Below are 56,013 nucleotides of genomic sequence, written 5' to 3' on the forward strand. Positions count from 1 at the left end.
GGTGGCGCAGTACAGCCCATAGTCCATGTGCATGAGCTTGCGCTGCATGATGTCGGGCTCGTCGAACGGGCGGATGCGAAAGACGAGGTCCGCTTCGCGGCGCGCCAGGCTGAGCAGGCGTGACTCCGTCACCAGCTCCACGCTGACACGCGGATGCGCGCGCACGAAGTCCGCGATGACCGGCGCCAGCACATGCACGCCGAACCAGTCCGACGACGACACGCGCAACGCGCCTTCCAGGACTTCCCCCTGTCCGGCCAGCGTGCGCTCCAGCGCAATCGCTTCTTCTTCCATCCGCTCGGCATGCGCCAGCATCCCCGCGCCTTCATCGGTCAGCACCAGTCCGTCGGCGGTACGCTGGAACAGCGTATGGCCAAGGCTGTCCTCCAGCGCCCGCAGCCGCCGGCCCATCGTCGGCTGGGTCTGGCCGATGGCGCGCGCGGCGCCCTGCAGCGTGCCGGCCCGGGCAATGGCCAGGAAGATCCGGATATCGCTCCATTCCATCGGCATCGCGCGCGTCTCCGCTCAGAGTTGGGCGGCGTGGTGCCGGATATGGTCCTCGATAAACGTCGTGATGAAGTAGTAGCCGTGGTCGTAGCCCGCATGCCGGCGCAACGTTAACGGCTGCCCCACCTGCTTGCAGGCGGCCTCGAACACTTCGGGGTGCAGTTGCTCGGCGAGGAATTTGTCGGCCAGGCCCTGGTCGACGAGGATGCCGGCCGGATACGGTGGCGAGGCCTGCGCAGCCATCAGCGCGCTGGCGTCATGCTGCGCCCAGCGCGCACGATCCTCGCCGAGGTAGCCGGCAAACGCCTTCTGGCCCCACGGACACTGCGACGGCGCGGCGATTGGAGCGAGGGCCGAGACCGAGCGGAAGCGGCGCGGATGCCGTTGCGCCAGCACCAGCGCGCCGTGTCCGCCCATCGAATGGCCGAAGATGCCGACGCGCGCCGGGTCCGCCGGCAGCGCGGTGGTGACCAGCTCGAACAGTTCGTCGGCCACATAGCTTTCCATGCGCCAGTGCATGCGCCACGGGGCCTCGATGGCGTCGACATAGAAGCCGGCGCCGACGCCAAGGTCCCACGCCTCCGACTCGCCCGGCACGCCGGCGCCGCGCGGGCTGGTGTCCGGTGCGATCAGGATCAGCCCATGTGCCGCCGCATGGCGCTGGGCCCCGGCCTTGATGGCGAAGGTTTCCTCGGTGCAGGTGAGCCCGGCCAGATAGAACAACGCCGGCAGGCGTGCCGCGCCCGCGGCGAGTGCCTGCGGCGGCAGGAACACGGAGAACCGCATCGGCAGCCCGATGGCCGCCGACTGGTGCTGATAAAAGCGCTGGACGCCGCCGTGGCAAGCGTGTTCGGACAGCAGTTCCATGGCCCGCCCTCAGTACAACACCACGGACCGGATCGACTCGCCGCGCTTCATCAGGTCGAAGCCCTCGTTGATGCGATCGAGCGGCAGCGTGTGGGTAATCAGGTCGTCGATATTGAGCTTGCCTTCCATGTACCAGTCGACGATCTTCGGCACGTCCGTGCGGCCGCGTGCGCCGCCGAATGCGGAGCCTTTCCACTCGCGGCCCGTCACCAGTTGGAACGGACGCGTGGAGATCTCCGCGCCGGCCTCGGCCACGCCAATGATGATCGACTTGCCCCAGCCCTTGTGGCAGCACTCCAGCGCCTGGCGCATGACCTGCGTATTGCCGATGCACTCGAACGAGTAGTCGGCGCCGCCGTCGGTTAGCTGGATGATGTGGTCCACCACGTTGCCGACGTCCTTCGGGTTGATGAAGTGGGTCATGCCGAACTTGCGTGCCATCGATTCGCGCGCCGGGTTCAGGTCCACGCCGATGATCTTGTCGGCGCCGACCATCTTGGCCGCCTGGATCACGTTCAGGCCGATGCCGCCCAGGCCGAACACCACCACATTGGCGCCAGCTTCCACCTTGGCGGTAAACAGCACCGCACCCACGCCGGTGGTGACGCCGCAGCCGATGTAGCAGACCTTGTCGAACGGCGCGTCCGGGCGGATTTTCGCCAGCGCGATCTCGGGCACGACGATGTGGTTGGCGAACGTGGACGTGCCCATGTAGTGGAAGATGGGCTTGCCGTCGATCGAGAAGCGCGAGGTGCCATCGGGCATCAGGCCCTTGCCCTGCGTGGCGCGGATCGCCTGGCACAGGTTGGTCTTGCGCGACAGGCAGAACTTGCACTGGCGGCACTCGGGCGTGTAGAGGGGGATCACGTGATCGCCCGGCTTCAGCGAGGTCACGCCGGGGCCCACGTCGGTCACGATGCCCGCGCCCTCGTGGCCCAGGATGGCGGGGAAGATGCCTTCGGGGTCCGCGCCGGAGAGCGTGTAGTAGTCCGTGTGGCAGATGCCGGTGGCCTTGACTTCCACGAGCACTTCGCCCGCGCGCGGGCCGTCCAGGTCCACGTCTTCGATGGTCAGCGGGGCGCCGGCTTTCCAGGCGATGGCGGCTTTGGTCTTCATGAAGCAACTCCTTGGCAAGGCTTGAACGGGGGGCGGCGCAGGGCGTCCGCCAGCTGGCCACGACTATACGGGCATCGGCCTGCAGCGGCCAGACAGATGCGCGATTATCGGCCGCCCGGCGTGCCGCGAGCCAGCACAGTGGGCGCGTTGTCGTCGCGGGTCAGTTGTCCTTCGTGCCGACGGCCGAGCCACCAGCCGAGCGACGCCCACACGATGGCGAGCGCAGCGCCGGCCAGCGCCACCGTCGCCGGATGGCCGGACAAGGTATCGATCGCCGTCTTGACCCAGGCGCTCACGGCGTCGCCGGCACGATAGATGGCGGTGTCGATCACGTTCTTGGCCTTGTACTTGGTTTCGGGGTCCACCACGGTGAACAGCATCTCGCGGCCCGGCCGCAGCAACGCATACTCGCCCACGCGCCGCACGATCATCGCGGCGGCCAGCACGCCAAAAGTCGGCCACAGCGCCAGCACGAGGAAGCCGCCCGCCACGGCGACCGGCACCGCCGACAGCAGCGCGGTGACGCCGTAGCGGCGGGCCACGCGCCCCGAGAAAAAGATCTGCACGACGATGGTCAGCGCCTGCACGGTGGCGTCGAGCGCGCTGAAGACCTGCGTCTGTTGCGCGCGCGCGGGGAACGCCGCGGCCACCAGCCGGGCCTGTTCGAAATACAGGAAGGTGCTCGACGTGGCCAGCAGGATCACGAACAGACTGATGCCGAGCAGGTAGCGCGAGCGCATGACCAGCTCCAGTCCCGCCCACAGGCCACCGCCTACCGGCTGGGCGGGGTCCTGGGCGTGGGCGGGCGAGACGTTGGCGTCGGGCGCTCCCGCTCCCACGTGGCGGCGCCAGCGGAACAGGTAGCCGACTCCTGGCAGCGTGGCCGCCAGCAGCGCTGCGGACAGCAGCATCAATCCCGTCAGCCCGATCCGGCCGACCAGCCAGCCGCCGAGCACCGGGCCCGCCAGTCCGCCGGCACTGGCGCCGGCGGCCAGCAGCGCAAACAGCCGCCGCGCCTGTTCGGGCCGGAACACATCCGCCATCAGGCTCCACGCCACCGATACCACGAAGAGATTGAAGACCGACAGCCACACGTAGAACACGCGGGCCAGCCAGACGTTGTCCGGCGCCGCGCGCGTGGCCGCCGCGAAGGCCAGCAGGTTGGCGATGAAGAAGGCGTAGACCCACGGCACGAAACGTCGCCGGGGCAGCCACTTGCAGCAGGCGCCGTAGAACGGAATCGCCACCAGCATCACGACGAAGGTGGCCGTGAACAGCCACTGCAGGTTCTGCACGCCCCCCGCGATGCCCATCGTCTCGCGCACCGGGCGCAGCATGAAATAGCTGGCGAACAGGCAGAAGAAGAACAGGAACCCCGCCACCACGGCGCCGGACTCGCCGGCATGCATGCCCAGCCCGCGCCGGAGCCGGCCGCCATCGTCAGGGGAGGGCACGGTCATGGCGCAGCGGCCTCACGCGAGTGCGGCGGCGATGCGCGCACGTTCGCGCGTATCCGGCATCCGTCCGAACCCCGCGCCAAGGTTGTCGGCCATGTTGCGCGGCTTGGAGGTGGCCGGAATCGCCGTGGTCACGGCCGGGTGGCTGACGATGAATTTCAGGAAGAGCTGGCCCCAGGTGGTGCAGTCGACCTCGCCGGCCCAGTCGGGCACGGGCTTGCCCTTGATCGCCGAGAACAATCGCCCGTCCTGGAACGGCCGGTTGACGAGCACCGCCACGCCGCGTTCCTGGCACAGCGGCAGCAGCACCTTCTCCGCATTGCGCTCCGCCAGCGAATAGTTGACCTGCAGGAAGTCCACGCGCTCGTTGCGCAGGATCTGGGCCAGCGCCTCGTGGGCGTCCTCGCGGTAATGGGTAATGCCGATATAGCGCACCTTGTGCTGCTCCTTGAGTTGCCGCAGCAGTTTCAGGTTATCGCGCCAGTCGATCAGGTTGTGCACCTGCAGCAAATCGACGGTGTCGGTGTGCAGGTCCGACAGCGATCCCGCGAACTGGGCCGGCGCGTTGCTGGCGCTGGTGGAAATCTTGGTGGCGACGAACACGCGGCGGCGCGCGCCGGCGGCCAGGAGCAGGTCGCCGGTCACGGCTTCCGCGCTGCCATAGCTTGGGGCGGTGTCGACCACGGCGCCGGGGGCGCGCTGGAGCAGCAGCGACATGACTTCGGTCAGCGGGCCGCGCTCCTCGGCGCTCTTGCCCACATTGAAGGTGTCGGCGGTGCCCATCCCGATCACCGGCAGCAGTTCGGTCGTGCCGGGAATCTTGCGGCGCATCGGCGCCTCCATCGTGGCGGCGCGGGCCGGCGCGGGGCCGCCCGGTAGTGCGGCCAGCGCGGCGGTGAGGCCCAGGAACGTGCGGCGGTCGATCGGCATGGCGGGTCCCCTGCGGTCAGGTCCGACGACCATAGCGCTTGCCAGGGGCCATGTAAACCAGACAAAGGGCATGGCGCGGGTGAGGCCCGATTGCAAAAATGCGACGAGGGCTGAACAATCGGCCGGATTTCGCGCGATGGTTCCAAAAACGGTGGCAACTATGCATGTGCAGGGGATGACAGGATCGTGATTTCCAGCTTGCTTGGCGTGCTGTTCGACGGCGTGGCCTACGGCAGCCTGCTGTTCCTGATCAGCATCGGCCTGTCCGTGACCATGGGTTTGATGAATTTCGTCAACCTGGCGCACGGTGCGTTTGCGATGCTCGGCGGCTACGTCGCCGTGGTGCTGATGAACCGTGCCGGCGTGCCGTTCCTGGCCGCGCTGCCGGTGGCCTTCCTCGGCGCGGCCGTGGTGGGCTGGGCGCTGGAGCGCACGCTGTATCGCAGGCTCTATCAAGCCAGCCACCTGGACCAGGTGCTGTTTTCGATCGGGCTGACCTTCATGGCGATGGCCGGCGCGACGTACCTGTTCGGTCCCGGGCAGCAGCCGGTGGAACTGCCGGGTTTCCTGATCGGGCAGATGCGCGTGGCCGGGCTGGACCTTGGCGCCTACCGGCTGTTCCTGATCGGCGTGGTGGTGGTGATCACGGTGGCGCTGGGCTGGCTGGTCGCGCGCACGCGGTTTGGCGCGCAGGTGCGGGCGTCGGTGGATAACCAGCAGGCGGCGCGCGGGCTTGGCATCCATGTGGAGCGGGTGTTCAGCCTGACCTTCGCGCTGGGATCGGGGCTGGCCGGACTTGGCGGCGGGCTGGGCATCGACGTGCTGGGGCTCGACCCCACGTTCCCGCTCAAGTACATGGTGTATTTCCTGCTGGTGGTGGCCGTCGGTGGCGCAGGCAGCATCCGGGGGTCCCTGCTGGCCGCCATCGTGCTCGGCGTGGCGGACGTGGCCGGCAAGTACTACGTGCCGGCGGTGGGGGCGTTCGTGATCTACGCGTTGATGGTCGTGCTGCTGGTGGCATTTCCGGCGGGGCTGTACGGGAGGCGCGCATGAAATCCACGTCGCGCACCGATCGCACCGATCACACCGATCGGCCAGATCAGCAAGATTCGCCCGATCAACGCCATCGCCCCGTCCGCGCGATGGCTGCGGGGCAACCCGCACGGCATCGGCTGCCCGACGGCCGCTGGCACCCGGCGGAGATCGTCTTCTGGCTCGTTCCCGTGGCCGTGTTCTTCCTGCTGCCGGACTACCTGATCCTCGGCAGCCAGATCCTGATCACGGGCCTGTTTGCGCTGTCGCTCGACCTGATCCTTGGCTATGCGGGCATCGTCTCGCTGGGCCATGCGGCATTCTTCGGGCTGGGTGCATACACGGCCGGCCTGCTCGGCGCCCACGGCTGGGGCGAGCCGATCACGGGCCTGCTGGCGGCGGGCGGTGTGGCGGCCATCGCCGGCTGGCTCTGCAGCTACCTGGTGGTGCGCGGCGGTGACCTGACGCGGCTGATGGTGACGCTGGGCATCGGCCTGATGCTGTTCGAAGCGGCCAACAAGGCCGCGTTCCTGACAGGCGGCGTCGATGGCCTGTCCGGCGTGACGATGGGCAAGGTCCTGGGCCTGTTCGAGTTCGATCTGTTCGGCAAGACGGCCTATCTCTACAGCCTGGCCGTGTTGTTCGTGATCTTCGTGCTGGCGCGCCGGCTGGTGGCGTCGCCATTTGGGCTGTCGCTGCGCGGCGTGCGCGAAGGGGTGCGTCGCATGCCGGCGCTTGGCGCCAACGTCCCCCGCCGGCTGGCTGCCGTGTTCACCGTGGCGGCCGCCATCGCGGGCGTGGCCGGTGGGCTGCTGGCGCAGACCACGCAGTTCGTCGGCATGGATGTGCTGGGCTTTCCCCGCTCGGCGGAACTGCTCGTCATGCTGGTGCTGGGCGGCACGGGCCGGCTCTACGGCGCGCTGGTCGGCGCCGCGCTGTTCATGATCGCGCAGGACGTGCTGGCCGGCATCAATCCGGTCTACTGGCAGTTCTGGATCGGCCTGCTTCTGGTGGTGATGGTGCTGTTCGCGAAAGGCGGCGTGATGGGCGCGGTGGCTGCCCTGAGCGCGCGCGCGGCGCGGCGCCGCGAACGGAAGGAGGGCGACGCATGACCGCCACGCTCCGCACGGAAGGGCTCGGCAAGTCCTGGGGCGCCTTTGCGGCCAACAGGGATATCTCGCTGAGCTTTGCCCCGGGCGCGCGCCACGCGCTGATCGGCCCCAATGGCGCCGGCAAGACGACCTTCATCAATCTGCTGACGGGTGCATTGCCGCCGTCCGCGGGGCGGATCTGGCTGGGCGACCAGGACATCACGACGATGCCCCAGCACGCGCGCGTGCGCCTGGGCATGACGCGGACCTTCCAGATCAACACGCTGTTTCCCGGGCTGACGGTGCTGGAATCCGTGGTGCTTGCCGTGGCCGAACGCACCGGCAGGTCGCGCGTCTGGATGCGGACCGTGGCCGCGCAGTCCGACGTGATCGACGAGGCCATGGCGGTGCTGACCATGCTGCGGCTGGATGCCGATGCGGACGTGGCCACCCGGCAGTTGCCCTACGGCAAGCAACGCCTGCTGGAGATAGCGCTGGCGCTGGCCACGAAGCCGTCGATCCTGTTGCTGGACGAACCCGCCGCCGGCATTCCGGCTGGCGAGAGCGCGGAGTTGTTCGCGGTGATTGCGGCACTGCCGCGCGAGATCACCATCGTCTTTATCGAGCACGACATGGACCTGGTGTTTCGCTTTGCCGAGCGCATCACGGTGCTGGTGGGCGGCCGCGTGCTGACCGAGGGCACTCCCGCCGAGATTGCCGCGGACCCGCGCGTGAAAGAGGTCTACCTCGGGGAGGCCGCCCATGACTGATCTGCTGAGGCTGGAGGGCGTGAGCGCCGGCTACGGCGATGCGGTCGTGCTCGACGGCATCGACCTGACGCTGGGCGCCGGCGAGAGTCTGGCGCTGCTGGGTCGCAATGGCGTGGGCAAGACGACGTTGCTGGCCACGCTGATGGGATTCACGCGGCTGCGGCGCGGCACGCTGCACTGGCAAGGCCAGGATATGTCGAAGCTGGCGACGCACCGGCGGGCGCAGGGTGGCATCGGCTGGGTGCCGCAGGAGCGGTGGGTGTTCCCGTCCCTGACCGTGGCCGAGCATCTCAGCGCCGTGGCCCGGCCGGGGCCGTGGGACATCCCGCGCATCTACCAGATTTTTCCGAGGCTGGAGGAACGCCAGCGCAACCTTGGCAACCAGTTGTCGGGTGGCGAGCAGCAGATGCTGGCGATCGCGCGGGCGCTGATGGTCAATCCGTCGCTGTTGTTGCTGGACGAGCCGATGGAAGGCCTGGCGCCCATCATCGTCCAGGAACTGCAACGCGTGATCGGCAGGCTGATTGCCGACAGTGGCATGGCCGTCATCGTGGTGGAGCAGCACGCGCGCCTGGCGCTGGCGATGACGCGGCGGGCGATGGTGCTGGACCGGGGCAAGGTGGTCCATGCATCGGACAGCGCGGCATTGCTGGCGGACAAGGCGCTGCTGGACGGACTGGTCACGGTGCGGTAGCCGGCGGGGCTGCGGGTTTGCGGTTGCTACTCGTTCGGAAACGTCCGATTTTTTCAGATTTGTCTCATATCCGGCCACGAGACCGGATTCCAGAATGCAGGGGTCGCCACGCAAGCGGCGATGCGGGTGGCAACGCCCGCGGGGCGAGGTGTCGAGGACCCGGGACCCGGGGACCGGCGCCTCCTGTCTGCTTATCTTCTGGAGTCCAATATGCATCGATCCAATCGCTATGCCTGCATCTTACCCACCGGTCCGGCCAGCCTTGCGGGGAGCCTGGTTCATGGATAGGGCGACGCCTGATACCGCGCCGTCAGGTCCCCGCATCGGGCACGGCGCCCGGCCAATCTTCGACGGACCACCGTCACCGCGCAGCATCGCGTACCGGCAACTGGTGCGGGTGGACGGCGCGCTCGGCGTGGTCAGCGTCGCCATGGAAGGCGCGGCCTCGCCGGAGTTTTCCAATGAGGGGGCGGCGTTGATCCTGCGACTGATACGGCGGGAAATGGCGCGAGCGGTCGAGGCGCTCAAGTTGTAGTCCGGCACGGGCCGGGGTGGGTGCGGCGTCCTCGCGCGCCCGCTCCGGGGTACCATGCCAGTCCCGCTATCCACACGAGTAGCCCTGAACATGGATGTCCGCGCGCTTCAGCCCGACGATCTGGACCTGGTTTGCCGCCACCGCGAGGCGATGTTCCTCGAGGCTGGCTACGCGGCCGACACGCTACGAACCATGACGGCGCATTTCCGGGACTGGCTGGCGCCACGACTCGTGGATGGCCGCTATTTTGGATTCTTGCTCATGGATGGCGATATGCCGGTGGCGGGCATCGGACTGATGGTCATCGACTGGCCGCCGCATCCCGCGCATCCCACGCAGGACAAGCGCGGCTATGTGTTGAATGTCTACGTCGAGCCGACGCATCGCAAGCGCGGGCTGGCGCGCCAGCTCATGCGCCTGGCCGAAGCCGACTTCGCGCAACGGGGGCTCGGCTTCACAATCCTCCACGCCACGGAAATGGGCCGGCCGCTCTATGCCGGGATGGGATGGGGGCAGACGTCGGAAATGGCCAAAAAGCTGGGCGACTGAACAGCGCCCGCCCGCTTGTCAGTCCGCATGTCAGTCCATTTGTCTGCCAGTTCCAGCGTGGCCGCTACGGCTTGAGTGCGCTGTAGAAGGCGGCGAGATTGGCTATGTCGGCGTCGCTCAGCGGCTTGGCCATCGTGTTCATCATGTCGTCCTTCCGCGCGCCGGTCTTGTAGTCTTTCAGCGCCTTGACCAGGTATTGCTCGTTCTGACCCGCCAGGTGCGGCGCCTCGGGCAGCTTGGACTTGCCGTCCAGGCCGTGGCAGGCCTGGCACTGGAGGGCTTTCGCGCGGCCGGCCTGGGCGTCGGCAGCCAGCGCCGGGGCGCTGGCGATGGCCGACAAGACCCATGCGGCCGCCATCCACTTCCGTGTCACTTGGCCCCCGCGTACGAGATGCGATAGATCGCGCCGGCGTAGTCGTCGGACACCAGCAAGGAACCATCCTGCAATTGTTGGACGTCGACCGGGCGACCCATGTATTCGCCGTTGGGCGTCAGCCAGCCTTCCGCAAACACTTCGGTCTCGCCGACGGTGCCGTCCGACTTGACGGCGGTGTACATCACGCGTGCGCCAATCGGCTTGGTCCGGTTCCACGACCCATGCTCGGCCGCGAACACGCCGCCCTGGTACTTGGCCGGGAACATCTTGCCCGTATAGAAGGACATGCCAAGATCCGCGGCGTGCGCGGCGTACTCCACCACCGGAAATACGACGCCGGCTGGTGGCGTGGCGTCCTTGTATTCCACGGTCCGTACCTTGCCGCCGCCATACCACGGGAAGCCAAAGTTCTCGCCGGCCTTGCTGGCGCGGTTCAGCTCGCCCGGGGGCTGGTCGTCGCCCATGCCGTCCACCTGGTTGTCGGTGAACCAGAGCGACTTGTCGGCGGGATTGAAGTCGAGACCCACGGAGTTGCGCACGCCGTGGGCGTAGACCTCGCGGTTCTTGCCGTCCTGGTCGATGCGGATAATGCCCGCCAGCCCGTTCTTGTCGAGCGCGGCCAGCTTGTCCTTGGGCGGCACGTTCCACGGCTGCCCCAGCGCGACGTAGAGTTTCTTGTCCGGTCCGACGCGGCAGGCGCGCGCGCCGTGGTTGAAGCTCTCGAACTCGGTCGGGATCAGCTTGCCCTGGGGCACCACCACGCCGGCGGCCACGTCGGGGCCGCCCTCGCCGAAGAACTGGGCGGCGGGGAAGGCGAGCACACGATTCTGCTCTGCCACGTACAGGATGCCGTCCGGCGAGAAGCAGACCCCGTTGGGCACCTTGAACGTGATGGAATTGGCGAAGGACACCACGTCATCGGCCACGCGGCGCTTGGTGCGGTCCGTTACCTGCCAGACGCGCGTCTTGCGGGTGCCGACGAACACCACGCCGGTCGACGGCTCGATGGCCATGTGGCGCGCATCGGGCACCACGGCGAACAGCTCGATCTTGAAACCCTGCGGCAGCTTGATGGCCTTCAGGTTCTCGCGGATCGCGTCGGCGCGCGGTCCGGTCTGCGGCACCGATTCAGCCGGGGCCGTCCCGGTTGGCTTGAAGCTCTGGAGTTTCTGGAGGTTGTCCGCGGCGATGGCGGGTACCGCCGCCACGAGCAATGCCGCGGCGACGGAAATGGCTGTGCTGGTCATCTTGATGTCTCCGGAGATGTCTTATTTGACTTATTGGCGCCCGCGGCTGCGAAAGGAACACCATCCGGACCGGCGCATCAAGCGGCTGAGCGGCTTCTCGCGCGGCGGATCCCCTGCCTACGGGGGTATAGCAAGACGATCTTAGGACAAGAATCCAGACCGGGGTATTGCACGTTGTTGACCGCGCAATAAAAGATTTCGAAGCGGGTGAAATCCGGCTGCGGGCCGGCGGATTCCACCGGCCCGCAGCCGGGCGGCGCTCGCCAGCCGGCAGGCCGCGCTGGTTTGCCGAATGACTTGCCGAACGACTTTCCGGATTGGTTGCCGGCTTGGTTGCCGGACTACTTGCCGGAATCCTTCACGCCTTCGAACTTGTCGAACTCGACGTTGTAGAGCTCGCCGTTGATCTTTTCCACTTTGCGGATGTAGACGGTCTGGATGACATCGCGCGTGGCCGAATCGATCGTGATGCCGCCACGGGGGCTTTGCAGCTTCATGCCCTTGAGGGCGGCCAGGAACTTGTCGCCATCGGTTACGCCATTGGTCTTTTTCAGGGCCTCGTAGATGGCGCCCATGCCGTCAAAGGCGGCCACGGCCATGAAATTGGGCCGGCCCGCGCCCGGGTTGGCTTCCGCGAAGGCTTTCAGGAACGCCTTGTTTTCCTTCGAATCATGCGCGGCGGAGTAGTGGAACGACGTAATCACGCCCAGCGTGGCATCGCCCATGGCCGGCAGCACGTGATCGTCAGTCAGGTCGCCGGTGGCGATCACCCGGATGCCGGCCTCGGACAGGCCGCGTTCGCGGAAGCCTTTCATGAACGCGACACCCTGCTCGCCGGCAGGCAGGAACAGGAAGACGGCCTCTGGCCGGGCGTCCTTGATGCGCTGGATGAACGGGGCAAACTCGGGATTGCGCAGCGGCACGCGGATCGATTCGACAATCTGGCCACCGCCGCCCAGGAAGTTGGTCTTGAACGCCGTCTCCGCGTCGATGCCCGGCGCGTAGTCCGCCACCAGCGTGACCACCTTCCTGATGTTGTTGCGCACGGCCCAGGTGGCCATCGGGGCTGAAATCTGCGGCAACGTCATCGACACGCGCGCGATGTAGTTCGACTTGGTCGTGATGACGGAAGACGCCGCGTTGAAGATCACCATGGGCTTTTTCGCCTGTTCGGCGATCGGCGCCACGGCCAGCGCCTCGGGCGTCAGGCCGAAGCCTGCCAGGATGTCCACCTTGTCACGTACCACCAGCTCCTGCGCCAGGCGCTTGGCCACGTCGGGGACCGGGCCGGTGGTGTCCTTCATGATGATCTGGATCTTGCGGCCCGCCACGGTGTCGCCATGCAGCTTCTGCCAGGCCTTGATGCCGCCTTCCATCTGCTTGCCATAGTCGGCGAAGCTGCCGGAAAACGGGGCGATCAGGCCGATCTTGACCGGGTCGGCGGCGTGGCTGGCAAGGGGGGATGCGAAGACGGCGAGGGCGCCGCACGCCAGCATGGCGCGCCGCAGCGGACGGAAAATCATGGATGTCTCCCGGAAGTGCAGCATCGGACGGCTGCATCGAGCAAGGAGTGTATGGGGCGGCGGAGGGCGGCGCAATCCCGGCAGGTACCGGGTTTGCCCACCCTCCGTCGGCTGGGCGCCACGGGGGAGCCCAGGCTGGGCCCCGCGCCGGGGCGCGGGGGATCAGACGACGGTCGCGAGGCCCAGCGTCAGCAGCAGAGCAACCACCGAAATGAGCGTTTCGCAGACCGTCCAGGTCTTGAAGGTCTGCGTCACGGTCATGTTGAAGTACTCCTTGACCAGCCAGAAGCCGCCATCGTTCACGTGCGACAGGATCAGGGAGCCGGCGCCCGTGGTCAGGACCAGCAGTTCCGGCCGCGTGCCCGGAACGCTGGCGGCGATCGGGGCAACGATGCCGGCTGCGGTGGTCATGGCCACGGTGGCGGAGCCGGTGGCGATACGGATCATCACGGCGACCAGCCAGCCGAGCACCAGCACGGATACGTGCGCGTTGGTGGCTACGTCGACGATGGCGGTGGAGATGCCCGAGTCGCGCAGGATCCGGCCGAAGCCGCCGCCCGCGCCCACCACCAGCGTGATGATGGCGGTCGGCGCCACGCACTCGTTGGTGAACTTCAGGATCATGTCGCGGTTGAAGCCGCGCGCCTTGCCGAAGGTGTAGAAGCTGACCAGTGCCGCAATCAGCAGCGCCATCACCGAGTTGCCGATGAGCTTCAGGAAGTCATTGGCAAAGGTCTTCGGCGTGGTGAACAGGTCGGCCCAGCTGCCCACCAGCATCAGGATCACCGGCAGCAGGATCGTGAACACGGTGATGCCGAAGCCCGGGAGCTGGTGCGTCGCCTGGACGGTGGGGTCTTCCTCGGTGAACTGCTCGGCCAGCGGATTGACGTCCGGCAGCTTCACGTAGCGGTCCATCAGTTTGGCGAAGAGCGGGCCGGCGATGGCCGCCGTCGGGATGCCCACGATCAGCGCGAACAGGATGGTCTTGCCGATGTCGGCGCCGTAGGCCGTCACGGCGAGCAGGGCGGCCGGGTGGGGCGGGATCAGGCCGTGCACCACGGACAGGCCGGCCACCATCGGAATGCCGACGAGCACCATCGACGTGCCGGTGCGCTTGGCCACGTTGAACGCGATCGGGATCAGCAGCACGAAGCCGACTTCGAAGAACACCGGCAGGCCGACGATGAACGCGATGGTCACCATTGCCCAGTGGACGTTCTTCTCGCCGAAAAAGTCGATCAGCGTCAGCGCAATGCGCTCCGCGCCGCCCGATTCGGCCATCATCTTGCCGAGCATGGTGCCCAGCCCGATCACCAGCGCGATGTGGCCGAGCGTGCCGCCGACGCCGGCCTCGAGGGACTTGATGATGTCGCCCATCGGCATGCCAACGGCAAAGCCGAGCGCCACCGAGACCACCACCAGCGTGATGAAGGGATTGAGTTTGAACCTTGCAATCAGTATGACGAGCGCGATCACGGCGATCAGCGCATACACCAAGAGTGTGGTTCCGGTTACGGCACCCATGTTGTCTCCTTGTTGCGGGTGCCGCCCGCGAGGACGGTCCGCTTCCGCTATGAAAAGGCCGCTATGCGCTGTGTTGCGTAGCGGCCGGTTTAGAAAATCGGTTGGCTCACCGTGCGCCCGTGCGGGCGCTTCTTTCTGGCGCCGCGGCTCAGGCCGCGGGCTTCTTGTAGGCGATGCAGTCCACTTCGACCTTGCAGTCCACCACCATGCTGGACTGCACGCAGGCGCGGGCCGGCGGGTTGGCGCCGAAGTATTCCTTGAAGATCTTGTTGAACGAGGGGAAGTCGCGGGCGTCATCCAGCCATACGCCACAGCGCACCACGTGCTCCGGGCCGTAGCCGGCTTCGGCCAGGATGGCCAGCACGTTCTTGATGGCCTGGTGGGTCTGCGTCACGATGCCGCCTTCGATGACCTCGCCGTTGACCATCGGCACCTGGCCGGAAACGTACAGCCAGCCGTCGGCAGCGACCGCACGGGCAAACGGCATGTGCGAGCCGCCCTGGCCGGTGCCGCCCTCTACGCCGAAACGCTTGATGTCCATGAAAACTCCTGAAAACGTGTGAAACGAATGAGTGACGTCGCGCGGGGCGTCATGCTTCCGGACGTGCGCCGCGTGGCAGGAAGCGCCCGGCGCGCACGCCGGTAGGCTGCCGTTGCTGCCACGACAACTCGCCATTGACCCAGACGGCGGCGATGCCTTCCGCTGGCTGCATCGGGTCCGTGAAGCTGGCGGCGTCGCGGATCGTCGTGGCGTCGAACAGCACCAGGTCGGCCCAGTAGCCTTCGCGCACGAATCCGCGGCCGACCAGGCCGAAGCGTTCGGCGGACAGGCCCGTCATCTTGTTGACGGCCACGGCCAGCGGAAACAGTTCGCGGTCGCGGGCGTAGTGGCCCAGCACGCGCGGGAAAGCGCCCCACAGGCGCGGATGCGGCAGCGGGTCGTTGGGCAGGCCGTCGGACCCCACGACCGTCGCCGGGTGGCGCAGGATGCGGTCCACATCGGCATCTTCCATGCAGTGATAGACGGCGCCGGCCGGTTGCAGGCGACGCGCGGCTTCCATCAGGTCGACATTCCATTCGGCGGCGATATCGGCCAGCAGGCGTCCGCCCATGGCGGGATGCGCCTCGGACCACGTCACCTGGATGTCGAAGTCGCTGGTGACCTGCTTGAGGTCGAGCGTGGAGGAACTGGCGGTGTAGGGGTAGCAATCGCAGCCGACCGGCTGCCAGCGCTGCGCGCCTTCCAGCGCCTGCAGCACCTCGCCGCTGCGTCCCCAGTTGGGCACGCCGGCGCATTTGAGATGCGAGATCACGACGGGCACGCGTGCATGGCGGCCGATGCGGAAGGCCTCGTCCATCGCGTCGAGGATCTCCGCGAATTCGCTGCGCAGGTGGGTGGCGTAGAGCGCGCCCGCGTTGGCCAGCGGTTCGGCGAGGGCCAGGACCTCCTCGGTCGGCGCGGCGAACGCGTTGGCGTAGGCCAGGCCGGTGGACAGGCCCAGCGCGCCGTGGTCGAGCGCTTCTTCCAGTTGCGCGCGCATGGCCGCGATCTCCACGGGCGTGGCGGCGCGGTCGAAGCGGTCCATGTGGTTGCTGCGCAGGGCAGTGTGGCCGACCAGCGCGGCCACATTGACAGCCGGTTGCGCGGCATTGACCGCATCCACGTAGGTCTTGAAATCCGGGTACTGGAAGGCCTCGGCGCGGCCCAGCAGATTCATCGGGTCGGGCGGCTCGCCGGGCAGCGTCACGGGCGCCGCGCTGATGCCGCAGTTGCCCACCACGACGGTGGTCACGCCCTGCGAAATCTTCGGGGTCATCTCCGGCTGGCGCACGACATTGGTGTCGTCGTGCGTGTGGACGTCGATGAAACCGGGCGAGAGCACCAGGCCGTGGCCTTCCACCACATGCGATGCGGTGTCCGGGTCGATCGCGCCAGCATCGTCGATGCGGGCGATGAGGCCATCGCGGATGGCCACGTCGGCCATGCGTGCGGCGGCGCCGGACCCGTCGAGCAGGCTCACGCAGCGAATCAGGGTATCGAAGAGGTGTGGCATGGTCAGTCTCCCAGCGGCTGGCGGCTGTCCGGCCCGTCGCTGTCCTGGCTCACACCGCGGTGGGCGTCGAGCACGTATTTCAGCCGGCGCAGCTTTTCCTTGCTCTGCTCTTGCTGCAGCAGCGCAAACTGGGTGGCCAGCACGTCCAGTACCAGCAGCATCGCGTAGCGCGAGGCCGATGGCTTGAAGATGAAATCCGTCTCCAGCGTCCGCACGGGCAGCAGCACGTCCGCGCGCGCCGCCAGGGGCGACCCGAGCGCGGTCACGGCGATCAGCCGCGCACCGTACTCGCGTGCGATATCGCAGCTGGCCAGCATCTCCGGCACGCTGCCGCTCGCGGAGAACGCGAGCACCACGTCATCGCGCGTCAGCGTGGCCGCCACCATCTTCTGCAGCAGCGCATCCTGGTACGTGGCCACCGGATGCCCCAGCCGCGCCAGGCGGTAGCGTGCCTCGTCGGCCATGAACGTGGAGCCGCCACCCATGCCAAAAGCGTAGACCATGCGTGCGTCGAGCAACAGCCGCGCGGCAATGGCGATGCGCTCGGGATCAATCAGCTTGCGATTGACCTCCAGCGTCGTGATGACGTCCGCGTGGATGCTCTCGGCCAGCGTGGCTGGCGCGCCTGGCTCGGGCGCCGGGGCGGGCTGCAGGAACCGGGTGCCGACGGCAGTGGCCTGCGCGAGTCGCAACTTGAGGTCGCGGACGTCGCGGCAGCCGATGGCCTTGGCAAACCGTGTGACGCTGGCTTCGCTGACGGCGGCCTTGCGGGCCAGTTCGTTGATGCTGGCGGCCGCCGCGCCCGCGAGGTCTTCCAGGATCACCTGCGCCACCTTCTGCTCGGCCAGACGCAGCGCGGGGCCGCGTTCGGCGATGCGGGTCAGGATGTCGAAAGGTGTGGTCATGGCGGGCGGGGAGACGGGCCGGGCGTAGGACGCCCGGCGATGCATGTTACTTTATAACAAGGATGAAATATCGTAATTTCAAGGCTATCATTACGTCAATCAGATTTTCCCAGGGGTGACGAAAGCATGCGTGAGACAAAGTACCAGACCGGCACGATCGATCCGCTGAACAAGGCGCTGGGGCGCTTGGCGGCGCCGCTCGCCCCCGATGAGGCGGGCCAGGTAGGCTGGAAATTGCTGGCCGAAGACCTGAGCCTGCCGGCCGCAGTGCTCTACGAGGACAAGCTCGTCCATAACCTGCAGTGGATGCGCAAGTTCATGGGCGAATACGGCGTGCAGCTGGCGCCACACGGCAAGACGACGATGGCGCCCAAGCTGTTTGCGCGTCAGTTGGACGAGGGCGCGTGGGGCATCACCCTGGCCACGGCGCACCAGACCGCCGCCGCTGCCGCACACGGCGTCAAGCGGGTGCTGATGGCCAACGAGCTGGTGGGCCGCCGCAATATGGAGATCGTTGCGGACCTGCTCCGCGACCCGTCATTCGAGTTTTTCTCGCTGGTCGATTCGGCCGATCTCGTCGACCACCTTGGCGCGTTCTTCCGGGCGCGCGGCCAGACCCTGCAGGTGCTGCTGGAGCTTGGCGTCGAAGGCGGCCGCACGGGCGTGCGCGATGCCGCCCAGCAGGCGGAGGTTCTGGCGGCGCTGGCGCGCTGGCCCGATGCGCTCACGCTGGCGGGTGTGGAGATCTATGAAGGCGTGCTGCAGCAGGAAGAGGACATCCGCAAGTTCCTGCAACGCACGGTGGCCGTCACGCGCGAGATCGCGGCGCAAGGCCGCTTCGGACGCAGTCCGGTGGTGATGTCGGGCGCGGGATCGGCCTGGTATGACGTAGTGGCGGAGGAGTTCGCCCGCACGGATATCGGTGCGCCGATCGAAATCGTGCTGCGCCCCGGCTGCTACCTGACGCACGACGTGGGTATCTATCGCGCGGCACAGGAACGTATCCTGGCCAGCAATCCCGTGGCGCAGAAGATGCGCGAGGGGCTGCTGCCCGCCTTGCAGCTCTGGGCATACGTGCAGTCGATTCCCGAGCCAACGCGCGCGATCATCGGCATGGGCAAGCGCGATGCCGCGTTCGATGCGGGCATGCCCATTCCGGCCCGGATCTACCGCCCGGGCAGTGAGGCGCCCGTCGCCACGCCCGCGCACTGGAAGGTAACCGGCATGATGGACCAGCACGCCTATCTGGAAATTCAGGCTGGCGACGAGGTGCGGGTCGGCGATATGATTGCCTTCGATATCTCGCATCCCTGCCTGACGTTCGACAAGTGGCGCCACATCCCCGTGCTGGACAGCCAGTTGCGCGTCATCGACATCGTGCAGACCTTCTTCTGATTAGCCTCGCCGCGATCACAAGACAGAGGAGACGACTGCGACATGAGCATCGACATTCTTGCCTACGGCGAGCCGCTGGTGGAGTTCAACCAGCAGCCCGACGACGCGACCCGCTATCTGCAAGGCTTTGGCGGGGACACTTCCAACTTCTGCATCGCGGCTGCCCGACAAGGCGCCACCACCGGCTATATCGGTGCCGTGGGCGCCGACAGCTTTGGCGAACGCCTGCTGGCGCTGTGGACCAGCGAGCGCGTGGACACGCGGCATGTCAACGTGAACGCAGCGGCGCCGACGGGCGTGTATTTCGTTTCGCACGACAATCACGGCCATCGCTTCGACTATTTGCGCGAAGGGTCTGCCGCCAGTCGCTATCACCATGAGCAGTTGCCGCTGGCCGCGATTGCGCAGGCGCGTTATCTGCATTTGTCCGGCATCAGCCTGGCCATCAGCACCAGTGCCTGCGATGCCGGTCTGGCCGCCATGGAGCACGCGCGCAAGGCCGGCGTGCAGGTGTCGCTCGACACCAATCTGCGGCTGCGGCTGTGGTCGCTGGCGCGAGCGCGCGGCATCATGCGCGAGGCGTTTTCCCTGACCGACGTATGCCTGCCGAGCTGGGATGACATCACGGTGCTGACCGGCCTGGATGACCGCGACGCGATCGTCGACCATTTGCTTGAGTGCGGCGTGCGCGTAGTGGCGCTGAAGCTGGGCGAGGAGGGCAGCTATGTCGCCACGCCCGAGTCCCGCACGCTGGTGGCGCCGTATCCGGTGCGGCCAGTGGATGCCACCGGTGCAGGCGACTGCTTCGGCGGCAGTTTTATCGCACGCCTGGCGGCCGGGGCCGATCCGTTCGAGGCAGCGCGCTACGCCAACGTGGCGGCGGCGCTGTCCACCACGGGATATGGCGCGGTGGCGCCAATTCCGCGCGCGGAGACCGTGCTGGCCCGCCTCGAACATTCCGTCTCCGTGATTGCCTGATCCGCATGCGGATCAGGCTCCGAACCACAGCTCCGAACTACGGAATTTATCGACACAGCTATGCAAATCCAACCTTCCCCGTTGCTTGAACGTCTGGCCAACGTGCCGGTGATCCCGGTGCTGGAATATCACTCGGTTGACGAAGCGCTGCATGTCAGTGAGGCGCTGGTATCCGGCGGACTGCCGGTACTCGAGATCACGTTGCGCACACCGGTGGCGTTGCAGGCGATGGAGGCGGTCGCCAAGGCGCTGCCGCAAGCCGTGGTCGGCGCCGGCACTGTGCTCACCGCCGAGCAATTGCACGCCGTGCGTGACGTGGGTGCGAAATTCGCCGTATCGCCCGGGTTGACGCAGAAACTCGCCGACGGTGCACAGGGTGCGGGCATCTCGCTGCTGCCGGGTGTGGCCACGGCCAGTGAAGCGATGGCGGCGCTGGAAGCCGGCTTCACGTTCCTGAAGTTCTTCCCGGCCGAGGCGGCTGGCGGGGTACCGATGCTGAAGTCGCTCTACGGCCCGCTCGCCCAGCTCAAGTTCTGCCCGACTGGCGGTATCGATCTCGCCAAGGCCAGCACCTACCTGGCGCTGCCGAACGTGGTCTGCGTGGGGGGATCATGGGTGGTGCCCAAGGATGCGGTGGCCGCCAAGGACTGGGGGCGCATCCGCAAGCTGGCGGAAGAAGCCTCGCGCCTGCGCAGGGGGTAACCCGGCGCAGCGAGTCCGCATGCGGGGCGTTACTCAGTAAACGCCCCGGAGCCGGCAGGTTTGTGCGGCCCCGGTAAAAAATACAAAGCCGGCCCGGAATGACGTGTCACGACACATGCCATTCCGGGCCGGCTTTGTTGTTGGCGCCTGCGGGCCAGAAGATACTGGCGGAAACGAAAAGGGCGCCCGGGGGCGCCCACTTCATAACAGCCTGATTACTTGGACTTCTCAGCCGAGCTCTCGAGCTTCTGACCGCCCTTCTGAACGTCCTGGCCGAGGCCGGCCATGGTGTTGCAACCTGCCAGCAGCGTGGCAAACAGTACGCACCAGATCCATCCTTTTTTCACGATGGGCTCCTTTCATGGATAGTAAGAAGTGGCCACATTCTAACGTCCACCCGCTGACTGTCGATGCAGGATGTGTGCCAATTTGTAATTAGGAAAATGTCTGACAGACGGGGCTAGCCCACGCCACCGACTTTCAGCAGGTGGCGCGCGCGATCGACGATGGCTTCGTGGGTCTGCGCCAGCCAGTGCGCCGGGAAAGGCTGGGCCAACAGGTAGCCCTGGATGCCATCGCAGCCCCAGCTACGCACGATCTCCAGTTGCGCGCGCGTTTCCACACCCTTCGCGCAGACCGATACCCCGTGCGAATGGGCGAAGGCACAGGCGGCGCGCAATTGCGCGGCGACTTCCGCCGGGCGATCGGCATGGCCCAGGTGGCGCGCATCGAGCGTGACGAGGTCAGGGCGCACCCGTTCCAGGGCGCGGTGGCTGGCTGCATTGTCGGTAAAGTCGCTCAAGGCGATCCGAACGCCGCCATCGCGCAATTCGGCGGCCTTGAGGGCGGTTTCCTCCGTATCGGGCACGATGTCGACTGGCACTTCGACACAAAGCCGGCCGGGCGCAATATGGAACGCATCGATGGCGCGCCGCAGCATCTCGATCGTATCTGCGCCCTGCAACTGCGAACTCGACGTCAGGAGCGTGAACTGTACGGGCGCGATCGCCTCTGTCGCCTGCATCAGCGGCAATAGCTGCTGCAGGATCCACTGTCCGATCTGATTCACCATGCCCAGCGCTTCAACGGCCGGGAGGAAGTCCTGCGGCGCCACGCGGCCCAGGATCGGATGCTGCCAGCGCAGGCGCACGGTGTAGGCGGCGATGTCGGCCGTGTCGAACATCGCGCGCGGCTGCAGGTGCAGTCCGAGTTCTCCCCGTGCGAGGGCCTGCGGCAGCGCGGCCATCAGCGCCGCCATGCGCGGCGCGGTGGGCGCCGTGGCGTTGCCGATGCCGTCGCCCCCACGACGGCTGACTTGCAGCATGGCGTCGAAGGCCTGCCGGAGACTGCGCTCGGTGGCACTATCGGGATGATCCATCGCGGCGCCGATGCTGCACGACAGGAACAACTCGAAGCCGTCGACGGTATAGGGCTGCCCCAGCACGGCGGCAATCGACCTGCTCAGGCAGTTGGCGTCATCGGTGCCATCGGGAAGGACGCACGCAACGCCCAGGTCCGCGGGCCCAAGCCAGTGCATGACCGCGGGCATCGCAGCCAGGCCGGCGACACGCGACTTGACCTGCGCGCGCAGCTTGTTGGTCCGCGCGGGGCCGAGGGTTTCGCAGGCGTGCTGAAAGCGGTCCAGGCGAATGATGAGGACCGCCAGCGGATGGGCGGTGCCGACCTCCGCGCGATGTTCATCCAGCGCGGCAATAAATGCGGCGGGCTGGATGTTGGCGGGTTGGATAGTCTCTCTGCCACCCACGCCCATGGGTGGGGTGTCGTTGGTGTCAGGATCCATCAATGGCTCTTGCGGGCAGCGTGTTCATGGTGTGCAGATGCCGCCGGCGGTACCCGGACTGCGTTCCCGTTTATACGAAATTTCTGCGGTGCGCTCGATGGGCGCAGCTCGTTTTTCTTTTAAGTGACTGCGTAGAACTGCGTATGCAACTGCAAGGCCAAATCATACGGCAGCGCTGCGCAAACTAGCAGAACGACGATGCCCGCGTGCACGGTCCGTCGCAATGTTGTTTGATTCCCGACAACGGATGAATTGTCGCCACCTTTGTTGACTTGACCGGCTAATACAAATAGCGCTAAGGCGGCGAGAGGCGCATGGTCGCTCTAGACGTGTCAGCTGGAGGCGGTAGCCAAAAACGAGCCGTGGCGGGGAGGGAGGCAGGGAAGGAAGGAGGTCTGCAAGACCCAGGGTGGAGTCCCCCGGGCGGCCAGCAAAGGTGGCGCGGAAGGGCGGGCGGACGCGTGGCGCGCCCATCGCCCCGGTATACCGTTAGCGGTTAGCGGTTAGCCCGTGGTTTCGGACTCGGGACCGTCTTCGAGGGGGACCCGGGAGGCAAGCACCTTGTCAATGCGCTTGCCATCCATGTCGATGATCTCGAATTTCCAGTCAGCCCATTGCACCATGTCGGTTGTCTGGGGCAGCCGGCCCAGCAGCAGGAGCAGCATGCCGGACAGCGTGTGATAGCGCTCCTTGTCTTCCTCTGGCACGGCGCGCAAACCAAGCCGGTCCTTGAGTTCGGGAATGGGGATCAGGCCGTCGAGGAGCCACGTGCCGTCATCGCGTTGCACTGCCCACTCCTCGCCGGCCGCGTCGGGCTTGAATTCACCCGTGATGGCCTCGATCAGGTCCTGCAGGGTCACCAGGCCCAGCACCTCGCCGTATTCATCGATAACGAACGCGATCTGTCCGCCCGACGATCGGAAATTCTCGAGCAGCTCCATGCCCGTCACGCTTTCCGGCACGAAGACCGCCGGCTGGAGCACGGTCGTCAGCTCGGCCTTTTCGCCGCGCAGATGACGCGCCAGCAATTGGCGCGCGCTGACGACGCCCAGGATGTCATGCATGCCGCCACGCACCACCGGGAAGCGCGAGTGATCCGTTTCCTCGATGCGGCGCAGGGTTTCCTCTTCGCCCTGTTCGATGTCCAGGAAGACGACGTCGCCACGCGGCACCATCAGCGAAGCCAGCTGGCGGTCGTCGAGGCGAAACACGTTGCGCACCATGGTGTGCTCGTGATGCTCGATCACGCCTGCCTCCGAGCCTTCCACCAGCAGCGCGTGGATTTCATCTTCCGTCACGGCGGGGCCGCGGTTGGTGTTGACGCCCAGCAGGCGCAACATCAGCCGCGTGGAGCCGCCCAGCAGCTTGACGAACGGTGTGGACGCCACGCCGAGAAACGCGATCGGACGGGACACCATGCGCGCAATGGCTTCCGGTGCCAGTTGACCAAGGCGCTTCGGCACCAGCTCGCCCAGCACAATCGAGAAATAGGTCAGGCCTGCCACCACGATGGCGGTGGCGACATAGCCGGAGGTGGTGGCGGATAGCCCGAATCCCTGCAGCCAGCCGCCGAGCGGCGCGGCAAGCGTCGATTCACCGACCACGCCGTTCAGCACACCGATCGACGTGATGCCGATCTGCACCGTGGAGAGGAAACGCGTGGGGTCCTCCCCGAGCTTGACGGCCTCCATGGCGCCGCGGTCGCCGTCGTCTATCAGTCGCTGCAGCCGGGCCTTCCGGGCCGTGACGAGCGCGATTTCCGACATGGCGAACAGGCCGTTAAGCAGAATGAGCGCCAGTAATATGGCAATTTCCATCAGGTTGCACGCCCTATGCGCGCAGGTATTGAAAAATCAGAGCATACCATCCGACTATGACGTTTCTCGTCGCCGGTGACGCAGGCGTCACTGTCGGAGCGCCAGCGGCGTGCGCCGCCGCACGGTGGCGGCATGCGGCTACCGCCGCCGCTGCGGCGGGTAGCGGCAGCGAGGGAGGCGCAGGCAGGTCGATGCGCAATCAAGCACGGATCATGCCGTGGTCGGCCGGATACTTCGCCCGAGTGCGGCGCCATGTAGGTGCATCTTAGAAGTCATATGCCACCGTCGACATGCGACGAATCTGAAAGGGCGTCTTCCTTTATCGCGGCTCCCCTAGCTGACTGCTGGTGATTACCTTGGAGGTAGTCGTCACGCGGCCATTGGCGTGCTGTAATGTGAGCCATGGATACCCTGACGCCTGGCTCCGAAGCCGCCCTCGATTTTCCCGGCCTGCTGCGTTACTGGCGTGGCAAGCGTGGCTACAGCCAGCTGGCGCTGTCGCTGGCCGCCGGGGTTTCCCAACGTCATATCAGTTTCCTGGAATCAGGCCGGGCGCGGCCGAGCCGCGAGATGGTGCTGGCCCTGGCGGAACGCCTCGGGGTGCCGCTGCGGCAGCGCAACCGGCTGCTGCTGGCCGGCGGTTTTGCGCCCGCATACAGCGAACATGCGCTGGCGTCGCCGCCCATGCAGATGGTGCGGCAGGCCATTGCGCTGATCCTCGCCAAGCAGGAACCGTATCCCGCCGCGGTGCTGGACCGATTCTGGAACCTGGTCGATGCCAACACGGCGTACCGCCGCATGCTGGACAAGCTGTTGGCCGGCCGCAGGCCTGCATCGCTCGACACCAGCGGCCAGCGCATCAATCTGATGCTGTCCGTCTTCGACCCGAATGGACTCTGGCCAGTGATCGAGAATGCGCGCCAGGTGGGCCGCTACCTGCTGCGCCGGGTCTGGCAGGAACTGCAGGTGCAGGCGCACGACCAGACCGCGCGCGAGATCTTCCGGCGGATCGCCGAATGGCATCCGGACATGGTGGGGCCGGGCGGCGTGCTGCTGGGCGAGGACGACCCGGCGGACGGGTCCCCGCCACCGGTTCTGCCCGTGGCCCTGCATGCCGGCCGCTTCCGCGCGTCGCTGTTCTCCACGCTGACCACGCTGGGCATTCCGCAGGACGTCACCTCGCAGGAACTGCGCATCGAGTGCTTCTACCCGGCGGATGAGGCCACTCGTTCGATCTTCGAAGCGATGGCCGAGACCCCGTCGCGGACATCGCGACCGTAGCCCTGCCGGAAAAGCACAGTCGTGCTAAGATCGCCCGGCCGCCGCGGAAGGCTTCCACGGCGGCATCGTTACGTCTTCAGGGCGGGGTGAAAGTCCCCACCGGCGGTATGGCGCACGCGTCCACGACGCGCTGCGACGAGCCCGCGAGCGCCCGCACTCTCCGTGCGGGGTCAGCAGACCTGGTGAGAGGCCAGGGCCGACGGTCATAGTCCGGATGAAAGAAGATGGGCGGAATCCGCATGGCCTCATGCGCGCGCAATATCGTCCGTTGCGTGCGGCGGGCCGTCGCTGCTTTTCGCTGATCGTCCCCTGAAACGCCCATTGACCATATGCACGCCTGTGCACGGAGCGTTTCAATGCTGACCCTTACTCAACCTACCCAACCTGCTCAAGCTGTATCCCCCCTTGTCACACCGCCGGCATCGGCCGACGTCGACCCGCGCTCGCTGGATGAACGCATCGCCCAGGCACTGGACGCCATGCGCGACGGCCGTCCGGTGGTGCTGCTCGATGACGACGACCGCGAGAACGAAGCAGACCTGATACTCGCCGCCGAGCGCCTGACCACGGCCAATATGGCCATGATGATCCGCGAGTGCAGCGGCATCGTCTGCCTGTGCCTGACGGCCGAGAAGGTCCGCCAGCTTGGCCTGCGCCCGATGGTGGAGAACAACCGCAGCCAGTACGGCACGGCCTTCACCGTGTCGATCGAGGCGCGCGAAGGCGTGACCACCGGCGTGAGCGCGGCGGACCGCATCACGACCATCCAGGCCGCGATTGCCGACGATGCCGGCACGGACGCCGTGGTCAGTCCGGGCCATGTGTTCCCGCTGGTGGCCGTCGACGGTGGCGTGCTGGCCCGCCGCGGCCACACCGAGGGTTCGGTGGAACTGGCCCGCATGGCTGGCATGGCGCCCGCTGCCGTACTCTGCGAGCTGATGAACCCGGACGGCACCATGGCGCGCCGCCCCGAGGCGCTGGCCTTCGCCGAGACGTATCAGCTGCCGATCCTGACCATTGCGGACCTGGTCGCCTGGCGCGAGATCCACGGCTGATTCCACGCGGCTGATGCAAGGCTGCCGATTCGCCATGGGGATCGATCAACTTGTCCGGCACGCCTGACTGGGTGCGGCTGAACATCGGTTGGCGGGTTATGCGCCGCGCGCGACCTGCCTTGTTCAGAGCGGAATCTGACAGCTCGCAACGTGGAGGCGCATACACGCTGTGCGACAATGCGGGCTGCCTTTTCCCGTCATGACGAGGGTGTCCTCATGTTTTTCCGCGTGTTTTCGCGCCTGGCCCTGGTGGCCGGCGCGTGCTTCAGTGTCGCTGCCCAGGCTGGTCCGGACAGCGCATCTTCCCTCGCTACCTTTCCCGCTTCGCCGGCCGGCACAGCCTCGAGTGTCCAGGGTCCGGCCGCTGCATCGGGCCAGTACCAGTGCCCGGGCGCGAGCGGCGGCACCGTGTTGCGAGCTTCGCCGCGCGACGGCTGCGCACTGGTCTCGGCGCCCGACCCCGCAGCCCCGGACCCGCAGCGCTGGTTGCCACTGATGGGCGCCAACGGCATGATTTCCTATTTCGACCAGACGACGGTACGCCGCCGGGGTCCGGAGGTGGGTGTGGTGCTGGTCCGCAATGCGCCCGCGGGCGTGATCCGGACCACCAGCGGCGAGACCATTCGCTCGTCGCTGAAGCGCCTGGTGCTGAATTGCGCGACATCGATGTACGCGGTGGTCGAGCAGACGCTGTACAGCAAGCGTTATGCGCGTGGGGATTCGCTCTATACGATCCGCGCGCCTCAGGCTGGCATGCCGCAACCGGCGGCATCGGGCAGCATCGCCAGTCAGCTGATGAACCGGCTGTGTCATGGATGACGGCCGGCACCGTGGCTGACTTGGCGCGTCATGCGCGCTGTCTCGATGTTGGCGCTGTGCGATGGCGGGTGTGACAAGGCGGCATGAAACAGGAAGAGGGGCTTCGGCCTCTCTTTTTTTTCGCCTTCAGGCTATGCTTGGCGCTAGGCACCACTCGGGAAACGGACATGGCGACGCAAGCGTGGCGGTGGCAGGGATCGGGAGGCTGGCGGGTGGTCATTGCCGTCGTGGCGATGCTTTGCGGCGTCGTGCAGGCGGCGAGCGCTCCAGCCGTGTCGGCATCACCCGTTGTGCCTGCGCCTGTTGCGCCGGCCCGTGAAGCGCCCGCCGAGCTACGCCTGATGAACCGGCCGATCGTGACGCTGCGCGCGACGGTCGGCGGCGCCGACCCGGCCACACGCGTAGCAAGGGCGCAAGCCACATTCGACGCCTTGTCCGAGACGCAGCTCTCGCTGCCACTGGGCCGGATTGCCGGCTCGCTTGGGGATGTGAGCGGCGTGGCGTTCCGCCTTGGCGACCGGCTGTTGTTCGCGCTCACGGTGGGCGACCTGGATCAGGCGGAAGGACTCGCCGTCGACGTCGCCGCGGCGCAGGTGCAGGCACGCCTGCAGGCCGCCATCGATGCGCGACGCGCGCAGATGTACTGGCCTAACCTCCTGCGCGGCGCGCTGCTGTCGCTCGCCGGGCTGACGTTGCTGGTCGGCCTCATCTGGGGCATCGGCCGCGCCCGCAACCGCATGCGCACCCGGCTCCAGCAGGCCCTCGATGTTCACCTGAAACGCCGCGCCAGCGGCACGTTCGACTGGACGGGCGCGGTGTACCAGCTCGTCAGCCGCATCGTGCAGATCCTGGCGGTGGGCTCGGTGTTCGTGCTCGCGTTCCTCTGGCTCCAGTTCGCGATGGAGCAGTTTCCGCTGACCGAGCCGCTCGGTGACCGCATGGGCGTGTTTATCGTCGGCCTGCTGGCGAATATCGCGATATCGATGGTGGAGGCAATTCCCGGCCTGGTCACCGTGGTGGTGATCCTGCTGATCACGCGCGCGGTGCAGCGGCTGGTGGCCAACATCTTCGTGGCCGTGCAAAAGGGCCAGGTCACGGTGCCGGGGATGCACCCCGAGACCGCGGGCGCCACGCGCCGTGTGGCGAGCGTGCTGATCTGGGTGCTCGGGTTCACGTTTGCCTATCCCTATATTCCGGGCTCGCAGAGCGATATCTTCAAAGGGTTGTCGGTGCTGCTGGGCTTCATGGTGACGCTGGGGTCGGCCAACGTGGTGAACCAGTTGATGAGCGGGATGGTGGTGGTCTATTCGCGCGCGCTGCGGCGCGGCGACATGGTGTGCATCGGGGACACGGTCGGCACGGTGGCGGGGCTCGACGCGCTGTCGGTCAAGGTCATCAACCTGCGCAATGAGGAGGTGACGCTGCCCAACGCCGTGGTGGTTGGCAGCGCGATCCATAACTACTCGCGCCACGGCACCGCGCGCGATGCCCGCGATGCGGAGCAGGGTGCGCTGATTTCCGCCACCGTGACGATCGGCTACGACACGCCGTGGCGGCAGGTCCACGGGATGCTGCTGGAGGCCGCCGGACAGGCCAGGCATGTAGTGGCGGAACCCACGCCGTTCGTACTGCAGCGGGCGCTACAGGACTTCTACGTGGAATACGAACTGTTCGCCGCGATCGATCATCCGCGCAATCGCTTTCACGCGCTGTCGGCGCTGCATGCGGGAATCCAGGATGCCTTCAACGCGTACGGTGTCCAGATCATGTCGCCGCACTTCATGGACCAGCCGTCCCATACGATCGGCGTGCCCGAGGCGCGCTGGTTCGAAGTCCCCGGCAATGCCGACATCGATCCGGCCGCGCATGCCCGCCGCAGTGCGGGGCCTGCGGCCGGGCGCGTGCCGGACCCTGCGCCGGCACCCGAACACGGCGACGGTCAGTCAGCGACTTGACGCGCCTTCCAGGTGCCGTCGGATTGCTTGCAGAACCAGCCGGACCAGCCTTCCGTGGCGCTGCCCCGCTTCAGCTCGGATTTCAGCCTGCGGCAGGTCTGGCCCTTGTCGGTCTTGGTGGCGATGGGGGTGATCGTGCCGTCGACAGCCTGGCGGCGGCCGGCGGCGGGGTAGTGCCATTCCACCGTCTGGTTGTCCGCGGTGTCATTCAGCGCCTTGCGTACGCTCACTGCCACCGAGGCGGCTTCCTGCTTGGTCAGGGTGCCGATGATGCTGCCGGACAAGTAATTGTCGAAGTAGGCAAGGGCGGGCTGTGCGGCGCCAAGGAGGAGCGCGCAACCCAGGCTGGACGCGAGGGCAAAGCGGGAGATGCGCCGGGCTTGCATGGCAATTCCTTGTGATCGTGAATGACGAGGCGATTGTAAGCGCGCGGGCGCCGCTTGCGTGCGATCCAAGGCAGTTGGCGACACATTCGCAAGGCATCGCGGTGCAGCAAATTTCCCGCCGCAGCGCAGTTTGACAGCCAGCCGGCCCTGACCTAGCGTGGAGTGTTGCCCCTGCGAGAGGGCGGCCGCCTGATGCCGGGCGGCCGGCGCGAGGGGCATGGGCCATTCGCCTGCCCGGCGAGAGAAGGAGTCCGGCCATGAAGCAACGCTACCTGATCCTCGGCCTGATACTGGCCGCCGCCGCTGGTGCCGCCCAGGCCCAGTCGCCAGCCAGGACTGGCAAGTTCGACACCTACACGGACGGTGCTCGCGACAAATACAACCCCTATTCGGACGGCGCGCACACGGGCAAGTTCGACGCCTATACGGACGGGGCCCGCACCGATAGCGTGAACTCGCTGAACCCGGGTGTGCGGACCGACCAGTTCGAACCCATCGACAATGCCAAGGGCACCGCCCAGAAATACGACAACTTCTCGCAGGGCATGCGTAGTAGCGGCACGTTCGACACGTACGGCGAAGGCGCGAAGTCCGAGAAATTCAATCCCTTTAGCGATGGCGCGAACAAGGAATAGGAACGAGCAAGGGACAGGAGCGAACGAGGGATAGGATCTGGCAGGCGCGCAAGGAAAGCGGCGGCGGATGGCGGACCGGTCGGGGCCCGAACGGAGCGATGCGGTACGGTGTCCCGTCGGTGAGCACCCGTCGTCGGGGTGACGGCCTCGGCGCCGGCTCGACGGGTAGTCGCGATGGCGGGTCGGCGGTCAAGTGACGCCGCCGCCCGCAAACGCTGCGGCGGAGCGGCTTCGAGCCGACTAGGTTGACATTTTGTTTCAAACGTTGCGGCACCGAAACGTGACTTTTAAGGCTCGAATTGTTAAGGTTTCGCATCGCAATGCAACAAGGTGGATACGGTCAATGGCGATGGTCCCTGATTGACCGCTTCGCGCATTGAATCGGCGCGGATGCTCCAGTCACCCGGCTGGTCCGTCTCTTGCTCTGGTTGTCCGCGTTGAGGTTCGTGCCATCGGCTGCCATATCTGGCGAATCGTCACGGGCTTCGCGCTTTCTATCCACCTCCCACCCACCTTTATCCGGCCTTCATGACCGCAATCACGACGTCGCTCAGCCCCGCCCACCCCCCGATTGCCGCGCCTGCGCGTCGATTACCGGGGCTGATGACGGGACTGGGGCGCTGGGTCGGCGGTGGGGTGCTGGCCGTGATGGCGCTGACGGCGCACGCGTTCGATTTTGAAACCGTGGCGGCGCGTGCGCGCCAGCTTTCCACTTCGCCGTACAAGCCCGCGGCGCAGAACCTGCCGAGCGAACTGCGGGAGCTGTCGTACGAGCGCTACCGCGAGATCGAATACAAGCCCGAGCGCTTTGCCTGGCGCGGTGCGCGCCTGCCGTTCGAGCTGTCGTTCTTCCACGAAGGCATGGTGTTTGACCAGCCCGTCAAGATCAACGAGGTCGTGGGCAACAGCGTCAGGGAATTCCGCTTTGATCCCGCAGCCTTCAACTACGGTTCGCACAAGGTCGATGCCACCAAGCTCAAGGGCCTTGGTTTTGCGGGATTCCGGCTGATGTATCCGCTGAACCAGGGCAAGCGCAAGGATGAACTCGCCTCGTTCCTGGGGGCCAGCTATTTCCGCGCGCTGGGCAAGGACCAGTGGTACGGCCTGTCGGCCCGCGGCCTGGCGGTGGACACCGCACTGAATTCGGGGGAGGAGTTCCCGCGTTTCGTCGAGTACTGGATCGAGCGGCCGTCGGCCAACGACAAGCAGATCACCGTCTACGCACTGATGGATTCGCGCCGCATGAGCGGGGCTTATCGCTTCGTCATCAAGCCTGGCGACGAAACCGTGATGGAGGTGAAGTCGCGGCTGTTCCTGCGCGAGCACGTCACCAAGCTGGGCCTGGCCCCGCTGACCAGCATGTACCTGTTCGGCGAAAACCAGCCGTCGATGACGACGGACTTCCGCCCCGAGGTGCATGACTCCGATGGCCTGTCGGTCCAGCTCGGCACCGGCGAATGGGTCTGGCGCCCGCTGGTCAACCCGAAGCGTCTGCTGGTGACGTCGTTCGCCGCGACCAATCCTCAGGGCTACGGCCTGATGCAGCGTGACCGCAGCTTCGACAACTACCAGGAGATCGGTGCGTGGTACGAGCGCCGGCCGAGCGGCTGGGTGGAGCCCAAGGGCAATTGGGGCACCGGCCGCGTGGAACTGGTGCAGATCCCGACCCCGGACGAAACCAACGACAACATCGTGGCGTTCTGGGTGCCGGACAACCCGCCCAAGCCCCGGCAGGCATTCGACTACGAATACCGGCTGAAATGGCAGAAGGACGGCGAGAACCTGCCGCCGCTATCGTGGGTCACGCAGACCCGTCGCGGCCAGGGGCTCACGCGCAAGCAGGATGACACCAGCTTCTCGCTGGTGGTGGATTTCGAAGGTCCCGCGTTCAAGAAACTGCCCGAGGACGCACGGCTGGATCCGATGGTTTCGGCGGACGCCAATGGCGAGCTGCTGAAGACGACGGTCCGGCGCAACGACGCCACGGGCGGCTGGCGCATGACGATGTACATGCGGCGCAAGGACGAGAACAAGCCGGTTGAGTTGCGCGGCTATCTTCGCAACGGCAATACAACCCTATCCGAAACATGGAGCTACATCTTACCCCCCGGCTAAAGCAGCGCCCGGCCCAGGCGGCAGCATGCGAGCGCTATGTCGATCGCCTGCCGGCCTCGCCCGAACTGCGTAGCGAACTGCTGGCCGATACCCCGATGCCCCCGGTGGCGAGTGTTCCCACCGACGGCATCGAGGCGCCTTCCGCGATGATCCAGCTGCAAACGCGGCTGGCCGGCCGCGATCCCAAGGATCAGGAAGGCATCGACTTCAGCCAGCGCAGCACGCCCGGTGGCGCCACTTATGCATCCGTGAGCCGCCGCTTTTCAATGGCCTACGGCAATCCGCAGACCGATGGCGAGCCGCTGCTGCAGCGTCGCGAAGATGGAACCGTCCGCGTGGACACCGGCCCGGAGCCGGCGCGCGAGTCGATGGTGCCGCGCCAGTGGCCCCCGCACGTGGTGACGGGCGGACTGCGCAACCTCTGGCGCAAGATGACGGGCCGTCCGCCGATCCCCGAAACGTGGGACACGCTGCACGACGGCCCCGACGCCGAAGGCAAATGGCATCCGGCCGGCTCGCATCGCCGCTGGTTCCTGCTGGCGCTGGTGATCGGCCAGACCGCAGTGGCCACCTATTTCATGGCCAAGGTGCTGCCGTACCACGGCGCCGATCCGCTCGAGATCGCCATCCTGGCACTGTTCGCCATCCTGTTCTCGTGGGTGTCGGCCGGTTTCTGGACGGCGATGATGGGCTTCCTGGTGCTGGCCAAGGGGGGCGATCGCCACCTGATCTCGCGCAGCGCCGCGCCGGATGCCGCGATAGACCCCGCCGCGAGGACGGCGGTCATCATGCCGATCTGCAACGAGGACGTGACACGCGTCTTTGCCGGATTGCGGGCCACCTACGAATCGCTCGAACGTACGGGCGAACTCGCGCACTTCGATTTCTTCGTGCTGTCGGATAGCGGCAACCCCGATCTGCGCACGGCCGAGCACGACGCGTGGATGGAAATCTGCCGCGCGGTTGGCGGCTTTGGCCGCATCTTCTATCGCTGGCGCCGGCATCGCGTGAAGCGCAAGACTGGCAACGTGGCGGACTTCTGCCGCCGCTGGGGCAGCAAGTACCGCTACATGATCGTGCTGGATGCCGACAGCGTGATGAGCGGCGACTGCCTGGCCACGCTGACGCGCCTGATGGAAGCCAACCCGGGCGCCGGCATCATCCAGACTGCGCCGTTGGCCGTGGGCCGCGACACGCTCTATGCCCGCGTGCAGCAGTTCTCCACGCGTGTCTATGGCCCGCTGTTCACGGCGGGCCTGCACTACTGGCAGCTTGGTGAATCGCACTACTGGGGCCACAACGCCATCATCCGCATCAAGCCGTTCATGGAGCACTGTGCGCTGGCGCCGTTGCCCGGCAAGGGGCCGCTGTCCGGTGAAATCCTGTCGCACGATTTCGTGGAAGCCGCGCTGATGCGACGTGCGGGCTGGGGCGTGTGGATTGCCTACGATCTGCCGGGCTCGTTCGAGGAGCTGCCGCCGAACCTGCTGGACGAGGTCAAGCGCGACCGGCGCTGGTGCCAGGGCAACCTGATGAACTTCCGCCTGTGGATGAAGCAAGGCTTCCACATGGTCCACCGCGCGGTGTTCCTGACCGGCATCATGGCGTATCTGTCGGCTCCGCTGTGGCTGCTGTTCCTGCTGCTGTCCACCGCCGCGCTTGCCAAGCATGCGCTGGTGCCGCCGGAGTACTTCACCCAGCCGTACCAGTTGTTCCCGACCTGGCCCGAGTGGCATCCCGAGAAGGCGCTGGCACTGTTCTCGGCCACCGCCACGCTGCTGTTCCTGCCCAAGCTGCTCAGCGTGCTGCTGCTGATGAAGGATGCGCGCCAGTATGGCGGCGTGGTCCGGCTGGTTATTAGCATGTTGCTGGAGATGGCGATGTCGGCGCTGCTGGCACCGACGCGCATGCTGTTCCATACCAAGTTCGTGATCGCGGCCTACAGCGGCTGGGGTATTTCGTGGAAGTCGCCCCCGCGCGAGGACGCCGAGACCACCTGGGGCGAGGCGTTCCGCCGCCATGGCTGGCATACGCTGCTCGGTCTGGTGTGGGGCGGTGGCGTGTACTGGCTGAGCCCGGGCTTCATCTGGTGGCTGCTGCCGATCGTCGGATCGCTCGCGTTGTCGATTCCGCTGTCGGTCATGCTGTCTCGCGTCTCGCTGGGCCGTGCCGCCCGCAGGGCCGGCCTGTTCATGATCCCGGAAGAAACGATCGTGCCGCGTGAGATCGTGGAGACCCAGCAGCATGTGGAGGGTGCGCAGGACGTGCCGGGCTTCGTGGATGCGGTGGTTGATCCGGTGACCAACGCGCTGATGTGCGCCACGGCCACGGCGCGCAAGATCCAGCCAGAGCCGGCAAGGCTGCAACATGCCTCGCTGGTCCAGCACGCGCTGACCCATGGTCCGCAATCGCTGTCGGCGGCGCAGAAGCATGTCCTGCTGGGCGATCCGTTTGCCCTGTCCAGGCTGCATGAACTGGTGTGGGGATCGCCGCTGGCGGATGCCGCGTGGAAGGAAACCCGCGTGCTGATGCGGCGTGCGGCCAACGTGTTGCCGCTGCGGCCCAGGGCGGCCTGAGGCTGGCCGGCTACGGCGGACGTCGCATCGCAGCAATCGGCGAGGCAGGCGAGCCGCAAGTCAGCCGCAAGCGAGCGGCAAGAAGAACGGCAGGCGATCAGCCTGCCGTTTTTTCATGGTGCGGCGGTAGTTGTTTGAAACCCGTGTACGACGGAAGCGGCCGGAAGACTCGCGAGTTGGCGAGGCTCAGCGCAGTGCGGAGACGCAGATAGGCGCGTTGATGTAGACGTCGCCGACGCGGCGCTCGCCGCGATCGTTGCGGGTCATGTAGCGGAACATCATGCTGATGCCGAGCTTGGTCAGGATTTCCACGTCGCGGTTGGCGCAGATGTTGCGCTGGAGCGGGGCGGCGTAGTTGACCTCGAAGCTGGCCAGGTCGAGCATCGGACCACGATAGTTGGTCAGTTCCAACTGGAAGAGCACGTGCTTGCCGGGGACCGACTGGCAGCGGCGCAGGCGCGTTTCGCCATCGATCTCGATCGGCAATGCGTCGTTGAGCTGACGGCAGGCGCGCGCCAGCACGCTGTCGGGCCGGTTGGTGTTGCGCAGGAGTTCGGGGACGCCGGCGGCGCCGGTGTTCTGGCCGGTGGCCGCGCCCTTGAGCATGCGGGACAGCGAGTCGGCTTCATCGATCACCACGGGTGCGGACGCCGGCACCGATACCGATGCGGGCGCCCTGACCGACGCGGCCCAGGCGGGCAACGGGGGCAGGGCTGCGAACGCAACCAGGCTCAGCAAAGCAATAAACGGCGTTTGTCGTATGGTCATGCAGGATAACGTTGCCGGGGACGGTTTCGGTGATCCGACTCCCGCGTTGCGTCTGACTGCGCGGTCGGCGCAACAACTATGCCGACAGGCACGCATTGTACCCTCCACCTTGGTGCACGTGAAAGCCGCGCCACACGTAATTCCCGCGTGACCACTTGGTTTGCGGCAGATTTTCCACGACGCGACAGGATGGTTGACGACCCCCGCGCTGCGTGCGCGCTTGCTGTGCAACAATTGCGCTTCGCCTGCACGCCGGTCCCGCGCCTTTGTGGAGCCCAGCCGTGCAGTCTTCTCCGGAACCTGCTTCATGACGTCGACCACAAGCGCGCCGCAAACGGCGCGCTTTCCACTCTGGCTTCTGATCTGCGCCTCGCTGACCGCGCTGGCCCCGTTGTCCATCGATATGTACCTGCCCAGCTTTCCGGCGCTGGCGGCAGACCTGCACGTCGACATCGGGCAGGTGCAGCTCACGCTCGGTACCTTCCTGGTGGGGCTGGCTATCGGGCAAGCGTTCTACGGGCCGATCAGCGACCGCTTCGGCCGCAAGCCACCGCTGTACATTGGCCTGACGCTCTATGGATTGGCCGCCGCCGGCTGCGCGCTGGCCGGCAGCGCGGAATCGCTGATGCTGTGGCGGTTCCTGCAGGCGCTGGGCGGGTGCACCGGGCTGGTGGTGTCGCGTGCGGTGATCCGCGACCGGCTGGAAGCCCATGAGTCCGCCAGGGCGTTCTCGTCGCTGATGCTGGTGATGGGCCTGGCGCCCATCCTGGCGCCGATCATCGGCGGCGCCATCCTGACCACGCTGGGTTGGCGCGCGATTTTCTGGGTGCACTGCGGCGCGGCGGTGCTCATCCTGTGGCTGGTGCACGCACGCATGGAGGAATCGCTCGATCCGCAACGCACGCGGACCTTGCATCCGGCGACGGTCCTGCGCAGTTACTGGGAATTGCTGCGGGATCGCGAGTTCCTCGGCTACTCGCTGGCCGCGGGCTGCGTGCAAGGCGGCATGTTCGCCTATATCGCGGGTTCGCCGTTCGTGCTGATCGAACTGCATGGCATCGATCCCTCCCACTACGGCTTTGTGTTTGGTGCCAACGCGTTCGGCCTGATCGCCATGTCGCAGGTCAACGTGCGGCTGGTCCGTGCGCGTCCGCTCGACGAGGTCTTGCGCGTGGCATTGTTCGCGCCATGCCTTGCGGGCCTGATGCTGGCAGTGGCGGCACTGACGGGCTGGGCCACGCTGCCTGTGCTGCTGGCTGGATTCTTTGTCTTCCTGGCCGGACTGGGCTGCATCACGCCAAACGCATCCGCGCTGGCGCTCGCGCACCAGAGCCATCGGGCTGGAACGGCGTCAGCCCTGATGGGCACGCTGCAGTTTGGCTTCGGCACGCTGGCCGGCGCCGCGGTGAGTCTGTGGCACGACGGTACCGCGCTGCCGCTGGCCGTGGTGATGGCGATTTGCGGGTGCGGCGCGGTACTGCTGCGTTCCTACGGGCACGCGGGTGCCCGCGAGGTGATCTGAATCGTCCGGTTCAGGCCGCCTGGTTGGCCGGGGCCGCCGGGCTGATCGGCATGGCCTGCGGGTTCTGCATGACGATCATTTGCGCCGGCATCGGCGCGGCAAAGCCGGCCTGGCCAAAGCTATCGCGGATGACGCGATTGCTGTCGAAGTACACCTGCCAGTAGTGGTCGTTGTGGCAGTGCGGGCGCACGGCCAGGACGGGACCGACCAGCGTGAATTCCAGGATCTCCACATCCACGGGCGGATCGGCCAGGACATTGGGGATCGCGGCGATCCGCTCCTTGAGCAACGCCACAGCCGCGGCGGCGTCCGTGGTCCCGGCGAGCTGGGTCTTCAATTCCACGCGTCGATATGGATTGGCCGTGAAATTCTGGATGGTGTCGGCAAAGATCTTGTTGTTGCCGACCACGGTCAGCACATTGTCCGGCGTGTCGAGCGTCGTGGCGAACAGGCCGATCTCCTTGACCGTGCCGGTCACCCCGCCCACCGTCACGAAGTCTCCCACCTTGAACGGCCGCAGCACGACCAGGAATGCCCCGGCCGCGAAATTCGACATCAGGCCGGACCAGGCCATGCCAATGGCCACGCCAGCCGCCGCGATCAATGCCGCGAACGTGGTGGTCTGGATGCCGAAATACCCGAGGATGCCGATCACCAGCACCACATTCAGCGTGACGGTGACGATCGATCCGACGTAGCGCAGCAGCGTGGGGTCGACCTTCTGCTTGGACAGTGAGTTCTGAACCAGCCTGACGACGAAGTGGATCAGCCAGCGGCCGACGACCCAGAACGCCAGCGCGGCAAGGATCTTGACGCCGAAGACGGTGGCATAGCCGACGACGAGGTCGCGGAAGCTCTGCAGCGAGTTGGAATCCATGGGGCACGCTCCTGTTTTGACGGGCAGGTAAAACCAGACAGCGGAGAAAGCGATGGTGCCAGGACAGCGGGAAACGCCTTGCCAAGCGTAGAGGCGAGCAAGGGCATTATTGGGCGCGCCGGAGAGAAAGTTCAAGTCAATAATTGTCAATACAAAGTAAAGCGGCCGGAACATGTCCGGCCGCCTTTGCTGACAAAAATGCGTGGATTGCGATTACCAGTTGGTCTCGCGCTCCGGCGTGGCGGAGATGCGGTGCAGGGTCAGGTCGGCACCATTGAATTCCGCCTCCGCATCCAGCCGGATGCCGACGAATTTCTTCAGCGTGCCATAGACGATCGTCCCGCCGACCACCGCGATCACGATCCCCATGACCGTGCCGATCAGCTGCGCAACCAGCGACACGCCACCGACGCCCCCCATCGCGTGGGCGCCGAAGATGCCGGCGGCGATGCCGCCCCAGGCGCCACACAGGCCGTGCAGCGGCCACACACCAAGTACGTCATCGATATGCCAGCGGTTCTGGGCCAGCGTAAACAAATGCACGAACAATACGCCGGCCACCGCGCCGGTAATCAGCGCCCCGAGGGGGTGCATCAGATCGGAGCCGGCGCAAACGGCCACCAGGCCGGCCAGCGGGCCGTTATAGGCAAAGCCGGGGTCATTGCGGCCCGCCCACCACGCGGCCAGCGTGCCGCCCGCCATCGCCATCAGGGAATTGATCGCCACCAGACCGCTGATCTTGTCCACGGTTTGGGCGCTCATGACATTGAAGCCGAACCAGCCCACCGCTAGCACCCAGGCGCCGAGCGCCAGGAAAGGGATGTTCGAGGGCGGGTGGGCGCTGATGCGGCCGTCCTTCTGGTAGCGGCCCCGGCGAGCGCCCAGCAACAGCACTGCGGGCAGGGCGATCCAGCCTCCCACGGCGTGAACGACCACGGATCCCGCGAAGTCGTGGAATGGGGCGCCGGCCACCGAGGCGATCCAGTCCTGGATGCCAAAGCGGTTGTTCCACGCGATGCCTTCGAAGAACGGGTAGACCAGCCCGACCAACACGAAAGTGGCAGCCAATTGAGGATTGAAGCGGGATCGCTCGGCGATGCCTCCCGAGATAATGGCGGGGATGGCAGCGGCAAATGTGGCGAGGAAGAAGAATTTCACCAATTCGTATCCGCTCTTTTGCGCCAATACATCCGCGCCGGACATGAACTGGACACCGTACGCGACGGTATAACCGACAAAAAAGTACGCAATGGTTGAAACGGCAAAATCGACAAGGATTTTGACGAGGGCATTGACCTGATTCTTTTTTCGGACGGTGCCGAGTTCCAGGAATGCAAAGCCTGCATGCATGGCAAGCACCATGATTGCGCCAAGCAGGATGAACATCGCATCCGTGCCAGTCTTCCAGTTATCCATTGCCACCCCAATGCTCAAAATGGGAGCACGGGTATGCAAAAAGCGTTCCAGAACGGGGCGGAAAATCGAGGTGGCCGGCGCAATCCCGGTGCGAAATGCACTCGTATGGGGTATCTCGCGCCAACTCCGCCTAATCGGACCCCAAGGCCGCGGTGGCGGATCGATGTTTTTGGTGCACGTGTCGCACTTTTCGAGGCGACCTGGCATCGTCAGCGATGGGGTATCTGGCAGCCGGCTGCCTTTCCATGCGCCAAAACGACGCACAATCTGACTGCTTCATGTGCCGAAACGGTGCGTTGCACCGAAATCGAGCAACGCCGGGCAGCGGGCCTGCCCGCGATGCCGGTCATGGCCGCCCGGATTTCCCGCCGAAAGTGCGTAGTACGACAGTTTTATGATGTGCGCCGTCCGATACGTAAACCGTCAGAAAAGTGACGGCGCCATCCGTGGAAAAGAGGGGTAAAACCCCCGCTAAGTCTTGCCAGGGAAGGATTTCCGGCAGTTTTCGTTGCGTCGGTGCCACTGGGGATTGCTCAACGCGCGAAGGGCAGATTAGACTGCGCCGATCGGACTTTTGCCACCTGGCAAAAGTCCGGTGACGACGACCAACAAGGGAAATCAGCCATGAATAAAGGTGAACTGGTATCAGCCATCGCCGCGGAAGCAGAACTCAGCAACGCCGCCGCCGAGCGCGCGCTGAACGCTGCGCTGGACAGCATCAAGAAGGCAGTGGCCAAGGGGGACTCGGTCACGCTGGTAGGCTTTGGTAGCTTCAGCTCGGGCAAGCGTGCTGCCCGTACCGGCCGCAATCCGCGCACCGGCGAAACGATCAAGATCCCGGCCGCCAAGACGGTGAAGTTCTCCGCCGGCCAGGGCTTCAAGGACGCCGTGAACAAGAAGAAGTAAGCGCATCGCGTCTGCGAAGTAGAGAAAGCGGCCTCCCGGGCCGCTTTTCTTTTGCCCGTCAAATTCAGGCCGTCCCATTTTGGGATTTGGACGCGCGACAGAACCGCCGTGAATCTTTCATCGCAACGCCTGCCGGGTTACACTGCCCGCGCCTTAGGCTCGATTCTGGATTTTCTGCGATGAACGATTTATCCCACCAGCTTTCCATGACCGTGCTGATGACGCCGGACATGGCCAATTTCTCCGGCAATGTGCACGGGGGCACCATTCTCAAATACCTGGATATGGTGGCCTATGCCTGCGCCAGCCGCTATGCCGGCCGTTATGTCGTCACGCTGTCCGTCGACCAGGTGGTGTTCCGCCAGCCGATTCATGTGGGCGAACTGGTGACATTCCTCGCAGCCGTCAACTACACGGGCCGCAGCTCGATGGAAATCGGCATCAAGGTGGTAACGGAAAACATCCGCAGCAAGGTCGTACGACATACCAACAGCTGCTATTTCACGATGGTGGCCGTGGATGACAATGGCGCCCCCGCCGAGGTACCGCCGCTGCAGCCGCGCGACGAAGTGGAGCGCCAGCGCTTCGAGGCGGCCAAGCAGCGCCGCGAGCTCCGCCAGGAAATGGAAAAGCGGCACGATGAGATCAAGGGTTCCACGCCCTGACGCCGCCATGCTCATGGATAGTTTCCGAATCGGCCGGGGGTTCAGGATGGCCCCCAGGATCACCGCCGGAATCGCTGCCGGGATGGCCACTGGTCTGATGGCGATGGCCGGTGCCGCACAGGCCGAGGAAATCGGCAGCGTCAGCACGAATTTCCGCATGACCGGGTCCGACAAGGTCGTGATCGAGGCCTATGACGACCCGCAGGTCGAAGGCATTACCTGCTACGTCTCGCGTGCGCGGACGGGTGGCATCAAGGGCACGCTCGGCATGGCGGAAGACCCGCCCGAGGCCTCCATCGCGTGCCGTCAGGTTGGCACCATCGCGTTCAAGGGGCCGATCAAGGCCCAGGACGACGTGTTCACCGAGCGGATGTCGATCCTGTTCAAGACGCTCCATGTGGTACGCGCGGTCGACCGCAAGCGCAACACGCTGGTCTACCTGACGTATTCGGATCGGATCGTCAGCGGCAGCCCGCAGAACGCCGTGACCGCCGTGCCGGTGCCGGCCGGGACGCCGATTCCGGTGAAGTAAGGGCCGGACGGAACGGACGACGGAAGGGGCCTTCGCCGGCCCCTTCGCCCCTCCTGTTCCACACTGGCTGACGCTTCGCGCCCCGACATATCGCACCTACGCTTCGAACAGCTTCCGCAGGTTCGACTTCAGGATCTTGCCGTTTGGATTCCGGGGCAGCATCTCCGCGCGGACGATGACGCGCACCGGCACCTTGAACGCCGCCAGCCGCTCGCGCACAAACGCCTGCAGTTCCGCCTCCGTCGCCTGCATGCCCGGTTTCAAGCTGACCACCGCCGCCGGTTCTTCGCCCAGCGTGCGATGCGGAATGCCCACCAGCGCGGCGTCCATGATGGCCGGATGCTCGTACAGCGCGCTTTCCACCTCGATGCAGTAAATGTTCTCGCCCCCGCGGATCAGCATGTCCTTCATGCGATCCACGATGTAGAGGAAGCCGTCCTCATCCAGCCGTGCGATATCGCCGGTATGGAGCCAGCCGTCGACGAAGGTTTTTGCCGTGGCCTCGGGCTTGTTCCAGTAGCTGTGGACCACGTTGGCGCCCCGCACCATCAGTTCTCCGGTCTCGCCCACGGGCAGGGCGCGGCCAAAACCGTCGTCGATCTTCATCTCGCCGATCGGCAGGGCCGGGCCGCTGCTGTCCGGCCGCTGGATGTATTCCTCGGCACTATGGCTGGTAAACGTGGCCGATGTCTCGGTCATGCCCCAGCCGATGCCAGGCGCCGCCGCCGGAAAAGCTTCCTTGATGCGTCGGACGAGTTCGGGCGAAGCCGGCGCGCCGCCGTAGTGCATGTTCTCCAGCGAGGTGAGATCGAAATCCCCGCGCTGCGGGTGCTCGATGATCTGCCACGCGATCGTCGGCACGCCGCCGGCCGACGTACACCGTTCCCGCTCGATCAGCGTCATGGCGCGCAAGGTATCCCAGCGATGCAGCAACACGACCTTGCTGCCGGTGGCCAGCGCGCCGTTGAGCACGGACATGCAGCCCGTGACATGAAAGAACGGAACAGCCAGCAGGGAGCCTTTCTGCGGGGCGTTTGGATCGGGTTCCGGAATCGGCTGGCCCCGGCGCAGCAGGTTGCGCAGCGGACTGAACTGGCCGGCCACCGCAACCGAGGTGGCGTTGCGATGGGATCCCACCGCGCCTTTCGGCTTGCCGGTGGTGCCGGAGGTGTAGAAGATCGTGGCGTCTTCATCCGGATCCAGGGACACGGCCGGCAGGGACTGCGACGGCAGCTGCGTCCAGGTGTCGCAGGTCCCGATCACGGATTCGAGCGAGGCGATGCGCGGGTCCGCGTTGCCGCGGCCTGCGCCCGCTGGCAGGCGTGACACGTAGACGCGTTCCAGCGCCGGGCAATCCGGCAGGTGTTCGATGATCCGGTCCAGCCGTTCGCTGTCGACGATGGCGACGCGGCTGCCGGAATCGGCCAGGCCGTATTCGAGCTCGGGCCCGGTCCACCAGGCGTTGAGCGGCGTCACGATGGCACCGGCCAGGACCGCGCCATAGAACGCTACCGGCCATTCCGGCAGGTTGCGCATGGCAACCGCCACGCGATCGCCCTTGCGCACGCCGTCACGGACCAGTTGCTGGGCCAGCGCACTGGCAGCCAGGGCGAATGCGCGGTAGCTCACGCGCTCGTCCTCGTAGACGACAAAAGTTCTCTCGCCCCACGCCGCGGCAATCAGGAAGAGATCGCGCAATGTGGGCGGCGCATTCTTCCAGACCGTGGTGGGGATGCCCCGGATCACGCGCGTTTCCGTTTCGAACGGCGCGCCCGGCGCGGTCAGCCGGGCGTGGGCCTCGGCAAGGGAAATGGCCGGCCAGGTGCCGGTGCGCTGCGGTTGTTGCGACATGACTGCCTCCGGGACTGCATTGCAGATGGACGTGCAGAAACACGATGGCGGCGCGTCGGCGCGACGTGCCGCCCCGCAGGCGAGTGCTCAGATCGTGACGCCGCCATCCACGACCATGGCCTGTCCGGTCATGAAGGAGCTGGCCGCGGAGGCCAGGTAGCACGCGGCGCCGGCAATCTCGACCGGTTCGCCGATGCGGCGCAACGGGGCGCCTTGCGTGGATTGCTTGTAGCGCTCCGGGTCTTCCCACAGCGCGCGGGCAAAGTCGGTCCGGATCAGGCCCGGGGCGATGCAGTTGACGCGCACGTTGTGCGGCCCGAACTCCACCGCCAGGTTGCGCGCGAGCTGGAAGTCGGCGGCTTTGGAGACGTTATAGACGCCGATCGTGGGCGAGCCGCGCAGGCCGCCGATCGACGACACGATGATGATGGACCCGTCGCGGCGCTCGATCATCTGTGGTGCCACCATCTGGATCAGCCAGTGGTTGGAGATGACATTGTTGTCGAGCACCTTGCGGAACTGCTCGTCGGACACGCCGCTCATCGGCCCATAGTACGGATTGGACGCCGCGTTGCAGACCAGTACGTCGATCCTGCCGAAGGCACGGTTTGTCTCGTCGACCAGGCGCTGCAGATCTTCCTTGGACGAGATGTTGGCGGGCACGCCGATGGCGGTGCCGGCACCGTGCCGGGCGTTGATGGCGTCGACGACTTCCTGGCAGGCCTCGGCCTTGCGCGACGAGATGACGACTTTGGCACCCTGTACGGCCATTTGCTCGGCAATGGCCCGGCCAATGCCGCGCGAGGAACCGGTGATGATGGCAACCTTGCCCGACAGATCGAACAATGACATGGCGTCTCCTGATGGAATGCGACGGTCGTGCCGCCGCTTGATTGTGTGAAGTGGCCGGGACATTATGGGGACGCCGCCAGCCCCAGTCCACCGCCAACCCACCTTGCCGGGCGCGGTATCAGCAAACTTTCTGCGGGCAATTCACGCGATGCATGACAGCGTGCCGCACCGTGGAATTTGCGGCACTCGGCGCGGCGCCGGCACGCGAGCGGATGCCACGCCCGCGCCGCCGAACGCGTCATTCAGAGGGGGTTTTCCCTCGCCAGAAGGGTTGGCAACGTGCTGGCCAACGCACCGCGCAGGTCCTCGTCCAGGCGAATATGGAAGCGTTCGGCGAGCGTGTCGATGACCGCGTCCGCCGTGCGGAGCACCTGTTTGCGGACGCTGCCGTCCGCGGCGCGCTCCGAAAAATCACCGTTGCCGAGTGCGAGACGCGCATCGCCATCGCTGCGGGCCACCATCAACGTGTGGGTGAATGGGCTGTCCGGATGCGTGGAGACGTACCAGTTGCGCGCCACGAAATCGATCCGGGGCTGCGGCGTGAGGTCGAACCGGTAGATCACGCGCCAGCCATCCTCGCCATCCGCGGGGTTGCGCACCGCCAGGTCGTAGGCATGAAACGCGGTGTTGGTGGCAGACGCCGGACTCGGCAGCAGGCGGTAGGGCGCGGCATCGTCGATCGGCAGGGAGAGCGGCAGCGCGCGATCCGGGGTCGGGCCACCGAAGCCGACATCGGCGATATAGCTTTCGTGCTCCACTTCCACGCGCAACAGCATGTGCGACAAGCCGGTGGGCGTGGCCTCCGGAACGTCCCAGCGCACCCGCGCCGCCAGCGGGATCACGGTGAAGCCGAGCGCCTTCAACCCGGCGCAGAACAGCGTATTGAGCTCGAAGCAGTAGCCCCCGCGGCCTTGCCGGACCAGCTTGTCGAAGATCGACGGCAGGTCGATGGCGACGGGTCGGCCCAGCAGCGAATTAAGGTTTTCGAATGGAAGATGCGCCAGTTGCGCTGCGATCAGCGCATCGAGGGACGGCAGCGTCGGCGCGGGCGGGGTATCGATACCGATACGGGCCAGCCACGCGTGCAGCAGTTCCGGGGCAAGGGGTGCGATTTCGTCAGCGGGAAGCATGATGGGTCGTTCGCAGGCTGTTTGTGGACTCTTCGCGGACCTTTCGTGGGCTACTCGTAGGCATCCAGCGCAGCCACGTCCAGCAGTTCGATGCCGGCGTAGTGCAGCCGCAGCAAGCCCCGCGATTCCAGTTCGCGCAGCGCGTGATTGACGGTCTGGCGGGACAGCCCAAGCATCTGGGCCAGCTGTTCCTGCGGAATTCGCAGCGCCAGCGGCGTGGAGGCGGGTTGCGCCGGCCGGTTGCCAAGCCCCTGCGCGAGCGCCGCCAGGCGGCGCGCCGTGCGGGCGGTGGGCGCCAGCAACTGGGCTTCCTCGACAAAGCGGAACGCCTGCCGCGTCTTGCTGGCCAGCAGGCGACCGAAAGCGGGCCACCATTCGGGATGAATCGCCAGCCGCGCATCCAGCGCCGCACGCGGCACGTTCAGCAGGGTCACGGCATTGATCGCGCGCGCGTCGTGCGTACGCGGCAGGTTGTCGAACAGGCAGATCTCGCCAAACCAGGTGCCGGGCTCCAGCAGACCGAGCAGCGCTTCCTTGCCCGTTGCCGCCGTGGCGTGGATCTGCATCGTGCCAGACAGGATGCAGTAGAGGCCATCGAACGGATCGCCGCGCGCGAACAGCGTGGCGCCGGGCGCCACGCGGCGTGGCCGGGCGTCCTCGAGCAGTGCCTGCTGCAGGGCCTCCGGCAGCGCGGCGAACCATGCGCCAGCGCGCACGGCGGCGAGTCCGTCGGCATCGAGGGATGGGGGCGGGGCAGGCGGGGCCAGACCCATCGGGGCGTCTCCTGTCGTTGTTGTTCGGCGTTGCCGCCGCCGCGCGCGAACTGTCAAAAACCGGACAGACTCGTGTGCGTCGTGCCCACTACTATAAATCCACATCGCCACCGGCACCGATGCTCCATGCACGTCAGGGACATCGCCAGCCGGGGCTTCCACCGGAGACGCCCCCGTGAAAACCCTGATCGAACATCTGGCCAGCTACGCGGCCTATCACCGCGATCCTCGCAACGTCCTCACGCATTTCATCGGCATTCCGATGATCGTGCTGGCGGTCACCACACTGCTCGGCCGCCCCGCGATGCCACTCGGCGACGGCGATCTGTTTCTGACGCCGGCAATGGTCGTGTACGCGCTGTCGTGTCTCTTCTACCTGCGCCTGTCGTTCGGCTTCGGCGTGGCGATGGCCGTCATCCTGGCCATTTTTCTCTGGGCCGGCGCGTGGATCGCCGCGCTGCCGACGGCCGCATGGCTGGTCACGGGCATCGGCCTGTTCGTCGTCGGCTGGATCATCCAGTTCGTCGGCCACTATTTCGAAGGACGCAAACCGGCCTTCGTCGACGACCTCGTCGGGCTGCTGGTGGGCCCGCTTTTTCTCGTCGCCGAGACGGCTTTCGCGATGGGCCTGGCGCGCGAAACGCACGACGCGATGATCGCGCATGCGCACTGAACGGTGCGATTCGCACGCGTCCGACATCGCGAAAGTGGGGGGACGTAGGCCTCCAACGCGCATCCGCTGACGCAAACCAGCGACAAAACCCGGGGTTTTCACTTGGTTTGACCTGTCGCATGTACGAAAAGCCCTTGACTTGCGGTGGTTTCCGCTATGATTCAGTGCGTACCGGCACCCATGATCTGCGACGCGTATAGCGTTGCAATTCGCCGGGACACTTCTTCAACTCTCGTATATCGATATGGCGACCAAAGCGAAACCGACCGCGAAGACTGCAACCAAGCCCGCTGCCAAGAAGGCCGCGGCAACCAAAGCACCCGTGAAGGCTGCTGCCAAGAAGGCCGCTCCGGCCAAGAAGGCTGCTCCCTCCGCCGCCGCGGCAACCCCGCGTCCGCTGAAGGACACCTTCAACAAGTCGAGCCTGGTCGCTCACCTGGTAGCTCAAACCCAGCTGGAAGCCAAGGCCGTGAAGTCGGTGCTGGCCCATCTGGAAAGCACGATCGTTGGCGCGCTGAACAAGAAGGGCGCTGGCGAATTCACGCTGCCGGGCCTGCTGAAGGTGACCGCACAGCAAGTGCCGGCCAAGAAGAAGCGCTTCGGCAAGGACCCGTTCACTGGCGAAGAGCGTTGGTTCCCGGCCAAGCCGGCCAGCGTCAAGGTCAAGGTGCGCCCGCTGAAGAAGCTGAAGGACGCCGCGGCCTGATCGCCACGACCTTTGGTAGTCGCTGCTCCGGTTTCGATTCGTCGGCGCCGGACAGCTTAAAACCCCACGTTCTCACGAGCGTGGGGTTTTTTGTTGGGCGATGCCCCCGAATCACCAAGCCTTGAAGGTGCGCGATTTCCGCGCGCGATGCCCGCTCGGGAATCGCTCACCCGGAACAGCGGGCTCAATATGGCGGGCTCAGAACAACGAGTGCCCGCTCAGCGTAGTCAGCCACTCAAGCGCCTGGACGCCGGCGAGGGAATTGCCGTGCGCGTCGAGTCCCGGCGACCACACGCAGACCGCCCATTCGCCCGGCAGCACCGCTACGATGCCCCCGCCCACGCCGCTCTTGGCGGGCAGGCCGACGCGGTAGACGAAGTCCCCCGCCGCGTCGTAGGTGCCGCAGGTCAGCATCAGCGCGGACAGCCGCTTGGTCGGGCTTTCGTCCAGGATCCGTTCCCGGCTGTAGGGCACCACGCCGCCATTGGCCAGGAACAGCGCCGCGCGCGCCAGGTCCTCGCAGCTCATGGTGATCGCGCACTGGCGGCAATACGCGTCGATGACCGTTTCCACCGACATCTCGATCCGGCCAAAGCTCTTCATGAAGTGCGCCATGGCGCGGTTGCGGTCGGCGTGGTCGAGTTCGGACTGCGCCACGCAAGGGTCGTAGTCGATTGCCGGGTTGTTGCTGAGGCGACGCAGGAACTGCACCAGCGCCGTCTCGGCCTGGACAAAACGGCCGCAGAGCACGTCAGTCACCACCAGCGCCCCGGCGTTGATGAACGGATTGCGTGGGATCCCTTGCTCGTATTCGAGCTGGACCAGCGAATTGAAGGCGTTGCCGGACGGCTCGCGCCCCACGCGCTGCCACAGGTCTTCACCGAGCAGCTGGAATGCCAGCGTGCAGGAAAACAGCTTGGAGATGCTCTGGATCGAGAACGGCACGGTGGCATCGCCCACGCCGTAGCAATCGCCTTGGGGCGTGACCAGCGCCATGCCGAAATGATCCGGCGAGACGTTGCAGAGTTCGGGGATGTAATCCGCCACACGGCCCTTGCCGATCAGTGGCTGGATGTCGTGGTGGATGCGGGCGAGGATCGCGGGATAGTCCATGCGGGCAAGCATAGCAGCGAGCGTGCCAGCTCGGGCCCATGAAAAAAGGGAGCCGGCATGGCGGCTCCCTCTTCGTCAGCGACGAACCCGGGGCAGGGCCCGGGTTTCGCGGCCTTACTGCGTTACTGCGGTCCCAGCTTCTTGATCAGCGCGTCCAGCTTGGCCATTTCCTCTTCGGTCAGGTCGGTCAGCGGGGCGCGTACCGGGCCTGCGTCGTGGCCGACCAGCTTGGCGCCGGCCTTGACGATGCTGACCGCGTAGCCGTGCTTGCGGTTGCGGATGTCGAGGTACGGCAGGAAGAAGTCGTCGATCAGGCGGCCCACGGTGGCGTGGTCATCGGCGGCGATGGCGCGATAGAAGTCCATCGCGGTCTTCGGGATGAAGTTGAACACAGCCGACGAGTACACCGGCACGCCCAGCGCCTTGTAGGCGGCGGCATAGACCTCGGCGGTGGGCAGGCCGCCCAGGTAGGCCAGGCGGTCACCGAGCTTGCGGCGCACGCGCACCATCGCCTCGATCTCACCCACGCCGTCCTTGAAGCCGATCAGGTTCGGGCAGCGATCCACCACACGTTCCAGCAGGTCGGCGCCGATGCGCGAGTTGGCACGGTTGTAGACGATCACGCCGCACTTGGTGGCCTTGCAGACCTCTTCGATATGGTTGGCGATGCCTTCTTCGCTGGCTTCGGTCAGGTAGTGCGGCATCAGCAGGATGCCGTGGGCGCCCAGGCGCTCGGCTTCCTTCGCGTATTCGATGGCCACGCGGGTCGGGCCGCCGGCGCCGGCCAGGATGGGCACCTTGCCGCGGCAGGTTTCCACCGCGGTGCGGATCACGTTGGAGTAGTCCTGCTGCGTCAGCGAGAAGAACTCGCCCGTGCCGCCGGCGGCGAACAGGGCCGAAGCGCCGTACGGTGCCAGCCATTCCAGACGCTCGATATACGTGTCCGCGCGGAAGTTGCCTTGCGCGTCGAAGTCGGTGACGGGGAACGAAAGCAGGCCGTCCGAGATAATCTGCTTGAGTTCTTGCGGTGTAGTCATGTCGCTCTTCCTGATCGCCACATGGCGAATGTGTATGAAGGGGTGGGGCAAGCCGGTGTATTTATCTCGCCCCATCCAGTGTTGATGGATTCGAGATAAGTCATCGTACAACTAACAACTTGACGATGCAAGAGGTCAGGGCGCAGTTGAGGGAAAACCCGGGGCATTTCGGGGCCCTTGAGGCGAGCTATCCCGGCCGGGACGCGTCGCGCGCCATCCGCCAAACCACCCGCAAAGCCGCAAGCTGATTGAAAGGCTGAGCCAATACGGTATGCACCACGGGACGGCAGCCCGCACCGAATCAGGGTAAACGCGCACTGTGTCTGCAGGAACCACGTCCTTATAATCCAAGTCGTACGACGACATATCACACCGGCCCCCACGCATTTCCGCATTCAGGTCCGCCGGCTGTGAGGAGACACGATGAACTCAAGCCCTACCTCCACTGCAGCCGCCGCATCCGGCGCGCGCCGCACCAACGTCCGCTACTGGATCCTCGCCCTGATTTTCATTGTCACGACGGTGAATTACGCCGACCGTGCCACGCTGTCGATTACCGGCCCCGCGATGCGGGAGGAGTTCGGTTTTTCCGCCGTGCAGATGGGCTACATCTTCTCTGCCTTCAGCTGGGCGTATGTGATGGCCCAGATTCCCGGCGGCTGGCTGCTGGACCGCTTTGGCGCACGCCGCATCTATGCGGCCAGCATTTTCCTCTGGTCATTCTTCACCTTGCTGCAGGGCTGGCTTGGCATGTTCGCGACGATCGGCGCGGCCATGACGGTGCTGTTCATGCTCCGGTTTGCCGTGGGCCTGGCCGAATCGCCGGCGTTCCCGGCTAATGCCAAGGTGGTCGCAAGCTGGTTCCCGACGGCCGAGCGCGGCACGGCATCCGCCATCTTCAATGCGGCGCAGTACTTTGCCGCCGTGGTGTTCACGCCGCTGATGGCCTGGGTCACGCACACCATGGGCTGGCACCACGTCTATATGTGGATGGGCATCATGGGCATGGCCCTGGCGATGCTGTGGCTCCGCATCATGCGCAGCCCGGCCACGCACCCGGCCGTCAACCGCGCCGAGCTGGAGTACATCGAGCAAGGCGGCGGCCTGATCCACATGAGCGAAGGCGCCGGCAAGGCCGACGGCAAGACGGCCGCACCCGGTGGCTGGTTCTACGCCCGCCAGTTGCTGCGGAACCGTATGCTGGCCGGCGTGTACCTGGGCCAGTACTGCATCAACGTGCTGACGTACTTCTTCCTGACGTGGTTCCCGGTGTACCTGGTGCAGGCCCGTGGCATGTCGATCCTGAAAGCCGGTTTCGTGGCCTCGTTGCCGGCCATCTGCGGTTTCCTTGGCGGCGTGCTGGGCGGCGTGATTTCCGATTCGCTGCTGCGTCGCGGCTACTCGCTGACCGTGGCACGCAAGGTGCCGATCGTTGCCGGCATGCTGCTGTCCGTGTCGATGATTGCCTGCAACTATGTGGACGCCGAGTGGCTGGTGGTCGGCATCATGGCGCTGGCGTTCTTCGGCAAGGGCATCGGCGCGCTGGGCTGGGCCGTGGTGGCGGACACCGCGCCCAAGGAGGTGATGGGCCTGGCCGGCAGCATTTTCAATACGTTCGGCAATATCGCCGGGATCGTGACGCCGATCGTGATCGGCTATATCCTCAGTGCCACGGGTTCGTTCAACGGCGCCCTGGTGTTCGTGGGCATTAACGCGCTGGTCACCGTGCTGAGTTACCTGGTGATCGTCAAGGACATCCGCCGGGTGGAACTGAAGCACCCCCAATAACAGAAGGAATCCCCAAATGTCGGAACTGTCGGAACGGGATACGCAGGCCGCGGCCACCGTCGCGCCGCTTTACATCCGCATACACGCCAATGACAACGTGGCGATCGTCGCCAACGACGGTGGTCTGCCGGCCGGCACGGTGTTTCCGTGCGGCCTGACGCTGGTGGAACGCGTGCCCCAAGGCCACAAGGTGGCGCTGGTCGACCTGAAGAAGGGCGACGTGGTGACCCGCTACAACGTCACGATTGGCTATGCGTTGCAGGACCTGCCGCGTGGCAGCTGGGTGAATGAACGCGTGATCGAAATGCCGGTGGCGCCCGGCCTGACCGATCTGCCGATCGGCACGCGCTTGCCGGCCCCGCTGCCGCCGCTGGAGGGCTACACGTTCGAGGGCTACCGCAATGCGGACGGCTCGGTGGGTACGCGCAACATCCTGGCCATCACGACCACGGTGCAATGCGTGTCCGGGGTAGTGGAGCACGCGGTGCGCCGGATCAAGACGGAATTGCTGCCGCGCTATCCCAATGTCGACGACGTGATCGGTCTGGAGCACACCTATGGCTGCGGTGTGGCGATCGACGCGCCCGATGCCATCGTGCCGATCCGCACGCTACGCAATATCGCGCTGAACCCGAACTTCGGCGGGACGGCGATGATGGTCAGCCTGGGCTGCGAAAAGCTGCAGCCGGATCGCCTGATGCCGCCTGGCACGATCCCGATCCAGACCGGTGCCGGCGAGGTACAGGTCGGCGTGGTCTGCCTGCAGGACGAGCAGCACGTCGGGTTCGGGTCGATGATCGACTCGATCATGACGATGGCGGAGACCCATCTGGCAAAGCTCAATGCGCGCAAGCGCGAGACCTGCCCGGTATCGGATCTGGTCGTCGGTGTGCAGTGCGGCGGCAGCGATGCGTTCTCGGGCGTCACGGCCAATCCGGCGGTAGGGTTTGCCACCGACCTGCTGGTGCGCGCTGGCGCCTCCGTGATGTTCTCCGAGGTGACGGAGGTCCGTGACGGGATCGACCAGTTGACCGCGCGCGCCGCCACGCCGGAAGTGGCCGAGGCGATGATCCGCGAGATGGACTGGTACGACCGCTACCTGGACCGCGGCCGTGTGGACCGCAGCGCCAACACCACGCCGGGCAACAAGAAGGGTGGGCTGTCGAACATCGTGGAAAAGGCGATGGGATCGATCGTCAAGTCGGGCAGTTCGCCGATCACCGGCGTGCTGTCCCCGGGCGAGAAGCTCAAGCAGAAAGGGCTGATCTATGCCGCCACGCCGGCGAGCGACTTCATCTGCGGCACGCTGCAACTGGCGGCCGGCATGAACCTGCACGTGTTCACTACGGGCCGCGGCACGCCGTACGGACTGGCCGAGGTGCCCGTCATCAAGGTAGCCACGCGCAGCGACCTGGCCCGCCGCTGGCACGACCTGATGGATGTGAATGCGGGCCGCATCGCCACCGGCGAGGCCACGATCGAGGACGTGGGCTGGGAGCTGTTCCGCCTGATGATCGATGTGGCCAGCGGCCGCAAGAAGACCTGGGCGGAGCACCACAAGCTCTACAACTCGCTCGCGCTCTTCAACCCGGCGCCGGTGACCTGATGGTCTGAGATGGCTTGATGGTCTGCTGATGATGAGCAGCCATCGCCGTGAACGACAGCGCGCGCCAGCAACCTGGCGCGCGCTGTCGTTTTGACGTCCTGACGTTCCGACGCCCGCGCGCGGGGTTCCGCACGCCGACGCGGGCGCTTCCTGCCGGCTCAGTTGCCAATAATCTGCTTGGCGAAAGTCGCGCGCTCCATCTCCCGAACCGTCACGGTGACCTGTACGTTCTGCCCGGCGGCGCCCGGCCGAACCGCTTCGGTAATCGCATTGCAGACGATCTCGGCAAGCTGCTTGCGCACCGCCTGATCGCGTCCGTCCAGGATCGACAGCGTGGCGTGGACAAATGCGCGGTCGACGTTCTCCGTTCCCTGGCGGTAAGTGGATAGCGTCACGCAACGCGACTTGATATCCGGTTCCTGAAACTGCCCACTGGCCAGCAGCGCGGCGTTGGCTTCATCCAGCAGTTCTTCCTGCGAACAGGTCAGGCGGGTGTTCTCGGTGAGTTCGATGACGAGGTGCGGCATGGCGTGTAGGCGTGAGTGGGCAGGGGAGCAAGCATCGTACGGCAATCTGCCACAACGCGCTGCACCACGCGCCCATGACCCGCGTTAAGCTGTGGGCATCTCGGCGATTGCGGTGTATCCGTGGCCGATAATTTCCTGATGGCATCCACCCGGCATGGACCAATTCTCGCTTGACCTCTTTCTTCGCCTGCTGGGCGGCCTGGCGGCCGGGGCCATCATCGGCCTGGACCGCAACCTGCACGGCAAGGCGGCCGGCATGCGCACGCTGGGGCTGGTCTCGCTCGGGGCGGCAGCGGCGGTCACGGTGGTGGCGCAGGCGGGCCATTCGCCCGATGCGATGTCGCGCGTGTTGCAGGGCCTGCTGACCGGGATCGGGTTTCTCGGCGTGGGCGTGATTGCCCGCCACGGCGTGCATGACCGGCCGCAAGGGCTGACCACGGCCGCCGCGATCTGGCTGGCGGCGATTCTTGGTGCCGCCGCCGGCGCCGGATACTACGCCGTGGTGATCCTGTCGCTACTGCTCGGGCTGTTGCTGCTCAGGTTCGGGGGGCAGTTTGAAATGCGTCTGCATGAGCGGCTGGACAAGCCACCCGCGGAAAGTCATCCGGGGCGCCGGCAGGATCCGAAGGATCCCGACCTGTAGGTCACCCCATCTATCCTCGGGCCACCAGGTTTCTGGTCGTCCAGGCTTCTATCCCTGCGGCCGTCGATCCCTTCAGGCGGTGACGCCGCAGGCAGCCTCGATCCGGCGAATGTGGTCGCACAGCAGCGGCCGTACCTTTTCCAGCAAGTGAGCCGGTGGCACGATCGCGTTGGGCCCGCTGCAGCTGAGCGTCATCGGCGGCAGCGACGGGCCCGGACGGAAAGCCAGGGCGATCGAGTTGATATCGGGCAGCCAGTCGCCGAACGACGTGGTGCAGCCCAGCCGGCGCGATTCCTCGCGGGAGTTGGAGAGGATGCCTTCGGCATGGGCAGCGCTGACGCGGTCGTCGGTGCGGAACGCGGCCAATGCCTGGCGTTGTTCCGCCGGCGGCAGCGCCACCAGGTAGGCCCGTCCGGCGGCCGTGGTCAGGCCGGAGACCCGGCTGCCCACCGCGACGCGCAGCGTCAGGTAGCTCTCCGACTGGCAGTTCTCGAAAATCAGCATGCGACCGCGATCGCGCACGATCAGCGATGCCACACCCTGCGACAGGTCCGCCAGTTCCTGCATGAACGGCCGCGCCACCGCCAGCACCTCGGCACCTTGCTGCGCCGCCGGGGCCAGGGCCAGCGCGGAACTGCCCAGGCGATAGCGCACGGGATCGGTCAACGCCTGCAGATAGCCCAGTTCGGTCAGCGTGTGCGTCAGCCGGGAGATCGTGGACTTGGGCAGGCCGCAGCGCTGCGCCAGCTCGGCATTGCCGAGTTCATTGTCGAAGGCGCGAAAACACGCCAGCACGTCCAGCCCGCGCGCCAGTGCGGTGACGAAGTGGCGGTCTTCCTTGCGATTCCCATCCTTGGGGGCGGTGAGGGTGTCTGCCTGCGTTTCCATGTTCGCTTGTGTGTCAGGCCTTGCCGGTGGCCAGTTGCTCGCGCAGTTTTGCTTTCAGGATCTTGCCCGATGGCGCCGCGGGCAACTGTGTGACGATGCGGATTTCGGCCGGCATCTTGTATGCCGACAGGCGGTCGCGCAGGAAGGTGCGCAGTGCGGCCTCGTCGAGCGTCATGCCGCCGCGTACCTCCACGAATGCGATGACTTCCTCGTTGCCCTCCACCGCACGGCCGACCACGGCCGACTGCAACACGGCCGGGAAGGCGTTCAGCGACTGCTCGACCTCCTCCGGATACACGTTGAAGCCCGAGTGAATGATGATTTCCTTGGAGCGGCCGACGATCGACACGGCCCCGTCGGGGTCGATGCGCGCCAGGTCCCCGGTGTGCAGCCAGCCGTCGCTGTCGATGGCCTGCGCGGTCAGGTCGGGACGGCGGTAGTAGCCCTTCATCACGTTCGGACCCCGTACCAGCAGCTCGCCGCTGCCATCCGGCAGGAGCGGCCCCAGCTGGATTTCCACGTGCGGCACGGCAGGTCCGACAGAGCAGTCGCTGCGCGGCGATTCCACGCGCGTCTGGCAGACGGTCGGCGAGGTCTCCGTCATGCCGTAGCCATTGTTCAGGAGGATGCCGAAGGCGTCCTCGAAAGCGGCCTTCAGTGACGCGGTGAGGGGCGCGCCCCCCGACTGCGCGATCCGTAGCGAAGGCGTGCGCAGCGATTGGCCCTGCGCACGGCTCCATTCGATGACCTTTGCGTACATGGCCGGCACGCCGTGCAGGACCGTCAGTTGTTCCTCGATCAGCGTGCGCGCCAGCTTGTCCGGCCGGAAGCGCGGTTCATAGTAGACGGTGGCGCCATTGGACAGCGGGCCCACTAGCAGCACGGACAGCCCATACACGTGCGAGATCGGCAGTACGCCATAGACGCGATCGCCCGGCTGTACGCGAGACTGCATGCGGTTGGAATGGCCGATGAACATCAGGTTGGCATGGGTCAGCATCACGGCCTTCGACGCACCCGTGGTCCCCGTGGTGTAGATCAGCGCGGC

53 protein-coding genes and 1 riboswitch (2 of these 54 running past the window's edge) are annotated in these 56,013 nt (G+C 66.0%); of the genes, 25 read left to right on the forward strand and 28 right to left on the reverse strand.

Features of this window, described 5'->3' with window-relative positions:
• The 5 genes from BLR29_RS23540 to BLR29_RS23560 form a co-directional block, all read right to left on the reverse strand.
• On the reverse strand, positions 1–504 hold the 5' portion of the coding sequence (locus tag BLR29_RS23540) for a LysR family transcriptional regulator (protein WP_092140387.1). The gene continues 351 nt to the left of window position 1, outside the view; only the first 504 of its 855 coding nucleotides appear in the window; the start codon lies at positions 502–504; its stop codon lies off the left edge, out of view.
• A gap of 21 nt (positions 505–525) precedes the next feature.
• Positions 526–1,374 carry an S-formylglutathione hydrolase gene (fghA, locus tag BLR29_RS23545; RefSeq protein ID WP_092140175.1) on the reverse strand — a complete coding sequence of 283 codons (849 nt, stop codon included), beginning with the start codon at positions 1,372–1,374 and terminating at the stop codon, positions 526–528.
• Between the two features lie 9 nt (positions 1,375–1,383).
• On the reverse strand, positions 1,384–2,490 hold the full coding sequence (locus BLR29_RS23550) for an S-(hydroxymethyl)glutathione dehydrogenase/class III alcohol dehydrogenase (RefSeq protein ID WP_092140177.1): 1,107 nt from the start codon (positions 2,488–2,490) through the stop codon (positions 1,384–1,386).
• A 104-nt stretch (positions 2,491–2,594) separates the two neighbouring features.
• The gene (locus BLR29_RS23555; RefSeq protein WP_092140178.1) at positions 2,595–3,950 is read right to left on the reverse strand and encodes an NTP/NDP exchange transporter; all 1,356 of its coding nucleotides are present in this window, start codon (positions 3,948–3,950) and stop codon (positions 2,595–2,597) included.
• A 12-nt stretch (positions 3,951–3,962) separates the two neighbouring features.
• Positions 3,963–4,877 (reverse strand): aldo/keto reductase, encoded by a 915-nt coding sequence (locus tag BLR29_RS23560; RefSeq protein WP_092140184.1) that lies wholly within the window; start codon positions 4,875–4,877, stop codon positions 3,963–3,965.
• A 189-nt stretch (positions 4,878–5,066) separates the two neighbouring features.
• Here BLR29_RS23560 and BLR29_RS23565 point away from each other — a divergent pair, with 189 nt between their 5' ends.
• From BLR29_RS23565 to BLR29_RS23590, 6 genes are all read left to right on the forward strand, one after another.
• Positions 5,067–5,930: a branched-chain amino acid ABC transporter permease gene (locus BLR29_RS23565; protein WP_176861048.1), complete on the forward strand. Its 864-nt coding sequence runs from the start codon at positions 5,067–5,069 to the stop codon at positions 5,928–5,930.
• Positions 5,931–6,019: 89 nt separating this feature from the next.
• Positions 6,020–7,021, forward strand: a complete 1,002-nt coding sequence (locus BLR29_RS23570; RefSeq protein WP_092140389.1) for a branched-chain amino acid ABC transporter permease — start codon at positions 6,020–6,022, stop codon at positions 7,019–7,021.
• Positions 7,018–7,770 (forward strand): ABC transporter ATP-binding protein, encoded by a 753-nt coding sequence (locus BLR29_RS23575; RefSeq protein ID WP_092140186.1) that lies wholly within the window; start codon positions 7,018–7,020, stop codon positions 7,768–7,770. The genes BLR29_RS23570 and BLR29_RS23575 overlap by 4 nt, the downstream gene beginning before the upstream one ends.
• Positions 7,763–8,464 (forward strand): ABC transporter ATP-binding protein, encoded by a 702-nt coding sequence (locus BLR29_RS23580; RefSeq protein ID WP_092140187.1) that lies wholly within the window; start codon positions 7,763–7,765, stop codon positions 8,462–8,464. The genes BLR29_RS23575 and BLR29_RS23580 overlap by 8 nt, the downstream gene beginning before the upstream one ends.
• 280 nt (positions 8,465–8,744) lie before the next feature.
• Positions 8,745–8,999, forward strand: coding sequence for a hypothetical protein (locus tag BLR29_RS23585; protein WP_092140188.1), 255 nt, complete (start codon positions 8,745–8,747; stop codon positions 8,997–8,999).
• A gap of 90 nt (positions 9,000–9,089) precedes the next feature.
• Entirely contained in the window at positions 9,090–9,548 is a 459-nt protein-coding gene (locus tag BLR29_RS23590) for a GNAT family N-acetyltransferase (protein ID WP_092140190.1), read from the forward strand.
• 64 nt (positions 9,549–9,612) lie between these two features.
• Here the strand turns inward: BLR29_RS23590 and BLR29_RS23595 are convergent, their stop codons facing one another.
• The 7 genes from BLR29_RS23595 to BLR29_RS23625 form a co-directional block, all read right to left on the reverse strand.
• Positions 9,613–9,906, reverse strand: coding sequence for a c-type cytochrome (locus tag BLR29_RS23595; RefSeq protein ID WP_092140191.1), 294 nt, complete (start codon positions 9,904–9,906; stop codon positions 9,613–9,615).
• Positions 9,907–9,917: 11 nt separating this feature from the next.
• Positions 9,918–11,171 carry a PQQ-dependent sugar dehydrogenase gene (locus tag BLR29_RS23600; protein WP_176861041.1) on the reverse strand — a complete coding sequence of 418 codons (1,254 nt, stop codon included), beginning with the start codon at positions 11,169–11,171 and terminating at the stop codon, positions 9,918–9,920.
• A gap of 341 nt (positions 11,172–11,512) precedes the next feature.
• Positions 11,513–12,694, reverse strand: coding sequence for an ABC transporter substrate-binding protein (locus BLR29_RS23605; RefSeq protein ID WP_092140195.1), 1,182 nt, complete (start codon positions 12,692–12,694; stop codon positions 11,513–11,515).
• A 162-nt stretch (positions 12,695–12,856) separates the two neighbouring features.
• The gene (locus BLR29_RS23610) at positions 12,857–14,218 is read right to left on the reverse strand and encodes a GntP family permease (RefSeq protein ID WP_092140197.1); all 1,362 of its coding nucleotides are present in this window, start codon (positions 14,216–14,218) and stop codon (positions 12,857–12,859) included.
• 148 nt (positions 14,219–14,366) lie between these two features.
• Entirely contained in the window at positions 14,367–14,759 is a 393-nt protein-coding gene (locus tag BLR29_RS23615; protein ID WP_092140199.1) for a RidA family protein, read from the reverse strand.
• Between the two features lie 49 nt (positions 14,760–14,808).
• The gene (locus BLR29_RS23620) at positions 14,809–16,272 is read right to left on the reverse strand and encodes an N-acyl-D-amino-acid deacylase family protein (protein WP_092140201.1); all 1,464 of its coding nucleotides are present in this window, start codon (positions 16,270–16,272) and stop codon (positions 14,809–14,811) included.
• Between the two features lie 2 nt (positions 16,273–16,274).
• Positions 16,275–17,177, reverse strand: coding sequence for a MurR/RpiR family transcriptional regulator (locus tag BLR29_RS23625; RefSeq protein ID WP_092140391.1), 903 nt, complete (start codon positions 17,175–17,177; stop codon positions 16,275–16,277).
• 126 nt (positions 17,178–17,303) lie between these two features.
• On the opposite strand from BLR29_RS23625, the gene BLR29_RS23630 reads away from it, so the two are divergent.
• The 3 genes from BLR29_RS23630 to BLR29_RS23640 are packed head-to-tail and all read left to right on the forward strand — an operon-like array spanning position 17,304 to position 20,252.
• Positions 17,304–18,572, forward strand: coding sequence for an amino acid deaminase (locus BLR29_RS23630; RefSeq protein WP_092140204.1), 1,269 nt, complete (start codon positions 17,304–17,306; stop codon positions 18,570–18,572).
• Between the two features lie 42 nt (positions 18,573–18,614).
• On the forward strand, positions 18,615–19,550 hold the full coding sequence (locus BLR29_RS23635) for a sugar kinase (protein WP_092140206.1): 936 nt from the start codon (positions 18,615–18,617) through the stop codon (positions 19,548–19,550).
• A gap of 60 nt (positions 19,551–19,610) precedes the next feature.
• Positions 19,611–20,252, forward strand: a complete 642-nt coding sequence (locus tag BLR29_RS23640; RefSeq protein WP_092140207.1) for a bifunctional 4-hydroxy-2-oxoglutarate aldolase/2-dehydro-3-deoxy-phosphogluconate aldolase — start codon at positions 19,611–19,613, stop codon at positions 20,250–20,252.
• Between the two features lie 215 nt (positions 20,253–20,467).
• Here the strand turns inward: BLR29_RS23640 and BLR29_RS23645 are convergent, their stop codons facing one another.
• The 3 genes from BLR29_RS23645 to BLR29_RS23655 all read right to left on the reverse strand — a co-directional run bounded on the left by BLR29_RS23645 (position 20,468) and on the right by BLR29_RS23655 (position 23,870).
• On the reverse strand, positions 20,468–20,599 hold the full coding sequence (locus tag BLR29_RS23645; protein ID WP_092140208.1) for an entericidin A/B family lipoprotein: 132 nt from the start codon (positions 20,597–20,599) through the stop codon (positions 20,468–20,470).
• A gap of 113 nt (positions 20,600–20,712) precedes the next feature.
• Positions 20,713–22,053 (reverse strand): GGDEF domain-containing phosphodiesterase, encoded by a 1,341-nt coding sequence (locus BLR29_RS23650; protein WP_092140209.1) that lies wholly within the window; start codon positions 22,051–22,053, stop codon positions 20,713–20,715.
• Positions 22,054–22,556: 503 nt separating this feature from the next.
• A complete protein-coding gene (locus tag BLR29_RS23655; protein WP_092140210.1) occupies positions 22,557–23,870 on the reverse strand; it encodes a hemolysin family protein in 1,314 nt (437 codons plus the stop codon).
• A 402-nt stretch (positions 23,871–24,272) separates the two neighbouring features.
• Between BLR29_RS23655 and BLR29_RS23660 the strand changes: the two genes are divergently transcribed.
• From BLR29_RS23660 to BLR29_RS23675, 4 genes are all read left to right on the forward strand, one after another.
• On the forward strand, positions 24,273–25,151 hold the full coding sequence (locus BLR29_RS23660; RefSeq protein WP_092140212.1) for a helix-turn-helix domain-containing protein: 879 nt from the start codon (positions 24,273–24,275) through the stop codon (positions 25,149–25,151).
• A 68-nt stretch (positions 25,152–25,219) separates the two neighbouring features.
• Positions 25,220–25,381: riboswitch (FMN riboswitch) on the forward strand.
• Between the two features lie 126 nt (positions 25,382–25,507).
• Positions 25,508–26,206 (forward strand): 3,4-dihydroxy-2-butanone-4-phosphate synthase, encoded by a 699-nt coding sequence (gene ribB / locus BLR29_RS23665; RefSeq protein ID WP_092140213.1) that lies wholly within the window; start codon positions 25,508–25,510, stop codon positions 26,204–26,206.
• A gap of 216 nt (positions 26,207–26,422) precedes the next feature.
• Complete coding sequence (locus BLR29_RS23670; protein ID WP_092140214.1) at positions 26,423–27,025, forward strand: surface-adhesin E family protein; 603 nt, start codon at positions 26,423–26,425, stop codon at positions 27,023–27,025.
• Between the two features lie 167 nt (positions 27,026–27,192).
• A complete protein-coding gene (locus tag BLR29_RS23675; protein ID WP_092140215.1) occupies positions 27,193–28,980 on the forward strand; it encodes a mechanosensitive ion channel family protein in 1,788 nt (595 codons plus the stop codon).
• Here the strand turns inward: BLR29_RS23675 and BLR29_RS23680 are convergent.
• Entirely contained in the window at positions 28,965–29,366 is a 402-nt protein-coding gene (locus BLR29_RS23680; protein ID WP_092140216.1) for an RT0821/Lpp0805 family surface protein, read from the reverse strand. The two genes, BLR29_RS23675 and BLR29_RS23680, sit on opposite strands and share 16 nt — an antisense overlap.
• Before the next feature lie 257 nt (positions 29,367–29,623).
• Here BLR29_RS23680 and BLR29_RS23685 point away from each other — a divergent pair, with 257 nt between their 5' ends.
• The 3 genes from BLR29_RS23685 to mdoH all read left to right on the forward strand — a co-directional run bounded on the left by BLR29_RS23685 (position 29,624) and on the right by mdoH (position 34,692).
• Entirely contained in the window at positions 29,624–30,001 is a 378-nt protein-coding gene (locus tag BLR29_RS23685; protein WP_092140217.1) for a hypothetical protein, read from the forward strand.
• A gap of 603 nt (positions 30,002–30,604) precedes the next feature.
• Complete coding sequence (locus BLR29_RS23690) at positions 30,605–32,116, forward strand: glucan biosynthesis protein G (RefSeq protein ID WP_176861049.1); 1,512 nt, start codon at positions 30,605–30,607, stop codon at positions 32,114–32,116.
• On the forward strand, positions 32,089–34,692 hold the full coding sequence (mdoH, locus tag BLR29_RS23695; protein ID WP_092140225.1) for a glucans biosynthesis glucosyltransferase MdoH: 2,604 nt from the start codon (positions 32,089–32,091) through the stop codon (positions 34,690–34,692). Before BLR29_RS23690 ends, mdoH begins: the two co-directional genes overlap by 28 nt.
• Positions 34,693–34,878: 186 nt before the next feature.
• Here mdoH and BLR29_RS23700 read toward each other — a convergent pair whose 3' ends face one another.
• Positions 34,879–35,460, reverse strand: coding sequence for a hypothetical protein (locus BLR29_RS23700; protein WP_092140227.1), 582 nt, complete (start codon positions 35,458–35,460; stop codon positions 34,879–34,881).
• A gap of 307 nt (positions 35,461–35,767) precedes the next feature.
• Between BLR29_RS23700 and BLR29_RS23705 the strand changes: the two genes are divergently transcribed.
• Complete coding sequence (locus tag BLR29_RS23705) at positions 35,768–36,982, forward strand: Bcr/CflA family multidrug efflux MFS transporter (protein ID WP_092140229.1); 1,215 nt, start codon at positions 35,768–35,770, stop codon at positions 36,980–36,982.
• Positions 36,983–36,992: 10 nt separating this feature from the next.
• Here the strand turns inward: BLR29_RS23705 and BLR29_RS23710 are convergent, their stop codons facing one another.
• Both BLR29_RS23710 and BLR29_RS23715 read right to left on the reverse strand, forming a co-directional pair.
• Complete coding sequence (locus tag BLR29_RS23710) at positions 36,993–37,859, reverse strand: mechanosensitive ion channel family protein (protein WP_092140232.1); 867 nt, start codon at positions 37,857–37,859, stop codon at positions 36,993–36,995.
• A 213-nt stretch (positions 37,860–38,072) separates the two neighbouring features.
• Positions 38,073–39,275: an ammonium transporter gene (locus BLR29_RS23715; protein ID WP_092140234.1), complete on the reverse strand. Its 1,203-nt coding sequence runs from the start codon at positions 39,273–39,275 to the stop codon at positions 38,073–38,075.
• Between the two features lie 624 nt (positions 39,276–39,899).
• On the opposite strand from BLR29_RS23715, the gene BLR29_RS23720 reads away from it, so the two are divergent.
• The 3 genes from BLR29_RS23720 to BLR29_RS23730 all read left to right on the forward strand — a co-directional run bounded on the left by BLR29_RS23720 (position 39,900) and on the right by BLR29_RS23730 (position 41,378).
• Positions 39,900–40,181, forward strand: coding sequence for an HU family DNA-binding protein (locus BLR29_RS23720; protein WP_008651272.1), 282 nt, complete (start codon positions 39,900–39,902; stop codon positions 40,179–40,181).
• 179 nt (positions 40,182–40,360) lie between these two features.
• Positions 40,361–40,846, forward strand: coding sequence for an acyl-CoA thioesterase (locus tag BLR29_RS23725; RefSeq protein ID WP_092140236.1), 486 nt, complete (start codon positions 40,361–40,363; stop codon positions 40,844–40,846).
• Between the two features lie 82 nt (positions 40,847–40,928).
• Positions 40,929–41,378, forward strand: coding sequence for a CreA family protein (locus BLR29_RS23730; protein ID WP_092140238.1), 450 nt, complete (start codon positions 40,929–40,931; stop codon positions 41,376–41,378).
• Between the two features lie 96 nt (positions 41,379–41,474).
• Here the strand turns inward: BLR29_RS23730 and BLR29_RS23735 are convergent, their stop codons facing one another.
• From BLR29_RS23735 to BLR29_RS23750, 4 genes are all read right to left on the reverse strand, one after another.
• Positions 41,475–43,229 carry a class I adenylate-forming enzyme family protein gene (locus tag BLR29_RS23735; RefSeq protein ID WP_092140239.1) on the reverse strand — a complete coding sequence of 585 codons (1,755 nt, stop codon included), beginning with the start codon at positions 43,227–43,229 and terminating at the stop codon, positions 41,475–41,477.
• Positions 43,230–43,316: 87 nt separating this feature from the next.
• Complete coding sequence (locus BLR29_RS23740; protein WP_092140240.1) at positions 43,317–44,081, reverse strand: SDR family oxidoreductase; 765 nt, start codon at positions 44,079–44,081, stop codon at positions 43,317–43,319.
• A gap of 242 nt (positions 44,082–44,323) precedes the next feature.
• On the reverse strand, positions 44,324–45,211 hold the full coding sequence (locus BLR29_RS23745) for an arylamine N-acetyltransferase family protein (protein ID WP_092140241.1): 888 nt from the start codon (positions 45,209–45,211) through the stop codon (positions 44,324–44,326).
• A gap of 50 nt (positions 45,212–45,261) precedes the next feature.
• Positions 45,262–45,984 carry a Crp/Fnr family transcriptional regulator gene (locus BLR29_RS23750; protein WP_092140242.1) on the reverse strand — a complete coding sequence of 241 codons (723 nt, stop codon included), beginning with the start codon at positions 45,982–45,984 and terminating at the stop codon, positions 45,262–45,264.
• Between the two features lie 175 nt (positions 45,985–46,159).
• Between BLR29_RS23750 and BLR29_RS23755 the strand changes: the two genes are divergently transcribed.
• Positions 46,160–46,657, forward strand: coding sequence for an Mpo1 family 2-hydroxy fatty acid dioxygenase (locus BLR29_RS23755; RefSeq protein ID WP_092140243.1), 498 nt, complete (start codon positions 46,160–46,162; stop codon positions 46,655–46,657).
• A 244-nt stretch (positions 46,658–46,901) separates the two neighbouring features.
• Positions 46,902–47,363: an HU family DNA-binding protein gene (locus BLR29_RS23760; RefSeq protein WP_092140245.1), complete on the forward strand. Its 462-nt coding sequence runs from the start codon at positions 46,902–46,904 to the stop codon at positions 47,361–47,363.
• 198 nt (positions 47,364–47,561) lie between these two features.
• Here the strand turns inward: BLR29_RS23760 and BLR29_RS23765 are convergent, their stop codons facing one another.
• Together BLR29_RS23765 and kdgD are read right to left on the reverse strand one after the other, a co-directional pair.
• Positions 47,562–48,476, reverse strand: a complete 915-nt coding sequence (locus BLR29_RS23765; protein ID WP_092140393.1) for a glutaminase — start codon at positions 48,474–48,476, stop codon at positions 47,562–47,564.
• A 122-nt stretch (positions 48,477–48,598) separates the two neighbouring features.
• Positions 48,599–49,513: a 5-dehydro-4-deoxyglucarate dehydratase gene (kdgD, locus tag BLR29_RS23770; protein WP_092140246.1), complete on the reverse strand. Its 915-nt coding sequence runs from the start codon at positions 49,511–49,513 to the stop codon at positions 48,599–48,601.
• A gap of 423 nt (positions 49,514–49,936) precedes the next feature.
• On the opposite strand from kdgD, the gene BLR29_RS23775 reads away from it, so the two are divergent.
• Positions 49,937–51,301 carry an MFS transporter gene (locus tag BLR29_RS23775; RefSeq protein WP_092140247.1) on the forward strand — a complete coding sequence of 455 codons (1,365 nt, stop codon included), beginning with the start codon at positions 49,937–49,939 and terminating at the stop codon, positions 51,299–51,301.
• A gap of 16 nt (positions 51,302–51,317) precedes the next feature.
• On the forward strand, positions 51,318–52,907 hold the full coding sequence (garD, locus tag BLR29_RS23780) for a galactarate dehydratase (protein WP_092140249.1): 1,590 nt from the start codon (positions 51,318–51,320) through the stop codon (positions 52,905–52,907).
• A gap of 158 nt (positions 52,908–53,065) precedes the next feature.
• Here the strand turns inward: garD and BLR29_RS23785 are convergent, their stop codons facing one another.
• A complete protein-coding gene (locus tag BLR29_RS23785; RefSeq protein ID WP_092140250.1) occupies positions 53,066–53,434 on the reverse strand; it encodes a 5-carboxymethyl-2-hydroxymuconate Delta-isomerase in 369 nt (122 codons plus the stop codon).
• A 154-nt stretch (positions 53,435–53,588) separates the two neighbouring features.
• On the opposite strand from BLR29_RS23785, the gene BLR29_RS23790 reads away from it, so the two are divergent.
• The gene (locus BLR29_RS23790) at positions 53,589–54,077 is read left to right on the forward strand and encodes an MgtC/SapB family protein (RefSeq protein ID WP_092140251.1); all 489 of its coding nucleotides are present in this window, start codon (positions 53,589–53,591) and stop codon (positions 54,075–54,077) included.
• 72 nt (positions 54,078–54,149) lie between these two features.
• Here the strand turns inward: BLR29_RS23790 and BLR29_RS23795 are convergent, their stop codons facing one another.
• Both BLR29_RS23795 and BLR29_RS23800 read right to left on the reverse strand, forming a co-directional pair.
• Positions 54,150–54,965 (reverse strand): IclR family transcriptional regulator, encoded by an 816-nt coding sequence (locus tag BLR29_RS23795; protein WP_092140252.1) that lies wholly within the window; start codon positions 54,963–54,965, stop codon positions 54,150–54,152.
• A 13-nt stretch (positions 54,966–54,978) separates the two neighbouring features.
• A protein-coding gene (locus BLR29_RS23800; RefSeq protein WP_255371396.1) for a class I adenylate-forming enzyme family protein crosses the window boundary here: on the reverse strand, positions 54,979–56,013 show its 3' portion. The gene runs 558 nt beyond the window's last position; 1,035 of the gene's 1,593 nt are visible here — the last part of the coding sequence; the start codon falls outside the window, past its right edge; its stop codon occupies positions 54,979–54,981.

This window comes from Cupriavidus sp. YR651, assembly GCF_900101625.1.
Taxonomy (GTDB): Bacteria; Pseudomonadota; Gammaproteobacteria; order Burkholderiales; family Burkholderiaceae; genus Cupriavidus.

Coding starts and splice junctions, on each gene's coding strand:
- fghA (WP_092140175.1), bottom strand. CDS start 1,374: ATGGAACTGCTGTCCGAACACGCTTGCCACGGCGGCGTCCAGCGCTTT.
- BLR29_RS23550 (WP_092140177.1), bottom strand. CDS start 2,490: ATGAAGACCAAAGCCGCCATCGCCTGGAAAGCCGGCGCCCCGCTGACC.
- BLR29_RS23555 (WP_092140178.1), bottom strand. CDS start 3,950: ATGACCGTGCCCTCCCCTGACGATGGCGGCCGGCTCCGGCGCGGGCTG.
- BLR29_RS23560 (WP_092140184.1), bottom strand. CDS start 4,877: ATGCCGATCGACCGCCGCACGTTCCTGGGCCTCACCGCCGCGCTGGCC.
- BLR29_RS23570 (WP_092140389.1), top strand. CDS start 6,020: ATGGCTGCGGGGCAACCCGCACGGCATCGGCTGCCCGACGGCCGCTGG.
- BLR29_RS23575 (WP_092140186.1), top strand. CDS start 7,018: ATGACCGCCACGCTCCGCACGGAAGGGCTCGGCAAGTCCTGGGGCGCC.
- BLR29_RS23580 (WP_092140187.1), top strand. CDS start 7,763: ATGACTGATCTGCTGAGGCTGGAGGGCGTGAGCGCCGGCTACGGCGAT.
- BLR29_RS23585 (WP_092140188.1), top strand. CDS start 8,745: ATGGATAGGGCGACGCCTGATACCGCGCCGTCAGGTCCCCGCATCGGG.
- BLR29_RS23590 (WP_092140190.1), top strand. CDS start 9,090: ATGGATGTCCGCGCGCTTCAGCCCGACGATCTGGACCTGGTTTGCCGC.
- BLR29_RS23595 (WP_092140191.1), bottom strand. CDS start 9,906: ATGGCGGCCGCATGGGTCTTGTCGGCCATCGCCAGCGCCCCGGCGCTG.
- BLR29_RS23600 (WP_176861041.1), bottom strand. CDS start 11,171: ATGACCAGCACAGCCATTTCCGTCGCCGCGGCATTGCTCGTGGCGGCG.
- BLR29_RS23605 (WP_092140195.1), bottom strand. CDS start 12,694: ATGATTTTCCGTCCGCTGCGGCGCGCCATGCTGGCGTGCGGCGCCCTC.
- BLR29_RS23610 (WP_092140197.1), bottom strand. CDS start 14,218: ATGGGTGCCGTAACCGGAACCACACTCTTGGTGTATGCGCTGATCGCC.
- BLR29_RS23615 (WP_092140199.1), bottom strand. CDS start 14,759: ATGGACATCAAGCGTTTCGGCGTAGAGGGCGGCACCGGCCAGGGCGGC.
- BLR29_RS23620 (WP_092140201.1), bottom strand. CDS start 16,272: ATGCCACACCTCTTCGATACCCTGATTCGCTGCGTGAGCCTGCTCGAC.
- BLR29_RS23625 (WP_092140391.1), bottom strand. CDS start 17,177: ATGACCACACCTTTCGACATCCTGACCCGCATCGCCGAACGCGGCCCC.
- BLR29_RS23630 (WP_092140204.1), top strand. CDS start 17,304: ATGCGTGAGACAAAGTACCAGACCGGCACGATCGATCCGCTGAACAAG.
- BLR29_RS23635 (WP_092140206.1), top strand. CDS start 18,615: ATGAGCATCGACATTCTTGCCTACGGCGAGCCGCTGGTGGAGTTCAAC.
- BLR29_RS23640 (WP_092140207.1), top strand. CDS start 19,611: ATGCAAATCCAACCTTCCCCGTTGCTTGAACGTCTGGCCAACGTGCCG.
- BLR29_RS23650 (WP_092140209.1), bottom strand. CDS start 22,053: ATGGATCCTGACACCAACGACACCCCACCCATGGGCGTGGGTGGCAGA.
- BLR29_RS23655 (WP_092140210.1), bottom strand. CDS start 23,870: ATGGAAATTGCCATATTACTGGCGCTCATTCTGCTTAACGGCCTGTTC.
- BLR29_RS23660 (WP_092140212.1), top strand. CDS start 24,273: ATGGATACCCTGACGCCTGGCTCCGAAGCCGCCCTCGATTTTCCCGGC.
- ribB (WP_092140213.1), top strand. CDS start 25,508: ATGCTGACCCTTACTCAACCTACCCAACCTGCTCAAGCTGTATCCCCC.
- BLR29_RS23670 (WP_092140214.1), top strand. CDS start 26,423: ATGTTTTTCCGCGTGTTTTCGCGCCTGGCCCTGGTGGCCGGCGCGTGC.
- BLR29_RS23675 (WP_092140215.1), top strand. CDS start 27,193: ATGGCGACGCAAGCGTGGCGGTGGCAGGGATCGGGAGGCTGGCGGGTG.
- BLR29_RS23680 (WP_092140216.1), bottom strand. CDS start 29,366: ATGCAAGCCCGGCGCATCTCCCGCTTTGCCCTCGCGTCCAGCCTGGGT.
- BLR29_RS23685 (WP_092140217.1), top strand. CDS start 29,624: ATGAAGCAACGCTACCTGATCCTCGGCCTGATACTGGCCGCCGCCGCT.
- BLR29_RS23690 (WP_176861049.1), top strand. CDS start 30,605: ATGACGGGACTGGGGCGCTGGGTCGGCGGTGGGGTGCTGGCCGTGATG.
- mdoH (WP_092140225.1), top strand. CDS start 32,089: ATGGAGCTACATCTTACCCCCCGGCTAAAGCAGCGCCCGGCCCAGGCG.
- BLR29_RS23700 (WP_092140227.1), bottom strand. CDS start 35,460: ATGACCATACGACAAACGCCGTTTATTGCTTTGCTGAGCCTGGTTGCG.
- BLR29_RS23705 (WP_092140229.1), top strand. CDS start 35,768: ATGACGTCGACCACAAGCGCGCCGCAAACGGCGCGCTTTCCACTCTGG.
- BLR29_RS23710 (WP_092140232.1), bottom strand. CDS start 37,859: ATGGATTCCAACTCGCTGCAGAGCTTCCGCGACCTCGTCGTCGGCTAT.
- BLR29_RS23715 (WP_092140234.1), bottom strand. CDS start 39,275: ATGGATAACTGGAAGACTGGCACGGATGCGATGTTCATCCTGCTTGGC.
- BLR29_RS23720 (WP_008651272.1), top strand. CDS start 39,900: ATGAATAAAGGTGAACTGGTATCAGCCATCGCCGCGGAAGCAGAACTC.
- BLR29_RS23725 (WP_092140236.1), top strand. CDS start 40,361: ATGAACGATTTATCCCACCAGCTTTCCATGACCGTGCTGATGACGCCG.
- BLR29_RS23730 (WP_092140238.1), top strand. CDS start 40,929: ATGGCCACTGGTCTGATGGCGATGGCCGGTGCCGCACAGGCCGAGGAA.
- BLR29_RS23735 (WP_092140239.1), bottom strand. CDS start 43,229: ATGTCGCAACAACCGCAGCGCACCGGCACCTGGCCGGCCATTTCCCTT.
- BLR29_RS23740 (WP_092140240.1), bottom strand. CDS start 44,081: ATGTCATTGTTCGATCTGTCGGGCAAGGTTGCCATCATCACCGGTTCC.
- BLR29_RS23745 (WP_092140241.1), bottom strand. CDS start 45,211: ATGCTTCCCGCTGACGAAATCGCACCCCTTGCCCCGGAACTGCTGCAC.
- BLR29_RS23750 (WP_092140242.1), bottom strand. CDS start 45,984: ATGGGTCTGGCCCCGCCTGCCCCGCCCCCATCCCTCGATGCCGACGGA.
- BLR29_RS23760 (WP_092140245.1), top strand. CDS start 46,902: ATGGCGACCAAAGCGAAACCGACCGCGAAGACTGCAACCAAGCCCGCT.
- BLR29_RS23765 (WP_092140393.1), bottom strand. CDS start 48,476: ATGGACTATCCCGCGATCCTCGCCCGCATCCACCACGACATCCAGCCA.
- kdgD (WP_092140246.1), bottom strand. CDS start 49,513: ATGACTACACCGCAAGAACTCAAGCAGATTATCTCGGACGGCCTGCTT.
- BLR29_RS23775 (WP_092140247.1), top strand. CDS start 49,937: ATGAACTCAAGCCCTACCTCCACTGCAGCCGCCGCATCCGGCGCGCGC.
- garD (WP_092140249.1), top strand. CDS start 51,318: ATGTCGGAACTGTCGGAACGGGATACGCAGGCCGCGGCCACCGTCGCG.
- BLR29_RS23785 (WP_092140250.1), bottom strand. CDS start 53,434: ATGCCGCACCTCGTCATCGAACTCACCGAGAACACCCGCCTGACCTGT.
- BLR29_RS23790 (WP_092140251.1), top strand. CDS start 53,589: ATGGACCAATTCTCGCTTGACCTCTTTCTTCGCCTGCTGGGCGGCCTG.
- BLR29_RS23795 (WP_092140252.1), bottom strand. CDS start 54,965: ATGGAAACGCAGGCAGACACCCTCACCGCCCCCAAGGATGGGAATCGC.